Source organism: Sphingobacterium humi (genome assembly GCF_009768885.1).
Lineage (GTDB): Bacteria > Bacteroidota > Bacteroidia > Sphingobacteriales > Sphingobacteriaceae > Sphingobacterium > Sphingobacterium humi.
The window spans coordinates 173,014-230,684 of sequence record NZ_WSQA01000001.1 but is presented as its reverse complement, the minus strand read 5'-3'; the positions used below and the strand labels follow the sequence as shown (position 1 = coordinate 230,684).

Below are 57,671 nucleotides of genomic sequence, written 5' to 3'. Positions count from 1 at the left end.
GTGAACCAGGAAAAAAGCCTTCAATTTTATGCCGATAAGCTGGCTGTTTCGGTGAATTACCTCAATCGATGTGTGTCTACCGTGTACAAGAAGTCCTCAAAGCAACTTTTGATGGAGGTGGCGATTATCCATAGCCAACTGCTGCTATTAGAAACCAACAAGACCGTTTCAAGTATCGCTTATGAGCTTGATTTTGAGGATCCTTCTTATTTTTCGCGTATCTTTAAAAAAATAGTAGGCTTAAGCCCTTTGGCCTATCGAAAAGCAGGAAAATAAAAGCTGTATTTTAAATATGCACGATTTGTCCTATTTATTGTCAGATTTTACATAGCATGTGTTTCCATAAGTTCCTAATTTTACTTTCGTATCCAGCATGATGTTTTTTGTTGCCATGCTAAGCCCTTATATTTCGGAGAAAGCCTGATTGCAGCAAAAAGATTGTACCTGATGTTTAACAGAAAAATAATAAAAACATGCATAACGTTTTAGACCAAGTAGACTACAATACGTATATCACTTCCTTCAGACAACACCTGAAACACCTGTTTCGGGAGGAATATGACTTTAATGCCCTAAGCTTGCAAAGAGACCTGCCTGCAGATTTCTTGGCCAAGATTATGGATAAAAAACCTTTAGCTGTTGCTATTCCAAAATTGCACGGCGGCCGTGGGGTTCAGGTGAAAGAATGCCTAGGTGTTCTTTCTGCGGCTTCCTACGAATCATTGGCTTTATCGCTGATGTTCGGCATCAACATCGCTCTATTCTTAGAGCCATTGGCTAAGTATGGCAACTTCCCAGTGCAGGAGCGTATTTTCAAGCAATTTTTAGAGCAAAATGCCATGGGAGGCTTGATGATTACGGAAAAGGCCTACGGATCGGATGCCCTGAATATGAAAACCAATTACCAACAAACGGAGCATGGTTATGCGATTCAAGGTGAAAAACACTGGCAGGGCTTAAGTGGTGCTGCCGACTTCTGGTTGGTTACAGCCCGTAAACAGACTCCTACTGGTGAACTTTCTCGTGATATCGATTTCTTTGTAACCGAGAATAGCCATCCGGATCAGCATATTCCGATGGTAGAACGTTATAATAACTTTGGCTTATTTGCCATTCCATATGGTATCAATAAGATTGACGTGCAGGTTCCGGAAGAGCAGAAATTGCAACCGGAGAGTACCGGCATTAAATTGATGCTGGATATGTTGCACCGTAGCCGTTTGCAATTCCCAGGCATGGGCTTAGGTTTTATTAAGCGCCTGATGGACGAGTCTTTGCAACACTGCCAGCAACGCATGGTTGGTGGCGCGCCTTTATTGAATGTTGACTCGGTAAAATACCAATTAGCACGTATTCAAGCGGCCTTTACCTTATGTTCCGGCATGTGTGCTTTTAGTGTGCAGACCAGTGGTATTGAGCATGACTTAGCAACGATGAGCATTGAGGCCAATTCATTAAAAGCATTAGTAACCGATTTAATGCAGGAATCTGCACAGATTAGCTTGCAATTAGCGGGTGCTAATGGCTATCGCTTAGATCATTTAGCAGGTCGTGCAGTTATTGATAGCCGTCCGTTCCAGATTTTTGAAGGGTCGAACGAAATGCTGTATGCGCAAATTGCGGAGGGCGTGTTGAAGTTGATGCGTAAAGCAAAAGAAACGAATTTATTGGCTTTCTTAAAGCAATACAACCGCACCAACCTAAGCGTTCCTTATTTTGCGGCTCAGGTTGACTTTAATGTCGAAACGGGCGTAGCGCAGCGCGATTTAGTGACCTTGGGAAGAATGTTTGCACGGATGATCTGTTTCCAATTTGTATTGGAAATGGAAGGATTTAACGCCGACTTGGTGGAACTAACCCGTCAGCATATGCAGATGGATCTGATTATGTTTGCAGGGCAGTATGCCTCGAAAAATCATGCAAATCCGATCGTTCAATACGAAGATCAATCGGATTGGATGAATTTTATCTAAGAACTCCTTATTCGGCTGATTGCCGATAGTACCTATAAAAAAGGGCCATTTTGTTTTGCGAAATGGCCCTTTTTACTATTTAGCGTTTTTTAATGCGGTCGGCTGTCACCCATTCATCATACAAGGATCCCCAACCGGTGTAAGTTACCTTGTATTTAGGGGCATTGATTTCTATAATTTGCGCTTTATACCATGCACCTGACCAAAGCACTTCCACATTTTCTTTCAGCTTGAAGGCGGCTTGTTTGCTTTTTCCGTTTTTTGTAGGCTGCTTCTCGCTTGTCGGCTTGTCGGCTTGCGGCTGCGTCTTCACTGCAGTAGGATAGCCGGGTTTTGCGGGCGCTACAGCAATGGTTTCCTGCGTCGGCAGCTTTTCTGCGGCTGTCGTCTTTCCGTTTCCTATTCGGGTTCCTGTGGCAGCATGACCTCCCACTTCCCCAAAGAGGATGATCAGCGCGTCCGCACTTTCCTTATACCAAAAATCGTAACTGTTTTTGCGGAGGTCCAGAATGCGGAAGTAGCGTTTTCCCTCCTCCTCATACCAGGGGCGAACCTCTTCAATTTTATGGCTGTATTTCCCCCAGCGGTAGGTGCCATCTTTGTCGATTTGTAACTGGCTCATAGCCGATCCGGGTTGATACCGTTGATATACTTCGGCCCCTTTGGCTTCGTAGGTAATAGCACCCGGAATCCAGACATCCCAGGTTCCGAGGATAGCATTTGGTAGGTTTATTGCTCCAGTTTGCCCATACAACGAAACTGCAGCCCATAGCCACAGCCAGGTTAATAGTTTTGCTTTCATAGGTTTGATTTATAATGGTTTATAATAAAATAAGTGAATGTAGTTAAGATTTTAGATATATTGAAATTCAATATAAAAAATACCCCAATGGAGGGATAAATTATGTCGCGACGTTTGAATTAAAATAGAGGAATGCTTACCTTAATGCGAATTGTTCACCGAAACCTTGCTTTGCTATGAAACCCATCGTCTTGTTTATCACCTGCCTGCTATCCTGTTTACTACTGCGGGCGCAGCATACCGGACATCCGGCTGTTCTGCAGACCCCTGAAAAAAGAAACGTTTTATTTTTGGGGAATAGCATTACCTATGCGGGGATGTATGTAGCGATGTTGGAAAGCCTGCATGTGTATCAAGGTGCAGAATCGCGTGCTGAATACCTGAACCTCGGGCTTCCTAGTGAAACTGTTTCAGGCTTGACGGAGCCGGGGCATGCGGACGGGAAATTTCCGCGGCCTGATTTATTCGAGCGTTTAGATCGGGTTTTGCAACAGGTGAAACCTAGCTTGGTCTTTGTATGCTATGGTATGAACGATGGCATTTACAAGCCCTTTGAGGAGCAGCGCTTTGCTGCTTACCAAGAAGGGATAAAGAAGCTGGCGGCGAAGCTGAAGGAGGCCGGCGTGGAACGCGTGGTTTGGTTGACTCCGCCAGTGCACGATGATCTGAAAACTCGCTTGAAGGGTTATAATCTTGTCTTAGATCGGTATGCGACTTGGTTAAAAGCCTATGCTGCGCAAGAAGAGTGGACATTGGTTGATTTACATTTTCCGATGAAAGCCTATTTGGAACGGCAAATTCAACAAGATTCCGACTTCCGTTTGGCGACCGATGGCATACATCCGGGGCTAGAAGGGCACTGGCTTATGGCTAAGGAAATATACTTGCAGATTCATCCTGATTTTGTGGCCTATGACACCTGGCGTGAAATGCTGGAAAAGTATCCGAAACTGGATGCACTGTATGCCTTGGTTTATAAAAAGCAAAGCTTCTTAAAGGATGCTTGGCTAAGCAAAACCGGACATAAGCGACCGGGCATGGCGAAAGGCTTGCCCTTGGCAGAAGCACAAGCAGCTGCCCAGCAAGTGCAGGAGGAAATACTGGCTTTGCAGCAAGCACTTCGTAAAAAATAAAATATTGGGGCTGGCTTATTTGATGGCCAGTACCAAAGAGCCAAGAATAATCAGGGAGGCGCCGATGGCGGTTTTCCAGCTTAAAGATTCTTTAAGAAAGATGACCGAAAGGATGATTACCAAGGCTACGCTGAGCTTGTCGATGGCTGCCACTTGCGAAACTTTCCCTAATTGCAGGGCTTTAAAATAAAATAGCCAGGATAAGCCTGTTGCGATGCCCGAGAAGATTAAAAAGAGCCATTGTTGCTTTGGGATTTGTCCAAGCTCTTTAGCTTCACCTTTGGCAAGCACAATGGTCCAGATTAATAAGAGGATGACGATGGTGCGAATGGCAGTTGCCAGGTTACTGTTAATTTGTGCAACACCAAGCTTAGCGAAAATGGCTGTTAATGCAGCAAACAGGGCGGATAATAAGGCGTAAAAGATCCACATAATATTTCTAAAACTGACTAACGAGGCTCAATCCTACAGCTTTATCGTGATAATAAGGCAACAACAAGTTGGAGGAGTGGGGGTGTTTTGTAAACAAAAGTCTGTTTAATTTTGGATAAGTCCAATAAGCTAACTCCGTGGAAAGTATCCCAAAGCCTGCGCCCGCTACGACATCATTGACCCAATGCCGATCATTCAGGGTGCGGTATACGCCAGTGAATAGAGCAAATGAATAGCCGGATATGCTAAGCCAGAAGTTATGGTCTTTATATTCCCGAAACATAAACTGCGCAGAGGAAAAGGCCGTTGCAGTATGTCCTGAAGGAAAGGATAGGCTATTAGAACCGTCGGGTCGCTCTTCCCGAATCAGGTGTTTTAGCGGTGTTACCAAAGCAGCACTAATCAGTTGAGAGCTAGCATAGATTATACTACGATCTCGTAGATTATGTTCCCCCTTCACGCCGAAGGCATTTAAGCCGTATACCATCAGGGCCGGTGCATATTGGGTGTAATTGTCCCATTGTACATGGTCTGGCTGGTGCTCGTAGATTTCGTATTGGGTGGAAGTGTTTAGCTCCTTTAGGGCAGGATTATTTAAACTAACAATGCCATAGGTGATAAAAACGACGGGAGCAATCAAGTGGAGATAGGGAATGGGCTGCGGAGCAAGGTGCTGTTGCGCAAGGCTATCGCTGCTATTTATGCGCTTTTTCGTGCTGTCGCCGGCTAAGGGAGATGCTGCATGCACATGGAAACTGAACATCAAGATAAAGAGCAGCAAGATGGATATAGCTTTCATAGACAGCCGTTAATCTAAGGTGATTATATTTTATTAAATATAAGAGAATTAACGGCGTGTTTTCTTACTTATTATGTTTTAGCCATTTTCCAACCTCCTGTTTGTTGTTGAATATGCCACATATTGCTGTAGATTCCTTGCTGCTGAAGCAATTCCGTATGCTTTCCTTTTTCGGCAATCATACCCTTGTCGAGGACGATGATTTGATCGGCTTGTTGGATGGTCGATAGCTTATGGGCAATGACGAGTACTGTTTTCGACTTAACCAATTCTTGAATGGCCTGTTGGATGTAGATTTCATTCTCGGGATCTAAACTGGCGGTTGCTTCATCTAGAATGACAATAGGTGCATCTTTTAACAGGGCGCGCGCAATGCTGATGCGTTGTTTCTGTCCGCCGGAGAGTTTGCTTCCGCCTTCCCCGACCAAGCTGTCTATCCCTTCAGGCAAATCCCATAGAAAATCCAATACTTGGGCCTTTTCCGCTGCCGCAATAATTTCTTCCTTGCTGGCTCCGGGTCTTCCGATTTTAATGTTATTGTAGATGCTATCATCAAAGAGGTAAACCTCTTGAAATACCTCGCTGATGAAGCTGTAGAATTTATCTTGATTGATCTGTCGGATATCAACATTTCCAATCTTTATACTTCCGGTTTGCACATCCCAAAAGCGGGCGAGCAGGGAGGCTAGGGTTGTTTTTCCGGATCCTGAATGCCCCACCAAGGCGCACATGCTGCGCTCGGGGATGCTGAAGTTGATGTCTTTGAGATTGAGGGTATCTAAATAACCAAAACTAACTTGGTCGAATTGAATGCTGTAATTTCGGGGTATTTCGTTCTCTGTTGTTTCCATGGTTGGCTCCTTCAAGATGGCCAGTACCCGGTCGAGACTTTCGTTCATAAAGCGCAAGACTAAATAATCGACCATCACGATTTTTAGCGGGCCATACAGGTTGTATCCTAAAATAAGAAAGGTGATGAGGACAGGAATACTGATGGTTTGCCCCTGTAAATAATATAATCCTAAGGCGAGCATGGCCAGGAATCCGATTTCAAAGAGGATGGCACTCATTAAGATCATGGGGCCGGGGAGGGCTTCCAGTTGGATGCTTTTCTTTCGTAAATCCTGGAAGGCGCGTTCTAGTCTTTCGTGTTTAGCACCTGTAAGTCCATAGGACTTGAGGTGACGGATGCCCTGTAGATATTCTAAAAATAAAGCACCGACCTGGTTTCTGGCTTCAATCTTTTTCTTGCCAAATTTTCGGACGACATAATTGGCGGCCTGCAGGAAGGGGTAGATTAAAGGGAGCACAGCGAGCAGACATAGGGTCAGGCGCCAATCGTAAATAAAAAGGAAGCCCGAGAGGGCGACCGTTCCAAAGATGGCGGTGGTTAAATTGCCAAAGCTATGACCAAATATTCCTTCGAAGTTGGACACATCTTGCAGTACAATGGAGGCTATTTCTCCGGGATCTTTCTTTTTAAAAAAGCCCAGGGAAAAACGTTGGATTCTATTGCCCAGCTTAATGCGAAGCTTGCTGGAGAGGTCGTATACGAGTTCATTATTGAGGATTAGGCTACGCAAAGCAATGAAGAGCTGCAAAAGCAGCATAAGCAACATGAAGCCTACCACCATTCCTATTTTCTGTATATTGGGTTGGGGTGCAAAGAGTTCCCAAATGATGATTAAGAGGATGCCCGAAGGACAGGCGATCAGGACGCTATGGGCTATTTCCCACAAGATAACTTTCTTTGTGGCTTTGGGATTGAGGGAGGTTACTTCTTTTAAATTCTGAATCATGTGATACGGCTATTGGATGGTTTTAGAGGATAAATTCTTTGGCTCTGGTATGCGCATTCCACATACGCTGGTAGAGTTTACTTTGGAGCAGGAGCGCTGTATGGGTGCCTTGTGCGGAGAGAGCTCCTCGGTCAAATACCAGGATTTGATCAACATCGGTAATGGTGCTAAGCCGATGCGCAATGATGAGTACGGTTTTATTCTGAATCAATCGGCTGAAGGCTTCCTGTATCTTGGCTTCATTTTCAGGGTCGGCAAAGGCTGTTGCTTCATCCAGAATCAAGATAGGCGCATCTTTTAGAATGGCGCGCGCCAATTGGAACCGCTGCTGCTCGCCGCCACTGAGGTGGATGCCTGATTGTCCGAATAGCGTTTGGTAGCCATCAGGTAGACTTACAATAAAATCGTGAATCTGAGCCGCTTTGGCTGCATCTTCTACCTCTTCCTGGGTTTTATCCATACCCATGGCAATGTTATCATATAGGGATTGCTGGAACATAAAGCTATCTTGAAAGACATAGGATACCATTTGCATCAACTGTTCGGTGGGATAGCTTCGGATGTCGATGCCGCCGATGTAGATATTGCCCATACTGCAGTCCCAAAAGCGGGAGAGGAGTTGCGCAATGGTGCTTTTTCCTGCCCCGGAAGGACCTACAATAGCGGTGATACTGTTGGGTTTCACATCGAAGTTTACCTGGCGCAAGACGGGGTTGTTTTCTGTGTAGGCGAAGGAAACATCGATAAAGGAGATGCCGTGGTTGCTGGGTTCTTGCCAGGTTTTACTTTCTTTCAAAGGCGCTATGGCGAGAAGATCGTCAATCTGACTTACTCCTCGATTGATAAGGGATATCTGCATGCTCATGTTAGATAAAACAAGCATGGGTTTGATATAGCCGGTGCCCAAAAGAAGGAAAATAAAGAGGGTGGGCAGACTTAAGCCGCCTTGGAAATACAAGAGCAGGCCTAAGGCCAGGACGGGCAAGGTGGCATTGTTGATAAAGCTCATAAAAACCGCATATATGGGGGAGGAAGTTTTGACCCATTGATTCACAAAGGTTTGGAATCGATAGACCGCTACGCCAAATTTTTCGAAGGTCTCCGCAGATTGTCCGAATACCTTCATCACCGGAATAGCCCGGATGTATTCCACAATGCCGGCATTCATGTTCTCTAAGGATTGGTGATAGTTCTTGATCTGTTCATTTCGCTTGCCACTGTACATCTGTGGGATGAGCAGGAGCAGCAAGGCAAAGGGGACAAAACTGATGGCAGCTAGTCGCCAGTCGGCAGCGAAGAGCAAGCTGATGGTAATCAACGGCAGGGCGATGCCTTTGATAAAGTCTGGGATTTGATGCGCGATAAAGTGTTCGATACGCTCCACATCCTCCGCAAGTAGTTTTTGAAGGGCTCCTGAATTCTTATTGCTTAGGTAGCCCATGGGGAGCAAGCCTACCTTTTTTGCGATAAATTTCCGTAGCTCAGCGAGGATGTCGAAGGCTGCGATGTGCGATAGTATGCCGGATAGAAAATAAAAGATCATGCTGATAATAGCTGCATAAACTGCGTATAGCAGGTAAGTTTCTGCCTGTTGGTAATTGATGCTTGGTTTACTGAGTTCCTGGATAATATAATAGACCATGAGGTAGGGCACTAAGCTGAGTACGGCATGTATCGTAACGGAGATACCGGAGATAATTACCATGACTTTCTTTCTGTTCGCTATCTCCAGCAGTCTGGAAATGCCTGTTTTTCGTTTTTTTGCTTGCTGCATATGCATAATGACGGCTTCTTGTTAAGAATTGTTCTAAATAATTAACATATTTGCGTAAAGCTATTATTAATTCCAAGGGGATGTAGTTGTTTGAGGGAATAAAACATCCGCATTAAGGATTAAATAAATAAGGGGCATGAATTTTCAACTCTATGACTTGCAGGATAACTCGATCGTGATCCAGAAGGAATATCCAGGTTCCTTTCGGGTTAATCAGCCTTTATTGGAGGAGCGTAGCTTTGAAATGAAAAGCCATGGAAGTGAATGGCGCTATCAGGAGCTTTATTTCCATGGTGTGCATATCGGTTTCGGTGATATCCGATTGCGGGAATCCCTTACCCTGGGTTTCAAAAGTGATTTTGAAACGATAGAAATGCACTTCGGATTGAAAGGTTGCAGCAAAGGCTTGATCGATACGATGGACTCGCGGGTTGTTTTTGAGTCTAATAGTCATAATATTATCTATGCCAATCAGGTGGCTGGAGAGATGCATTGGGAGAAGGACTTGGTGCAGTTATGCGAAATCAATATGACAGCAGCCTTTTTTAAGCGGTTTCTTCCCGAAGGATTTGCCGATACAGATCGGTTTAGGAATGCTATGGAAGGTGGGAAATCTAGCCTTTGGAACAAAAGAAACTATCCGATTAATAGACAGATGTATCAACTACTCCATGATATCATGCATTGTGATCGGCAGGGTATGTTTAAGCGTATGTTTTTGGAGGCCAAGGTAATCGAGTTGCTGCTGTTGCAATTGGAGCAGTTTGCAGCAGAGCCTTGGCTGCCGCAGGGCATTAATAAACGCGATGTAGATAAGATCTATGCCGTACGAGAATACATCTGTCATAATTTGTATAAACATAGTTCCCTAATTGATTTGGCTCATATGGCTGGAACAAATGAGTTTGTTTTGAAGAAGGGGTTTAAGGAGCTTTTTGGAACGACGGTGTTTTCCTTCTGGAACGACCTTAAGATGGAGGAAGCAAAGCAGCTCTTGTTAGACCAGGAGCTAAGCATCGCCGAGGTGGCTGATCGGATGGGTTATAAGCATCCCCGGCACTTTTCTACAGCCTTTAAACGTAAGTTCGGGATATTACCTTTGGCCTGGCGACGCTAGAACCTTGGCTGTTTTCTTTTTCGCAAACTATTCCTATCGCGAGATTGTTAACAGGGAAAAGGCATGGCAAACCTAACAACATACAATAAAAAGCGGGACTTCTCCCAGACTTCCGAACCGAAAGCAGAGAAAGCTACAGGCGATAAACAAGGATATCGATTTGTGGTGCAAAGGCATCATGCCAGTCGCTTACATTATGATTTCCGTTTGGAAATAGATGGCGCTCTGAAAAGCTGGGCCGTGCCGAAGGGGCCATCCCTGAATCCGAAAGATAGGCGCTTAGCTGTGCAGGTGGAAGACCATCCACTAAGTTATGGTACCTTCGAAGGGACAATTCCTAAAGGTAGTTATGGAGCAGGAACTGTCAGTATTTTCGATGCAGGTACCTTTACTCCCTTGGAAGTTGCAAACGATAAGGAATTCTTAAGCAGTTGGAAAAAGGGCTCGATTAAATTTAGCTTAAAAGGAAAGGTGCTCAAGGGAGAATTTGCTTTGGTACGCATGCAGGGTGATACGGACGAGAATTGGCTACTCATCAAACATAAGGATAAATATGCTACGGATAAGGCCTTTGATGCTGAGGATTTAGTGAGTAAGCAGATTAAAGAAGCAGGAAAGAGCTATAAGGAGGCCGCAAAGGAGAAAAAAAGTACGAAGAAAAGCAAACAGCCAACTGCTATGCTTGTTCCAAAACCCATGCTGGCCAAGCTTAGTACTGCGGTACCTGACGCGGAGGATTGGCTGTATGAACGGAAAATCGATGGTTTTCGCGCTATCGCAAGGATAGCGAACAAAGAAGCGAATCTTTTGTCAAGGAATGGGCTTAAACTAGATAAGAAATTTCCTAGTCTGATCGAGGAACTGCGTAAGATGGAGCAGCCTTGTATGTTGGATGGTGAAATTGTGATTGAAGACAAGGAAGGGAAATCGTATTTTCAGCTATTGCAGTCAGGAGAGCCTATCCCAAAGAATCTGATCCTTCGGTATTATGTGTTTGATATCTTGAGTTTGGATGGGCATGATTTGCAAGCCTTTCCCTTAACCGAGCGTAAGGAGCTACTTCATATGTTGCTAAAGCGCTATAAACTAGCGAATATTTTGGAATTGGAGCCGCTATCAAAAGACAAAGATAGCATCCTCAATTATGCGAAAGAACAGCATTGGGAAGGTATAGTCGCTAAGCGGAAGGATAGTAGCTATCAAGCGGATAAGCGAACTGGTAGCTGGTTGAAAATAAAACTCAACAATGCACAGGAAGCCATCATCTGCGGGTTTACTAAACCACAGAACTCGCGTTCTTATTTTGGAGCCCTGGTGCTTGGGCTATGGAAAGATGGTAAACTGAGCTATATCGGTAATTGTGGAACAGGTTTTACAGAGCAAAGTCTAGCTGAGTTATACCAGCAATTTAAACCGCTCATACAAGCTAAAAAGCCTTTTCCCGCTGCCGAAAAGCTGCCTAAAGAAGCTGATGTAACCTGGTTGAAGCCTGAATTGGTTTGTGAAGTTTATTATTACGAATGGACGGCAGATAAAAAGCTTAGGCATCCTGTTTATAAAGGACTCCGATCCGATAAAGCTGCTGATGAGATAGAACCTGAATATTTACCACCTGTTGAAATGGAGAAGGAAAGAGAGGTAAAGTTTGGAAAGAAAACCGTTCAATTAACGAACCTGACAAAAATATATTGGCCGCAAGAAGAGATCCGCAAAGGTGAATTGCTAGCATACTATGAGGAAATTGGACCATATATATTGCCCTACCTCAAGGATAAGCCTATTTCTATGCATCGCTTTCCCAACGGTATTGAAGGGCAGAGTTTTTTTCAAAAAGATGTGGAACCGGAGAAATTGCCAAGCTGGTTAAAAACAACGGAAGTCTATTCGGAAAGTACAGATAAGATGATCGATTATTTATTGTGCAATGATCTTGCATCCTTGCTCTATATTGTGAATTTAGGATCCATAGAGATTAACCCTTGGCTATCTACCTATAAATCGCCTGAAAAGCCTGACTTTGCTGTCCTCGATTTAGATCCTAATGGCGCCAATTGGAAGGATGTTATTGCGGTTGCTCAAACCGCCAAACAACTATTGGATAAAGCAAAAGCTCCCGCTTATCTAAAAACTTCAGGATCTACAGGGCTGCATATACAAATGTATGTGGGTGCGAAGTATGACTATGATATTGTTCGGGATTTTGTTCAATTCCTAGCTGAGCTTATTCATCAACAACATCCGGAAACAACGAGTTTGGTTCGCGATCCGAAGAAAAGGAAGGGCTTGATTTACTTGGATTACCTACAAAATAAGCGTGGTCAAACCATTGTTGCCCCTTATTCGGTACGTCCGAAACCCATGGCAACCGTTAGTGCCCCATTGGCATGGGAAGAGCTAAACGATGAATTGTCTATTCAAGATTTCACCATATTCAACATGCTAGATCGGACAGCCCAGCAGGAAGATCCCTGGTCAGCAATTTGGAAAAGTAAGGTCGATATCAAGAAGGCATTGGCACAGTTTTAAGCCAAGCTTGCTTTCAGTTTTTCCAATAAGTCTGATGCTTTGGTGTTTTCAACATTGATCTTGCGGATCGTAGCCCGTTTTCCTTTGCTTTTCTGCGTTATTATTTTCATTAACTCTTTGGAGTATTCATTTTTAAAGGCACTGATGTCAAAGGGTTTGCTGTTGGATTTTATGAGTTGGAGGGCCATGTCCATTTCTTGTTTGGAAATCTTGCTGGCGGGGATACCCAGGTCAGAAGCGTCTCTAATCTCTTCTTCAAAGCGTAATTTATTGAGAAGTAGCAGCTTATTATAGGGTCTGATAATGACTAAGTTTTCTACACTGCGCATAACGAAGGTACCTAATCCGGCCATCTTACTTTTCTCTAGTGCCTGAAGCAGCAATGCGTAAGCTTTCGTACCTGCTTTTTGCGGCTCTAAGTAATAAGGCGTATCGAAATAGATGCTGTCTATTTCTTGTTCTTTTACAAAGGTCTGCAGGTTTATCATCTTATTCTTTTCGGGCATGGCCTCTTCGAAATCAGCATCCTCAAGAACTACATATTTATCTTTTAGCATAAAGCCTTTTACGATATTATCCCAAGCTACCTCTTTGCCTGTTTGCTCATTTACACGTTTGTATTTGATGTTCGCTTGATCTTTTCGGTCGAGCATATCAAAGTCTAGGCTGCTCGTTTGTGTTGCAGCATATATCTTAATCGGGATGTTTACCAGGCCAAATCCGATGGCGCCTGTCCATATTGCTCTCATGTTTTATCCTTTTTCTTAAAAACAATCGAGTCCTCAATATGTTCATTTAAGGAAATGGGCAATTACAAATTGTCTAGCGATGCCATGTGCAGTAATAGAATTTTTAAAGTAAAACAAGGAATGACAATGAAGCAACCCAAAGGAAATAAAGAGGCGGAATTACAAGAAAAAAAGAAAGAGCTTATCAATAAGGGAGAGGAAAATCTATCCACGCCACCTTCAGCAGAATATTTAGAGAAATTGCAACAGGATGCTATACAGGCTATGAAAAACCTGGATGCCACCGAAGGGGAGAAGGTTATCCGGCAAGGGCTTCAAGCTTGGCCGGAGTTAATCGATCAGGAACTACAGAAATTTAAAGCCGGAATCGCATAATTCCCTTGGATTTTACTCAACGAAATCGGGGAGTTGATTGTTCAATGTCAAATAGAAAACCATGAATGGAAAGGATATGGCAGAAATTGATTTCGACAAATTAAATGAAATAGCTGAACAGATTCAAAAGCAGGGATGGAAACTCGCCTTGGCGGAAAGCATGACAGCGGGATTTTTATCCTCAGTTTGGAGTCTGCAGACTGAGGCTGGAACCTATTTAAAAGGCGCTGTTACAGCTTTTGATGAGGAGGTGAAGCAGCATGTTTTAGGTGTGTCGCCCGACCTTATCAACCTATACACCGCAGAGTCCATAGAAGTTACCCTGGCTATGCTGACGGGCTTGCGCCAACTTTTTCCTAGCGACATCCAAATTGCTATTACAGGCCTAGCCTACGAAGGCAAGGAAAAGCACCCTACTGCCCAGGTAGGGGATGTTTTTTTAGCGGTAGCTCTGCATGAGGAGTGTACCAGTAGGCAATATCATTTTGAAGGGCACAATGCCGCTGCTATCTATATTCAGGCATTTAACGCTAGCCTTTACCTGCTCGACGAGCAGTTAGGAACCATTTAATTCTAGCTTTTGTTATTTTTCCTAGCGATGCTTTATTGAATGTCGCTAAACGTAATTGTTTTTGTACTCCAACAAAAAAGCATATTTCACACAATTATTCAAAGTGGAAAGAAAAACAAGCCTTTATTTTCTTCCTCATTACCCTAAAACATAACTAATGATAATTCTCAGCTTAACGAATGATCTTAATCATTAAACTAATATGAAATAAATATCATATTTGAGTAATTGCATAAATAATAATAAAACCCAATAGAACTGCTTTCTCCTGGCCAAGGGAAGGTAGTCTTTGCTTTTACGAATGTTCTGCATGATTAATATTATGAAATAATGCAAAATTGTAAAAAAAAGCCTATTAGTAACCAAGGGGGGAAGAAATCTCCCGCAGTAGTAAAGAAAGTGTATACCGCACCGCAGATCGAGGTGTCGACTGTAGAGTTGGAAGATGGTATTGCCGCGGGATCCGCATTAGCACGTCCGGGATTTCCAGATGGATCGGGGATCCAGAAAGAATGGTTAGATGCTGATGATGAGGTAGTTCATGGTCAAAATGGAGGGGATAAGGTGATATGGTAATGCTAGAGATGTTAAGTATAGGCAAGGTTAGGGCCTTGTTTATTGGATTGATTTCCCTCATTTACGGGATGCTAGTCTCGTGTAATTCCGAGAAGAATTTCCAGCTTGAAACAGGAAGAGATACACAAGTTAAAGTTGTATTCAATGGGGTCGCTTTTGAGGAGTTGCCAGCAACAACCAGAGGCAATTACAACAGGACCTGGGTTACTGCCTTCGCTACGACCTCGCTAGGCCGGCAGGGAAGTGGTAGTGCTTTTGCCGAAGGCGGGCTGATGTATAGCAGCTTATCCATTGAAGATCCTAAATTGCTGAAGCAGGACAATCCATTTACCCGGAAAACTAGCGATTTAGGAACTAATATCAATTACCGCATGCTGGTATATCTAGCGGATGGCTCCTTATTGGCTCAGGAGCAGTTTAATAGCGAAGATAAAAATGCCAGCTTAGCCTTAATCAGCGGGGAAGAGCTCACCTTTGTGGTGTATTCTTTTGGGAACTCTTCCAACATTCCGGAGGTGTCGCCGGATAGTAAATTGGGGAGCGAGGTGTTGAAAGATATCTCGGGGGATGCTGATTTTCTCTACTCAAAATTCACGAAAAAGTTTGCGCTGCATTCGGATAACTTCCTGAGTATTGTGCTGCGCTATCAGATGGCTAAGATTACCGTTGCGTTTGAAACTCCACCAGATATGGGCGTCATGACGGCTGTGGATGCCTCCTTAGGAATGCATTATCCTCAAGCCGATTTTCACTTTGCAAACAATAGCTTAGTACCAAAAGGGACAGGAAAGATGTTGCCTTTAAGCATAAAAGAAACGGGTTCTTTAGTAAAAAGTGAGGCTATTGTTCTCTGTGGCGTATCTACTTCAGGTAAAATATTGAGGATTAATTCCATTACTTTAAATGGCATGACCCAACCCATCATTGGTACTCCACTGGGGCAGATGCCCAACCAGTCTTTACCGGAGTTAACCGACTTTGAAATCAGGGCAGGCTATAGCTATACCTTAAAAGTAAGCTTTCAGGCTTCGGGGATACAGGTAGGCAACTTGGTATGGGCTAAAGGAAACCTAGCCAAAGTAAATGGCATTTATTTTAATCGTCATCTTCCGGAAGAGTGTGGGTGGATACAAGGGATCAATTACCATTCGCCGGATTTCATCCAAAATGCCAGGTACCATACTGATTACTGGACTTTTGACTCTTTTGAGCCTATAAAATCACTAACGGAATATTACCCAACCAATACCCATCCGGATGCGATTAAAGCTGTGGTTGATGATCCTTGTACCAAGGTGACCGGTGGAAGATGGCGTATGCCTACTATCCAAGAGTTTACCAACTTAGGGGCGTTGGAAACCACGCTTAGTCCTGGGGTTAAAGCGCAGCAACCCAATGGGAATCCGAAGGTTGACTATATTTGGTGGAATGGCCATAATGAATTGACGAAAGCGCCCGAGCGATTACGCTTTTATGCGGCAGGCCGCGGTTGGGGACTAGGAGATCATCCAACAGGATTATGGAATATTTACCATATGCAGTATCATGCTATCGATGCTCATATGAATCTGCCGAGTTGTGTTGCCGGCTATGATGCTTATGTGGCTGGCGAGGAGAAATTCAGAAATCCAGAAACGGGAGGATGTACCTACCGTTCTGATACGCCACTCTACCGCGGAACATTGAGTGGTGATACCTTCGTTTCCGACCGTAAATTCGAGAATAATTTGCATTATTCTAGGGATGAAAGGTTGCCGATTCGCTGTGTAAGAGATGTGCTCTAATCGATGATTAGACCAAGAAGTTTTGTTTCCGTTGTTTAGTGAGTTAGGGCCACAGGTTTGTGGTCCTAACTTTATTTTGGGCGAAGACCTTGCTAAGCTTTACGATTTCTTTGTGTAAGTCGCGTGGAGCACAGGAATAAGGAGAGCAATAGGGACAAGATAATGGTGCTATGGGCCTCCAGGGCAATTGCTGCGAGTAGTAAAACAACGCAAATAATGAGAAGGAGGATGTTGAATACTCGGTTCATGATGTGCTACGTTTTTAAGATGATAAGAGGTTTAAAATTAATGAATTAAATAAATCGAAGCAAGTTTGAATTTGAATTAATTTATTTAACCCTGTCAGTTCCTTTCGTTTTCATCACCACATTTTAATTCTTTTGTCCTGCGGTTTATACATGTTGTCAGCTTGTTTTACCTGAAAGGCTTCATACCAAGCGTCGATATTGACTACAGGCCCATTGATTCTTGCGGTTCCGGGAGGGTGGGGATCGGGCTTATAGCTTGCTGCCGATTCTGGGATATAGCTATCTTTCCACACTTTTGCCCAGGCCAAGAAAACCCGTTGGTCTGCGGTAAAACCATCAATTTTACGATTCCCTTGTCCTTGTTTTGTGAGCTTAAAGGCTTTGTAAGCCATGGATAGTCCACCAAGATCGGCGATATTTTCAGAAAGCGTGATGGCGCCGTCCAGACGGATGCTATCGATCACGTAATAGTTGCTGTATTGATCGATAAGCTCTTTCGCCTTGTGGGCAAAAGCATCCTGATCGGTTTGGTTATAGAAGGTAGGTTCCGATTTACGCATCGGATCCAGCATATGGGTCATTTCATGGGCAATTATGGCGCCCAGGGTTCCGTAATTGATGGCATCATCGGCATGTGGATAGAAATAGGGCGCTTGAAGTAAGCCGCCGAAAATCTTGATTTCCTGGCCGTCGAAATAGCCATTCGCAATGTCGTTAGGTGCCGGATATTCGCTAGGCTTATGGAAGCTATTCAGTTTCTCCTGAAAGTTGTAGGCGCGAAGTGCTGTAATGTTTTCATAAATATCCTTACTGTGCAGGTTTAAGTCCTGGTACTTTTTAATGGAAAAAGGGTAGAGGATGGAAAAAGGGACTGTTTTAATCTTGTGTATAGCGATCTTTTTCGAAGGAGCAGACATCCATTCCAGCGTGGTTATTTGCTGTTCGAAGGCAATTTTCAAATTACGCAGCATTACATCCACTTTGTCGATATAAAAGTCGTTCAGGTAAGTTTGTTTAATTAAGTCTTTGCCGTAAAAGGCTGTAATGTGGAGGGCATCTGATTTTTTAAGCTTCTTAGTTTGTAGGGAAGCCACGTCCTCTTGATGCAGTTGATTCAAGAAAGAGTTTCTGAGGATGGCATATTCCAGGTACACCTTCCAGTCGGCTAGGGGAAACTGATTTAATAGCGATTCCAGCTTAAAGAAATAGGCGGTATTGATTAGCCAGATATCATCCACAGGTTTTCCCAATAAATCACTTACAAGTTCGGGCCATGGGAGCTGAGGGCTATGCGCCTGCCAATCCTTTAAGGATAGTTTTTCTGCTGTAGCCGAAGGGTTTTCCAAGCGAGCTAGCTGTTGCATAATCTTTAAGACAGTCTGGCTGTAAGCAAGGGATTCGGAGGAAGCATGACCTGCCAGTTTAAATAGGGCGGTTATGTCCTGTGCCACATGAAACATGGCGGATTTCTCATTGGCTTGAAGAAATTGAACCGGACTGTAGGCCAGGTTATTTTCTTCGGTACTTAAGGTCGGGACGTATAAGCCGCGGCTTAAATTATGCTTGGTAATGGCTAGGGAAAAAAGGGGTTTGGCAATATTGTTTTTATGTAGGTATACACAGGCCGACATCAGGTCTGCATAGTTGTTTATGCCTTTCAGATGTTGCATATCCTGCTGAAAGATTTTACGCGCCAGTTCATAGCTGCTTATCCCCGATTTGGCTGAAAGGTAAAATTCCTGCAGTTTTTGTTTTGCGATATTGTTGTTTAGGGCTTTGTTCTGGGAACTTTTCTTAACGATTGTTTCGATGTATGCATAATCGCTTTGCAAACCTTGCTGTAAATAGGTATTCGGATTTTGGCCGTTTGGCAAACCTAAGGATAGTTTTTTGTCGATAGCATATTGATAAAAATCATCTCCTGCAGTCTGTTTTTGCTGTTGGGTATCTAGTGGTTGTCGGTTTTGCGCAAAGGCAGGAGGAAGGTGCAATAAACAGCCAAGGAAGATGCTTGTAAGGCTGAAAAGGTTCTGTTTCATGGGAATAATTTAAAAGAAGGCTGCCAGAATAGGATATTCATGGCAGCCTGAACTAGGATAGTGCATTATACCCTAATCTTCACACATTATTTTTTTAAATACTTTTGCAAGGCTTGTTCAAGTCTAGCACCGCGTAGGTTTTTATCGATGATAATACCTTCGGGACTAATCAAATAGTTTTCTGGGATACTAGTTACGCCATAACTCATGGCCGCTTCGTTTTTAATGCCATTTAAATCGGAAACTTGGGGCCAGGTCAAACCATCGGCAGCCACAGCATCCAACCATTTCTGGCGATTATCATCCAGGGAGATGCCAATAATCTCAAATCCTTTGCCTTTGTAAGCCTGATAGGCTTTTACCAGGTTTGGATTTTCTGCCCGACATGGCCCACACCAGGATGCCCAGAAATCAATCAAGACATACTTGCCTTTAAAGTCGGATACCTTGATGATTTTTCCATCCTTATCGGGTTGTCCGAAATCAATGTATTTTGCTCCCGGTGCTAATGATTCGTTTACCATACTGCCGGCAATAACCTTTCCTCTAAAGGTGTTCTTCAAGGAGTCGGATAGCATGTTAAAAAGGGGTGTTATAACTTTCCAACGAGGTGCCTGCCGTTGAAAAATCATCGCTTCAATAAAGTGTAAGCTCAATGCGGTATTCGGATTTTTGCGAATGTATTCCGCATGTGCATCATCGATGATTTCGTATTTGGTGCCATATTGCTGGTCTAAATCAGCGCGCAAGCTATCTGCAATGGCTCTCAAGCTATCGGCCTGCTGTTGTTGGGCGCGGTAGGCTGGCGAATTGAAGATCGCTAAGCGCTTATCCAAGAGAGCAGATGACGCTATTTGGTACTTGGCCATTTCATCACCACCGGTTACCTGAATAATTTTAGGGTTTCGCCAGTCTAGTTTGGTTTCGCCATAGCCGAAATTAAAGAAGCCGTAGTGCTTCGCTTGAAAAGGCTTGGCCTCGTTCAGACTTTTAGCAATATATAAACCGCCGTAGCAATACCCACTGGTTTTTCCCTCAAAAACAAAGCTGTTGTTTTTAATCAGGGTGGAGTCGACCATGAGTTCGTTTCCTTCAAAGCTGCGGTAAATCAGGAATACCTTGCTGTTGTTTTCTGGCGCTTGCACCTTGATGCTGAACTTCTTCATGGCCATTTCTTGCCCAAAGGCAAAATGAAGCGAGAATAAAAATCCCAAGCTCAATAGAAATAATAGTTTTCTCATGTTGTTTTTATAATCCTGCGAATACATCTTTAATTTCATCTAGTACCAATTCTTCTTTATAGGTTTGTTGTACTGTGCCGGTATCATAGACATAGATGGATGAGTTTTTACCGCTTGTGATCGATTTATCCGTTGTTCCAATCAATAGGGTATTATTTCCTGCTGCATAATGGAAACGGGCAATATCCCCTTTGGCAGTAGCCGGTAAAGTGATAAAAGCTTGAAGGTCTAAACCCAATGCACTGCATCTGTATATGGTTTTTTTAGATGCTAAGTACCATAGATTTGATTGCACATCGTAAAATACCTGGCTGATGGGTGTATCGGCCGTATAAGGAAGTTCCTTAATCAGCTCATGGCCTGAAGGTGTTAAGCCATTGAATTTAATCCGATAACTAAATAGGGAGTTTCCTTTTCGGGTTAGAAAATAAAAGCCAATGGCATTATTGACTACCGCCAATTGACCCCGTAAATATTCATGACCCGTTAAATCCAAAGAGTTAAGTACCTGATCGTAGTTTAGTTGGAAATCGTATGGTCCACCCGATTTTACAGCCCAAGCGCGCATGCGCTGGTTTTTACTATCGAAGAATATATTAAGGTTGCTGCTCACGGTTAGTGAGGAGCTTAATCCATTCTTGCCGATGGCATAATTCATCGCGTCATTGGCCATTAAGGGCAGGCTTATTCCTCCGGAGTTTAAGACATGCATTTTACCCTTATTTATGGCATATATAATGGGCTGATATTCATCATAGCGCACATACTCGGGTTCAAAAGTAAAGGTCCCAGCATCGCCTACGTAATTTTCATTGTTGTACAGAAGGATTGGATTGAAGGATCTGGAATCAAACATCACAATCGGATATTTTGCCTTTTTAGACGTAAGCATCATTTTGTAATAGCGCTTTTCAAAGTTATCCTGTTGAATACCGGCAAAAGCGATAGGCTCTGTACCTAAGTCAGGAATACTACTGATTTTGATCTCCTGCAGCGGCATGTTGGCCTTTATGGCCGATTTACAGTAAATATGTGCGCTCTTATCCGCTGCTTGCGTCAGTACAAAGTAGCCGTATTTAAAAGGTTGCGAAATATTCAGGAAGAAATTATGGATTCTTTCTAATCCGGATGCTTTGCTTTTTACTTTGTAGGTCGCTTTTAACAAGCCAAATTCTTTATTGGCTAGGTAGTTTAAATCTTTGGTTTTGGCGACTTCCTTGTCGTTGATAATCCAGGAAAACTCATATTCTGCCGGGTTGAAGTTGCCTATGCTACTGGAAAGATCCGGGTGTAATACCAGGGTATCATTTAAGGATAGGAAGTAGGTGCGGTCTGCTTCATCCGAGCCGCTTTTCAAACCGGCGATTTTAAAGGAGTTTATTTCCTGATAATCATAATTGCCCAGGTCTTTTGAACAGCCTGCAATCAATATCATAAGGGCTAATGCTGTTAGCCATAAAATCTTATTACTTTTCATGTTATGGTAGTTTAATAGGCCTTAAGGATGTGTCTCCATCCGGGTATATCTCGTTTTCTTCAAAATATTGCTTTAACTTCTGGATGTACTGAAAGGTGACCGGGCACCAATTGTAAACAGCACCTGGAGGCATGTTTTCCCATGAATAATACGGACCAGGATAAACCCCATAAATATCTGGTGTAGGATCTACGCCGAGGGTATACATACTGATCCATTTTTGATAGACCTCTTTATAATATTTTCCCATGTAGTTGCTCCATTTGTTCCACCAATTTGGCATGCGCAAGCGGTCGGCAATAATAATTTTGATCTTGCTGTTCTGGATTTCGCCAATACTGAAATGCTCGTTTGCCAGGATGTTTAAATTGAAGACCTGGTCTTTTTCTGCTAATTTAGGGTCGCGTTTAACACGGATGAAAACGGTGTCGATGTATTGGTTAGCGCCAATAGTCGTTCGGGTAAATTCCAGGTTTTTATTGTCGAATACACCGTCCAGCGATTCGATGCTGTATTTTATTTCGCGATCTGTAGCGGTTGCTAAACCAGAAATACGAACCGGAATTTTCAGCACATTTTCAGTAATGGTCAAATCTTCATCCAAGGAGAAGTTATAGGTTAAACTGTCGAGGTTTTTGCCTGTAATGGAATTATCACCGGCCCTATAAGCAAAGTATACAGATGTTTCTGCTGTATCATAGTGCAGAAGTTCATCTTCTGAACCACAGGATACCAAGAGTAAAGTGGTTATCAATAAGGTGAATAGCGTTCTCATCTTTATCTTAAAAAGGGTTATAAATTAGTTCATCGTTCGGGATAGGCAGGCAGAATATTTCCTTGCTCGCCGGAACATTTTTATTGTAGCGATCGATATCTTTAAACTTGCGTTTGTATTCCGCGAAGAGGGTGCCTTCGGCAATATTCTCTTTTCTAAACTCATCGAATATCAAATCATAGAGTGTTTTACTGCTCATATTGCTATCATACACGATGGCCCTGTCGATGCCTCTAGCTCTTCGGATGGCATTGACGTAACTAAGCGCCGCCTGCGGATTCTTTTCTACTTGGGATTCAGCCGCCAGTAAGTATAAATTATACAGACTGATCAGCTTCACCTCTTTAATGCCGGCGTACTGATTTGATTGGTCTACCTCCAGGTTGTAGTGAAACTTCACCAGCTTCCAACGCGTATTATCGGTGCTAAACCAATTGGCCAATCGGAAATCATTGGTGGTTCCATGAAAAGGGTTATTGTATAAGCTGCTGTATAACCAAGTATAATTCGGGAAGAGTAGCGGGTCGGTATTTCCACGGTTGTCGCTTACTTCCGGAAAATTAAATAAAACAGCACTACGTAGGCTAGAGACGTGGAGGCCAAAGATGTTTTCTACAGCAAAACGTAAGTCCGGATTACGGGCACTGTTATTTAAGTCGGTATTTCCTGCTAAGCGGATTGATTTTGTTTGTGCAAGTTCATCGATCACTTCCTTGGCATATTTTCCTGCCAGCTCCTGGTCGCCCATCCATTGGGCTACCATGCTTTGCAAGGCGACAATACCATAATAATTCATGCGAATACCTCGGCGGTCTAATAAGCTGTTATAGCGCTCCAATATAGTACCTAGGCCATTATTGTCGGCTCGATCTCCTTTGCGAATCGGGTCGTTCTCCAATAAGGCTCTGGCTTCTTTGAGGTCGCTGTTAATATGGGCTATTACATCTTTTACCTTTAAAGGCTTTACGGCGTTATAAGATAGCGTGTCCCGGTAGGGGATGGCTAATGCATCAACACCGTCTTGGGAGATGACAGGACCAAAGTATTTCAGGAGTTCAAAATGCGCGAAGGCACGTAAGCCCAGGGATTCTCCTTTAATTAACGGCTGGTAAGGGTCTGTTGAAATCCGAGCGATATTCTTCAAAATAATGTTCAGCTGATTAATGGAGATGTAATATTGTCCCCACACATTAGAAAGAATGGTTTTTACCTGTGTGTCTTCATAATGGTAGTTGTAGCTTCCGTAATAACGGTGGCCTAATTCTGGCGCGATGTAACTGCCGGTTAATGTTTCCAAAAACCCGAATTTCATTTCTTTACCGTAAAGGCTGCTGGCCGAGAAGTCGGAATATACACTCGCTAAGGAAGAGATAAAGCCCGAGCGTTCTTTAAATACACTTTCTTCATAAGCTTCATTAATAGGAGTGACATTTAGAAATTTCTTACAACCTAGGGTCAATAAGACCAGCGGGAGTAGGATATAGATTGCTTTCAGTTTCATGTTATAGTTGGATTAGAAGGCCAAAATTGTAGGTTAAGGCATACGGATAGTTAATACCTCTTTCCATTTTTACGGTATTGATTCGGAGCACATCGTTTGCCGAGAAGTTTACTTTTACACGTTGGAATTTGTATTTTCTGATCCAATCGATCGGTAGCTCATAGTTCAAGTTCAAGGAGCTTAAACGGATGTAGTTTTCCCGCTGAATAAACCGGCTGGATAATTGGGTAATCTCTTTATCGGCAATGGATTTAAAACTTTTCACCTCGCCCGGTTCTTGCCAACGATCGTATAATACGCGGCGATCGGCATTGAGGGAAGGGTTGTTGTTTTCAATTTTTTCACGCAGGGTAATGTTGTATAAATCGCCGCCGATAGAATAGTTGAACAAGGCTTGTGCGGAGAATCCTTTGTACATCAAGCTACTGCCGAAAACTCCGAAGAAGTCGGGTTCCTGATTTCCCATAATGCGCATATTGCTGGCATCCCAAGCGAAGGTTTTGTTGCCGTTTCTATCTAGGAAGAGTTCCTTGCCCGTCGCTGGATCAATACCCAAGGAAGGCATGGCGCGAATGCTGGTTAATGACGCACCTTCTTCATAATAAACCGAAGGCGATACGATGTTGTCAAATTGATCTTTCTTTAGGGTCGATTCGTTTAATTTGCGGAGTTCTTCGGAAATTTCCTTCAAAATACCGCGGTTCTTTACCAAGCCTAAGTTCACATTCCACACCATTCTGTTCTCCGGGTTTTCCAATACTTTCACTACGGTTTTCAACTCGAAGCCTCGGTTGTTCACCATGCCTAGGTTTTGATAGAAGGAATTGTTCTTAAAACCAAAAGAAGGAGCCACCGTAATCATAGAAATCATGTTGTGGGTGTTCTTGTCGTAGTAAGATCCTGATAAGGAGATCATGTCGTTAAACAAGCTTAAATCTACCCCCAAGCTTAATTGTTTAATTTGTGGCCAGGTGAGGGTTGCATTTCCCTGCGACAAATAGGTATAACCAAATTGGTTGTAGTAAAATCCGCCGGATTCAATGCGGTAAGCAGTGGAAACCATGTTGGCCATAAAACCTTCATTTCCGTTAATCCCGATGTTTCCAAACATGCGTAATTTATTGACGATGCTGTTTTGGAACCAAGGTTCTTTATGCATGTTGTAGGAAGCTCCGGTACTCCAGAATCCACCAAAACGGTTTTCAGAACCAAAGAGGGAAGAGCCGTCCAAGCGGTAGGTAAAGCTGTAGTTTATTTTGTTATCATAGGTGTAGAATAGGGCACCCATGAAGCCCAGGCTATTTGCTGGTGATGACACCACCGTAGGGCGTGAACCCGCCGTAAAACCGACAGAAGCCGAAGGTGAAATCAATTTATCATCGGAAAAACCGGTCATGTTATAAGAAACATTCAGAAAGTCGATAGACTTAATTTCTGCCAAGAGATTTCCGATAAATTGATGCTTCTTGATGTCTTTGGAATACTGCACATTCACATTGCCATCGTATTGGAATTCTTTTCCATTTTGCACGCCATATTCTCCACGTTGGGCAATGTTGTTTACTAATCTGTATTTGGTATGGAAAGGCGAAAGGAATTTCTCATTTTCCAAAATCTTCCGTCCGATATATCCTTTTCCGGTAATCTTCAGGCTGTTGATCGGGTTCCATTCCAACATCACGTTATTGGAGATTAGCATTTCGCTTTTCTGATTACGTGTTGGCAGGCTCGCGTCGTATAAGGGGTTGATAATGGATGCGCCGAAGCTAAAGTCTTGAAACTCGTTGAATACCACATTCAACTCGCCTTTTTCATTGCGAATACGTTCGTAGGGATTCAAGAGGGCATAGGTCGAAAATTCACCATAAGGGCTGTTGTATCCTAAGCTGTACAAGAAGTTGGCTTTGTTCGAGAAGAGTAGTTTGCCCGGGATGCGGTAAATTAAGCCGAAGCCCGTACCTAATCTTTTACGACCCGATTCTTTCATGGCACCTTTCATATCGAAGTAATTGGCATCAATACTATAGCGTACATCATTATAGCCACCTTCCATGCGTAAACTATGATTTACCGATAGGGTAGATTGCACGGGGATTTTTAGCCAATAGGTATTTACGCCGGCATTTACGTTTTCTAAGCGATCGGCGTAAAGGTTGTTTAAGCCTTCTTGTAGGATATGTGTTTGCGAATTGTTGCTCAATCCATCGGCAAAGGCATCATATTGTCCGGATTTAAACTCGTATTCTAATTTCTCCTTCGCGTTCATCAGGTTGTAGTCCGATAAATCAACCAAGGTAATGGAAGGGCGGGCATCGTAGGTAATGGTAAATTTACCCTCCTTAGGTAGGCGGGTTTCAATCACGATTACACCATTCCCTCCTCTGGAGCCATACATACTGGTCGAGCTGGCATCTTTCAAGATGGAAATGGATTCGATGCGGTTAACATCCATGTCGTATAAGGTTTCCAACGTTGTTTCAAAGCCATCCATAATAACTAAGGGTGCATTCACCGCGTATTGACCCACACTGGCAACCCCGCGAATGTTGATCTCTGGAATTACGTTCGGATTCGAACCATCTTGAATACCTTCGTCTACTTTAAAGGAAGGGTCTAAACTCTGGATGATGGAAAATATATTGTTGTTATTGAATTTCTCTAATTCTTTCCGGGTAATGGTGGTGGCTGCGCCCGTAAAGTTTTCCTTTCTTAGGGTGCTGTAACCTGTTACCACGGTTTCCTCAATCACATTTTCCTTGGCTTTTAAGGTGACCCGAATTTGGGTTCTTTTATTGATTTCTTCAATTTTTGGTTCATAACCAATTAAGGAGAATACTAGGTTTGAATTGGCGGCACAAATGACATCGAAGGAGCCATCTTTATTGGAAACTCCGATCATTTTTTTGCTGCTGAGGTCTTGAATGGAAACACCAGCCAGAATTTCCCCTTTTTCATTGGTTACTTTTCCCGATAGATGATGTTGTTGCAGCTTTTCTGGGGCTTTGAAATTGGAGATATGGGCATTTGAATCGCCAGCCTTTTTTGCTTTAATCACGATCGTTTTATTACTGTAAAGCAACTGAACGTTCTGTCCGCTTTCCAGCATGGCCAATACCATATGGATATCTTTGTTTGACACCTCAATCTGTACGGGTTTGCTTTTTCTCAATAAGGATATATCGCCAATTAAATCGGCTTCAGCTTGCTCGCTTATTTTATGAAGAACGGCCTCTAGGCTGCTGTTCTTTTCATGCAGGGTAATGCTTTGCGCCAGCGCTTTGCCTACGCTTAATTGGCTGATTAGCAGCATCAGCAGGCTCAGCGTCCATAGCCGGTTAAAGGCAAGGGTTCCCCTAACCCTGGATCCACCAGGATTTTTTAAGTAACTAAATTTCATAAGTTATAATTGGATTTAAATGGTGTTCAGTCTTTTCTCTATTTTTTCACTAGTCATGTTTTTACGGTACTTTTCTGCTTTTTTGGGCCCTAAAGCAATTTTTTATTTTTGTTTTTCAAACTTGAGGTAGATAATTCCATTTTTATAGTCGTAGCTTGCTGGTAAGGCAATGCTTATTAAGTCAAGAATTTCTTTTATTTTTTTCGATCGGCTGATACGGCCAATCAATACTTCATTTCCCAGGGCTTCATCCATCACAATCGGGATGTTATACCATTCTTCCATGCGCTTGACCAGGGTTGCTAATTTTACGTCGTTTAAATTGAAATAGCCATTCTTCCAGTATACATAGCGTTTAATATCGGTGCTACTTTGGATTTTTCCACGGCTATACACGTCATTGGGCAGCAGGGTTTCCTGGTAGGTTAGGCCTTGTGCTTCTGTTTGTGCAGCTGTTTTGCTTAAGGCGATTTTTCCCTCCAATAGGGCAATTTCAGGTTCATCATAAAAATTGGCGTTGAACTTGGTGCCTAATACGGAGATTGTTTTTTTGGCATTCCGCACATAAAACGGAATCCGTTCGCCAGCAATCTCTTGTTTAGCCACTTCAAAATAAGCTTCACCAATGAGTTCTACCTCGCGGGAAGATTTATCGAATTTGATGGGATAGCGTAATTCGCTACCTGCATTTAGCCATACTTTGCTGCCATCGGCCAGTACGATTGAACTGATTCCGCCGGTCATGGTTGTTAACCGGTTAAAAATAGGGGCATCGTCCTGGGGTAAGTTTACATACTGTATCTCGCCATTGCTATGCTTCACCAGGCTGTATTTTCCAACATGCAGCGTGTCGCCAATGCGGATGCTATCGATGTTTATCTCCTGGTTGTTTTCCATCACAATAACGGATTTCGTCCAATTGGGCGATTCGATCGCCGCTAATTCAGTAAGGCGCTTTGCTGCCAGGTATTGATTGGCGTAATAGCCGCCAAACAATAGGATTGGGATGAGAATACTGGCAGCAACCGCCCATTTTTTTTGTTTTTTTATCGGCCTTACCCCTAAGGAAGCTTCTACGCGTTCATCCAAGGATGCCAATCGGGCAAGGAGCAGGTCATCATTTATTTCAGGGCTGCCATCGGCAAGGCTATCGATCCATGAATCGATTAATGCACGCTCTTCTTGGCTGCATTGTTTTTGTTGGTAACGATGTAATAGATTTCTATCTATTTTCATAATACATGCTAGGTTTTATACTGGCCCTTCATATATATAAACGAAACTGAAATCCGCTTGTCCCTAAAAAAATAAAAAGATGATAAATTTTGATCGTAAGTATTTCAGCAATGACCAGGATTGGTTACGGATTGTTTTTTCAGAATAGCCCAGTTTATCGGCAATTTCTTGGTTAGAATAGCCTTCTAACTTCATTTTTAAGATGAGTTGATAGTGTGGTCCGTATTTAAGGAGCAGGTTGTTAATACGATCCATAAAAAGTTTTTCGCGCAGCAGGTCGTCGGCATTGGAGTAAGAGAAGGTCGCGGCAAAGTCTTCCAAGGAGTTGAGGTATTGGGCACCTTTTTCTTCTTTGGCGATGAAATCGCTGATGCGGTTCCGCAGGGATTTAAAGATATAGCCAACAAATCGTTCTTTTATTTCTAAATCTGACCTATTGTTCCAAAGGCGCATAAATACATCGTGCACCAGGTCTTCCGCCACATCGAAGGGAACCCGCTTCATGGCATAAACCAATAAAGCCGATTTATAGCGATCATAAATCTGCCGAAAGGCTTCCTGCTGGTTCTGCAACATAAAGGCTACTAATTCTTCATCAGTATGCGGAGGGTTCATAATAGTAAATGTTCTAATATTCAAATATAGGGATATAAATTATTAGGACAAACATTTTAGTGGTGGTGATAATTGATAAGTTAATAGGGTATATATTAAATAGTATGAATTTAGTTGTGGTGTTCTGCGCGTTTTTGTTTGCACTGACGTACCAGTCGTTCGACTCCGCTCACGATGACAAAACGATGACAACCGTATATAATCTCTTTCATATCCCTTTCATATCCCTTTCACTCCCCTTTCAAAGCCCTTTCACAGCCCTTTGCAAAGAGCTGTGAAAGGGGAGCGCTTAGGGTTTATTAAGATGTTGCTTGAAGAGCGTGGGGTAGGATTTTCTGTGAAATTAGGGAATGTTGAAATTCGCAAATTGTCCGGCTTTATCCATTGCCAATTTTATGGGTTTTGCTTCTTGGGTTTTATGTTGGGCTAGCAGGGCTTTATGCAAGCCTTGGAGGGCCCAAATGTTGTTTTTCCAGATCTGCAGATCTTGCTGAAAGACCTGTTCTGCCTCCTTGAATTTTTTTTCATTCAGTAAGGCATCGCCTAAGTAATGGCGTACTGAGAAAAACCAATCGGGGGGCTCGTTGTAGTTTAACTGATCTTCGATGGCTATGGCTTCTTTAAATAGGCTGATAGCTCTTTGCTGCCTTTGTTGTTTCATATCGAGGCTGGCCTGTAGCACTCGTTTTGCAATCTGTACGAGGTCAGCGGTGGTATTAATATCCCAAATTGTAAGGTTCTGCAAACTGGTGTCGGCCGCCAAAGTCATTAATTTATCCAATTCCTGTTGGGAGTTTTGGAGTTTGTTTTTCCCTAGAAAGGCCATGCCGCGGGCATAGTGCCAAAGCGCTCTTGGGTAAATTAATTCTTGAGCCGGTGCAGGCATGTTGATCAAGCTGTCGTACATATTGAATTTGACGCCCACGTAATAGGGGATGCTGTAGTAATGCTGCAAGGTTCCCCATCCGGGTTGGTTCATCAGGTCTTTGGCGGTATGCTGCTGCACAGCATTGGCCGCCTGCCAGGCAAGTGCTGCATGGCCTTCCAAGGTTGCTGTAGCCGCCAGGAAGTGCTGGTTATGGGGGTAATAGGCCAAGGGGTACATACCTTGGGCATGGCAGGCCGTAGTGTAAATGCTATCGGCTGCGATGGCATTTAAATTAGATATTGTGCCTAAATGATAGTCGCCGGTATTGATGTAGATATGCGAAGGCATATGCAGAAGGTGTCCGGCACCTTTCACCAGGCTATCTAATACCCTGGCGCTGCCCAATGCTTTTTCCGGTTCCTTGGATGCTTCGATGGCATGGATGTAAAAATGATGGGCACCTGCATGCTGTGGATGCTGTTGGATGAGTTTTTCCAATAGCATAACAATTTCCGCTGTCCAGGCTTGTGGAGCTTTGGTTTCCTTTATGTACAAATCCCAGGGATGAAGGATCATGAGGGCTTCGGCATATAGGGCACCGATATCGGCATCGTTGGGGAATTGTTGGTAGGCCTTTTTCATGGCCGTAGCATAAGCCAGGTCGAGGGCTGACCGATCTTCCGGTGGCTCAGCGGTATAGCGTTTTGCCAAGGCCGCGATGAGGATCTGTTCTCTTTTGCTGGCCCGGTGTGCGTGTTGCTGGGCGGCTAAAATGGCCTGGTAGGCTCTTTGGTAATTGTCGTCTTCCATGCCACCGTTGTAATTGGGACCTAAGGCGTAGGCAAATCCCCAATAGGCCATGGCGCAAGTGGAGTCTAGGCGGGCAGCTTGAAAGAAGGAGCGTGCCGCCTCGGCATGGTTAAAGCCATAGGCCAGCATCAGGCCCTGGTTAATGTAGTCCTGAACCTCCGGTTGGCGGCTTGTGATGGGGAAATCAATGCCTTCTAGCCCCGGGAGCTTGGGCGCCTTTTGATTTAGGCGATACCATTCCTTGTCGTCGGTTTTTGTTGCTGCGCAAGAGGGCGCAATTCCTGCGGTTGACTGCTTTGTGCGTGGCGTTGGATGGCACCCGCAAAGGATCGTCAATATCCAAAAGAGAACTATAGGTTTCATCATCATTTAGGATTAAATAAGCCGAAATACTATAAAATCAGGAAAGTGAGGTTGGGGCAAACTAATAAACAGGAATCTGCTTGAAATTGAGGTAATGCCTTATAGGGCATGCTGAATTAGCAAAAGTAAAGAAAAGAAAAGATATATTTTATTGATAATGAGAAAATTAATTAGGTCGAGCGATGTTTGATGGTTGAAACTGTCGCCTACATTATGCTGTAGGCTTGGTTGCTTCGTAAAATAACATCAGGCGGATATAGGCGGGGCAGTTTTCCGGCTCTTTGGCTCGTTCACAATCCGCAAATTGAATGCGCAAGAAACTTTTAGCGTTTAAGACGACCATCCATTCGGAAATCCGGATGTTATCTTCATATTCTCTATTTAATAGCGCTGCTTTTAATTCTGGAATTGTCATGCGGGCAAATGTAGGAGATTCGTGATGGATGTGCAAACTAGATTTTTGGATTATCGTTGTAACGTTTTCTGAATCTATGCTACTTATTAGGTATATTTATATACTTATGAAAAAGACATTGGAATTTATATTGGAAAGAAAAGTGTTAATGGGGGTGTTGATATTGTTATCTGCATTTGCGATTTATCAATTCGGGATGAGGGTTGGTGAGTTTTTTTATTTAGTTACGCATTAGGGGGGAAGGCAAGTGAATGTGCTTGTCTTTTTGTTTTTAATATTTCGATGTTGCGAAATGTTTTCTAATTAACCTCAGTTTGGCTGGAATTGAATGGTTATTCGTTGATACATTTGCCATTTTCGAGTTCATCGCAAACTTTCTCCAAGCGCTTTTTAATCTGTTTGAATTGTCTAATTTTATGATTAATATCTTGAATTTTTAATTTAAATAGTTCCAATGTTTCTGCTTTTGGGTTGCTATTTTCAAACCAATTATGAAGCAAAGTTCGTATTTCAGCAAGGGTAAATCCTACCTCTTTAGCTTCGAGAATAATTTCTAACCGTTCAACCGTGTTATCGTCATAACTTTTGTAGTTATTGGTTTTAATCTCTTCATTTACAGTGCCCTTTATTAAGCCAAGGTTTTCATAATAGCGGATAGTGTGGATTGTTACGCCGGCTCTTTTTGATAGTTCGTTTATCAGCATTTGTTAGATTTTAACATTATTTAACTATAGTGTAGAGTATACTCTATACTTGATAGAAACAAATGTAGCTTATACTTTTGTATCATCAAAATTTAGATACAATAATTGCGTGGTAAAGAATCTTAAGACAATGGGCATTATATTAATAATCATACTAATACTGTTGGGGGGAGGTGTATTTATGTATTTACAACAACCACAGTTTGGACAAGTTGCAACGGGAGATCGCTTGATGCGGATGCAGCAATCGCCTAACTATAAGGATGGGAAATTTGTAAATCGGTATCCTACGCGCATGCTTCCGGAAGGCTATAGCATGGCAGGGGAAGTATACCGTACATTTATTAAACATACCCCTCGAAAATATCCAGTTGATTCAATTCCATCAGTTAAAACTGATTTGACATCGATTCCCCTTCATCAAAATATATTGATTTGGTTTGGCCACTCATCCTATTACATGCAATTGGATGGAAAGCGCATCTTGGTAGATCCGGTTTTAAGCGGTGCTGCAAGTCCGCTGCCAATTGGTGTAAAAGCATTCCCTGGTACAGATATTTATGACGTTGCTGATTTTCCAACTTTGGATTACTTATTAATTACACATGATCATTTCGATCATTTGGATTATAAAACAGTGATTGCCCTGCAGCCTAAGGTAAAACAAGTGGTTTGCGGTTTAGGCGTTGGGGCAAGCTTGGCCTACTGGGGATATCAGCATGACCAACTAGTGGAAATGGATTGGGATGAGGAATTGGAAATAGCCACAAACTATAAACTATATACTGTTACGGCAAAACATGGTTCGGGGAGATCGATTCATCCAGACAATACGCTTTGGTTATCGTTTGTGATTTCTTCGCCAAGCATGCAAATTTTTGTGGGAGGAGACAGTGGTTATGACGTACATTTTAAAGAGATTGGAAAGTCTTTTGGACCATTCGATTTGGCAATATTAGATAATGGCCAATATGGGGAAGATGGTTTTGCAACTATCCATATGTCACCGAAATATACACTCAGGGCGGCCCAAGATTTGCAAGCAAAACGGCTTTTTCCAGTCCATTCTTCAAAGTTTGTACTTTCTAGGCATGCTTGGGATGAACCTTTGCTGAAGATTAGTGCTTTACTAGCCGAGGATAAAAGCTATTTGGTACTGCCTAAAATTGGCGAGGCTGTAGATCTGAACGATAGGCAACGCATATTTGATGCTTGGTGGGAAGGTGTTAATTAAATAGGAGTTAAATAATAGTACACATGGATAAGAAAATTATATTGATTACAGGGAGTTCTGATGGTATTGGAAAGATTACCGCGACAGCTTTGGCCAAACAAGGCCATTGCGTAATTATTCACGGGCGCAATGAAGCCAAAGTAAGAGGCGTTGTTGAGGCTATAAAGCTTGCCTCAGGAAACGATGCCATAGATTATGTAGTTGCGGACCTTCTTTCTTTACAACAGGTAAAGGCTATGGCCATGGAGCTGACTAGCAGGTATGGGTATTTAGATGTGTTGATTAATAATGCGGGGGCTATTTTTGGGAAGGAGCGAAAGCTTAGCGTGGATGGGTTTGAGCAAACCATCGCCCTAAATCTGCTGGCTCCGTTTTTGTTAATTAAGCTTCTGCTGCCTAGTCTTCAAAAGAGTAGATCAGGACGTATCATAAATCTTTATTCGGCCATGCATCGTCGTGCTGGTCGACCTGATTTATCAGATTTTAATTTAGAGAGAAACTTTCGGACGGATCGTGCTTATGGCTTATCGAAATTGTATTTGGTATGGCTTACGCGTTCTTTTCATCAGCTGTTTCAAAAAGAAGGACTTTCGAATTTGACCATCAATGCCTGTCATCCAGGAGCCGTTGCATCAAACTTCGGTCAAGATGCAGATAAGGGGTTTTTGATGAACAGTATATTTAAAATGGCTTTGTATTTTATGGCCAAACCCGAGCAGGGCGCAGGGACAAGTATTTATTTAGCAAGTTCTCCCGAAGTTGAAGGGCTAAGCGGTAATTTCTATGATGCGAAAGCAAAGCTTGAAAAACCTGATGACCGGTATTATTCCGAAGAAAATGCTAAAATAGTTTGGGATTTTTGCGATAGGAGTACGAAAGCGTTTCTTTAAGAGGATAGCTTTTGTTATCCCAAGCCGTTCAATCAATGCTATGAAAGAATAAACCTTAGCCTTTGTTAGTGAAAAATATATACCACAAAGAAATAATATAAACTAAATGTAAAATGTTTATATTGTATTGAATTCGTTTTTATGTTTTAAAAACGCTAATCAATGTGATATGAACAACTTAAGGTATTTTCTCGGATTGCTATTGGGAATGCTCTGGTTTTGGTTTTTCTATGGTTGGTTCTATCCAGATCAACCGATCAGTATCAGGATTAGTATTATGGTTTATGTAATGCTGTATATTGATGAAGGCCTAAGGCGTAGAAACAATAGAGCGCAACTTAAAAAGGAAAATCAGTATGCAAAAGACACGGCAATTAGCCCTGCCATCTTCCTATTCAAACAGCGTATTAATATCCGATGGATTTATCATGTTTTTGCGTCGTTGGCATTTTTAATGGTCCTGGCTTATGAGTATAAGCTCAGCTTTGTTGATTCACGATTTTTAATCGCCCTGTTTATGCTTGCTGGTGCTAACATCGTTTATGAATGCTATTTGCTGCTGTCGGATAGAATTAGATGGAGAAAGGATGTTAGCGTGAAGTAGGAGATGAGGAACGTTGTTTTTTAATAGGCTATTTTTACTCTTTTTCTACCTGGCTGTTTCTGTATTTTTTAATCATATACCAAGTCGCGGGTTTCAAAATCCTTTCTCTCTCTACAGGATGATTGCCTGATTGGGTGAAAAACTCTACTTGTTCATCAATTTTCGAATACCAAACCTTATTCACTTGTTTTTCCGTTAAGGTATCGGTTCTGGTAATTTTTCTAAAATTCTTTAGGTCGTCTTCATTTACTAGCAATAGTTCAATATTCTCCATTTTAGATTGGCAGTCTATAGCGACATAATTTTCCCCATTCCAATACATACAACCATCTGATTTTAGCTGATTAACACCAACAAAGGTCATCGTACCTAGCGCTAAGAGTATGGAAGTGCCGATGGCTATATTACGCGGAGAACTGTTTATTTTGATCGCCGTATTGGTGCTTTGATTTAGTGCTGCATGATCTGCTACCTTCAGGGGTTCATGCAGGGGTAAAGCACTATTCTCATCAACAGCGGGTGTTGCATTTTCTTTTTTCCAATTTTCCCTCCACTCCTGAAAAGGCCTAGGCTTAAAGTTTATGAGAACAGCAACTAGCTTTACAATTTCTTCATCTGGTAATTTGGTAGCTCCTGTTAGGAAATTCTGGATGGATTTAAGTTTCCCTAAATCAAATTTTTTAATCGCCTTTTCTAAATCTTCATATTTATTCGTTGCATTGAAATAGGCTTGGAATATAGCGGTATCATCGCTGGATAATCCAAGATGATATAATTGCAAGGCATAATTTCGAAGGTTAGCTGGAGAAGGGGCTTCAAGTTTACTAGCTAATAAATTATGGTCCTTTTTACTATTATAATCCTTTAAAACTTCTTCTCTAAAGATGTCAAATTCAAACATAGCTTATAATTATGTTATGCATTCGAAATAAAGCATAAAAAATAAGAAGTCCAACCCTTCTTTAAGATAAGTATTCCCGGAAATGCATCGGAAATATCGGAAATGCTGGAAATGTTTGATTATGAGCGTGTAATCGACGCTACTTTTGTACTATGAAACGCAAGTAACATGCATTCATACCGTGTGCTTATAGTTTAATCTATGAAAAAAAGGAAGATAATATGGTTTTCCTATAAGTTCACTTCTTCCTAAAAAAATCAGAAGGCCTTCTGAAAATTAACGCATGATGTCATTCGGGATAAATGACATGCAGGTAATTTTTTGACTCTAATTTTTATAGAAAGAATGAAGATTTTATTCTTAGTACTCTTGTTGAATTTAGGCTGTTTAGCAAATTCATCAAGGCCAGCAATCGATGTAATCGTTGATAATAATGACCAAAATACGGGGGATAAAGGAACCGTAAGACCTCGAATTCCAACGATACTACCAATAGGTCCAAATAAATACGCGTAAATATTGAATATAGGTAAAATCACTTTTACCTATATTTTTTATTTATTAATATTGCTTAATAAAAGTAACTTACATGCCTTGCCAACTATTAAGCCTTATTTTATGCGTAATTATTCTATCTTCATGTTTAAACAGGCATTCAGCTGATATAGTTAAGCCTAATTCATCAGCAGACACGGCCGAAAATGCTAATTTTTCAAAGGCCTATGACTACTTGGATGAAGGGAAAATGGATAGTTCATTCATCTACTTTGAATTAGCAAGTAATGAATTTTTGGAGCGTGGCGATAGTCTTAATGTGGCGATTTGCTTTATTCAAATGGCTGTCACCTTAAATGATGAAGGGGACTTCTTGGGCTCTCAAGAAACATCCTTAGATGCAGACCGCCTTCTGGATACTTCAAATAAAGAACATTATAGTTTATTATCGATAAATTATAATAATCTAGGCAATGCGATTTCAGGTTATGGTGATCAGGAAGAAGCGATAGCCTATTATGATTTGGCTATTAAATATGCGACAGATTCGCTAAATGCCAATATCTATGAGAATAATAAGGCAGTTACCTTATTTTACGTAAAGAAGTACAAAGAGGCGTTTGCTATTCATAAAAACAATCTTGAATCGATTCAAAAATCGGATGCTGATTATGCTCGGGTGCTATCTAATTATGCGAATACCCGTTGGCGTATTGATAACCGATATAATCCCTTAGTAGATTTCCATAAAGCGCTAGCCATCAGGTTGCATGCTAAAGACAATTTTGGCTTAAATTCAAGCTACTCCCATTTGTTTGAATACCATTACGACAAGAATCATATAGATTCTGCGAAATACTATGCCTTAAAATGCTATGCTATTGCGAATAAAATTCAAATCAGCAAAGATCAGATTAATGCAGTCGCTAAATTAATTAAAGTCTCCAGTTCAGATTCGTCAAAGTATTATTTTCAACGCTATAAGGAGTTATCGGATAGTTTAAATACAGCGCGTTTGAAAGCCAGAAATCAATATGCTTTAATCCGATATAAAGCAGAAAAAAATGTAAGTCAAAACCTTAAACTTCAAAAAGAGGTGCTGGATAAAGATCTTCGCATGACCAGAGAACGTGTTCTTTGGGTAGGTTTGATTGGCTTGGCGTTATCGGCACTGATCTTTTATGTCTTTTGGACGCAGCGACGTAAGCAACGGATGAAATTGGAGGCTGAAAATAAAGTGAAGGAAATTCAATTGAGTACTTCTAAGAAAGTGCATGATGTGGTGGCCAATGGAATATACCGTGTTATGGCAGAGTTGGAGTATAAAGAGGATTATGATAAGGAAGCTTTGTTAGATAAGTTAGAAGCGATGTATGAAAAGTCAAGAGATATTTCTTATGAAAGATCGAATGATATCGCGGATAGCAGCTTCACTGTTGATGTATTTACCTTATTAAATTCCTTTTCTAGTAAGCGTGTTAAATTAGTGATCGTAGGAAATGATGCTCAACTATGGGATCATATTTCTAAAGTGATTAAAAATGAATTGTTAATTGTTTTTCAAGAGTTATTAGTCAATATGAAGAAGCATAGTAAAGCTTCTGAAGTGATTTTTAGGTTTGAAAAGATAAATAATGTCTTAACTATTTTCTATATGGATAATGGTATAGGCATCGCAAATACAGATCTTGCAGGGAATGGTTTTCAGAATACGGGAAACCGTATTGAAAGGTTAGGCGGTAGAATTAAATTTGTTTCAGAAAAAGGAAACGGATTGAAAATTGATATTTATATACCTCTTCCATAAGATTAACCAACATGTTTAGAAAAGTATTAATAGCAGAAGACCATGAGATCACCAATATTTCTGTTCAGCGAACGATCAGTGATTTAGGGGTTGAATTAGCTAAATATGTGTATTACTGTGATGATGCGTTGGCTTGGGTAAGTCGCGCCTTACTTGACGGTGAGCCCTATGATTTGCTAATAACGGATCTTTCGTTTGAAGAGGATTATAATAGGCAACGTATTACCAGCGGCATCGAACTCATTAAAGCCGTTAAGGTGATTCAGCCTAGCCTAAAAATCATTGTTTTTTCTGGAGAAGATAGACCTGCTATTGTACAACGTTTATTCAACGATCATGGCATCGATGGCTATGTGCGTAAAGCCCGTCGGGATGCGCAACATTTGAAAGAAGCATTCAATGCCATATACAAAGGGAATACCTATGTTTCCTTTGATATAAAGCAATCCTTAAAAGAGAATAATACCTGTGAGTTTTCCGCAGTAGATATACATATCATCAAATTGCTGTCGGAAGGGGTATTGCAGAAAGAGATTCCAAAGCATTTAAAACAAAATAATATTAAACCATCGGGATTAAGTAGTGTTGAAAAACGCTTGAATACGATGCGGGAAGTGTTGTCTTTTAATAAAAATGAACAGTTAGTAGCCTATTGTAAGGACAAAGGCTTCATTTAAACTGCAAATCTTTACAACGATTTTAAATCCAATATTTTATTAACCAAATGTGAAGTATACCTAGTAGTAGATGGTTATTGAGTTTTTCTTAATGTAATTAATCATGGGGAAATAAGGTGAGATTTTATAACCTCTACTGCTGGGTATTTATTCGTTTAATTATGAAAAATACATCTTATATATCAGGGAATACGATAGGTCTTTGTTGTGTTTTGGCATGTGTTGCTTTGTTCGTAACGAGCTGTAAATCTCCAATGCAAACTAAACTTCAAGAACTTGCAAAGGATGGTTTTGATTGCACTGATTATAAAGCTCTGCAAGACTATATATTAACCAATAAGCAGGAAAGGGCATTTAAACAGTTTTTGGAGCAAGGTGAACAAGTAAATCTTAAAAAACTTAACGCTTTCATTGCCTCTTCTTCAACTGTTGCTGATTTTAACCCTGACGATTGTACGGTTACTGTTGCTAAAAAAATAGATGTGAATGTTTTTTTGGAAAATTCTGGAAGTATGGATGGTTATGTGAGAGGAATTACAGAATATGAGGCCGCACTTGCTGACATCGTGGTAGAAGCGCGACACCATTATGGAGAAGATAATTTGTCGATAAACTTTGTGAATACGGATGTTTTTCCTGTAAAATTAGATTCTAATATTAGTCATTTCTTTTCTTCCTTGGAACCTAAAAAGGGACCTTATGTGGTTGGTAATCAATCTGTATCTGAGCTTAATGAGCTTTTTAGTAAAATTTTAGAAAGAACAAGTAAAAATGAGATTAGCATTTTTATCTCTGATTGTATTTATTCTTTGGATAAAAGTAGGTCTACTTTGCAAGGGTTGGTATTTCAGCAAAGTTTAACAAAGGCAGTTTTCTTAGAAAAATCGAAGGAATTTCCCTTGTCTGCCTTTGTGTTGCAAATGGAGTCTAGTTTCAATGGTAAATACTATGATAAAGACAATAAAGTCGTTATGCTTTCAAATGAAAAGCGGCCTTATTATATCTGGATACTTGGAGAGGATACTGCTGTAAGGGATTTCCTTGATAAGAAGGATCTAACAAAATATAAAGGATTTAAGAATAGTTATTTTTTCACCGGCCAGCCAAACAATAATCTACAGCATGAAGTATTGGCAAGAACAGCTACCAAGGGGAGGTTTGCTGTCAATCGTAAAGATAAGTCGATTATAGATCATATTAAATTAAAGGAACCTGAATTTCAATTTACCTTGGCTGTTGATTTCTCTAATTATCCTGATCATAAAACGCTGTTAAATAAAGCCTCTTATAAAATTACCCCTGGATTTGAAATTGTTAATGTTCAAAAAATACCAGAGAATAACCAACCCTTATTAGTGGATGCTAATGATTGGAATACCATTTCAAATAAAGGATACTCGCATATAGTCACTGTACGAACAGTTGAACCTAACTTTCCATCCGATTTTTCATTAGCCTTTATAAACAGTCTTCCTACTTGGATAGAAGCATCCAATATAGATGATGATTCAAACATTGTGGAAGCCTTGGATAAAACGTTTGGACTTAAATACTTATTCGCTGGTGTGCAAGGTGCTTATGAGACGATCGGAATTACAGCAGCAACCATAAAACTAACCTTAAATAAAAAATAAAAATATGAATGATCTATTTGCCGCAGTTTACGAAAATGATTTCATAGGCTTTTTTTCGTCAGGATTTTCTGAAGAAATATATAACCAGTTTTTGTATCAAAAGTATGGTTTAACCTTGATTATCTCTGTTCTTCTAGGAGTATTGGTTTATTATAAGCTTATGGATAAACCTAGGTTTGCGAGGCTATTGTACTGGTTGATCGTTTTATTGGTTACCGTTGTCTTCAATTTTGTGTTTTTATTCACGGATGCTCGATCAACTTTAAAGGTTGCCGGCTTCACTTTTGACCAAGAATACCTGAGCTTAGCCATAGTTAATGCATTGTATGCGGCTGTTTTATTTTGCCTGTTGTCGGTCATCGTTAAGTTTTTCAGTATTAATACGTCAAAAATCCCATTTTAATCATTATGCCAAAATTATATGTCTTTGCAATTGGGGGCACAGGGTCTCGCGTTGTAAAATCACTAAGCATGTTATTAGCTTCTGGCGTAAAATCGAATTATGAAATTGTGCCAATTATTTTAGATCCCGATGCCTCAGCAGCAGATGTAGCTAGAACAACGCGTTTGTTAAATAATTATAGAGTTATTAATAAGGCGGTGAATCCGAATGAAGGGAATTCGTTTTTTAAGAATAAAATTGAATCCTTGGGAGATGTTGTTGGTGCTGCAACCGGTGAATCTATTTCCAATGAGTTTCGATTGAATATTGCGGATTTACATGGTGGCTCGTTCTCGAAGTTCATAGATTATAATAGCCTAGATAAGGCTAATGAAGCCTTAGTATCCTTATTGTTTTCTAAAAGTAACTTGGATTTAAGTCTTGAGGTTGGTTTTCAGGGGAATCCGAATATTGGTTCTGTGGTGCTTAATAAGTTTACAGAATCTGTTGAATACTTGCAGTTTGTACAAAATTTTCAAGCGGAAGATAAGATATTTATTCTATCCTCCATATTCGGTGGTACCGGTGCGGCTGGTTTCCCATTAATCTTAAAGAATATAAGAGAGGGATTTGCAAGTGGTCATTATAATGAACATTTAAAAAATGCAATTGTAGGGGCGGTAACAGTATTGCCCTATTTTAAATTGGATGGTGATAGTTCTGAAGCGATTCAGAGTTCCACCTTTATTTCTAAGACGAAAGCAGCATTAAGTTATTACCATAAAAACATAAGTGGAAACCGGTCCATTAACGCCCTTTACTATATTGGAGATACGGCAAGCAATAATTATAAAAACGTGATCGGTGGGGTTGGGCAAAAGAATGATGCGCATTTTGTGGAATTGGCTTCTGCCTTAGCGATTTTGGATTTTGCCGATGAACCTACATTATCTACCATTGAGGGGCGCGCTATCGATCCTAAATATTTAGAGTTCGGCATTGATAGTATTGACGAAAATAACCCGATTATTTCCTTTGGTAATTTATCAATTGAAACCCAGAAACGTGTAAAGCTAAATCTAACGCAATTATTCTATACGAGTTTGTATTTAGACCATGAATTGTCGAAGGTACAAAAACACCCTTTTGCTGCAGATGAACCCCGTCTTGATGACAACTTTTTAAATTCTCATTTTTACTCCTCACTCACGGCATTTCTGAAGGAATTTAAAATATGGCTAGCTGAATTGAAACGCAATAAAATTAGTTTTAGTCCGTATAGCATCTCCGAAACCACAGATCCCGAAGGTAATATAACAGGCTTTTCTACCAGTAATCAAGACATTTTCACTTTCGTTTCCGGTGTTCCTAAAAAGCAAAAAAGCTTATGGAAAAAAATTAAGGCAGCAGGATCTAGTTATGAAATAATGACGGGTAATTTGAACGCTTTTGCAAAAGGGAAGCAATTCGCTAATGCTGAAACTAAGTTTTTGGATTTGTTTACCCAGGCCTCGGAAACAAGTATTAATGAAGAATTATTTTAAAAATTATTATGGCTAAGACATTTAGATTATATACTGGTGCCGATATTACACATTGGCAAGACAGGGGCGGGGATTACAATAACGAGACTATAAAATTTATTCAAGGTGGAGACGAAGACAAGGCGAAGAATTTCCCGACGTCCATTCCTTCGCCCTTTGCCCGCATGGATTTGTTTAGAGCTGCGTTAGCATCTTTCGAATCGGCAAGCATGAAACTTGATGGTGATTCGAATAACCATCGTATTATTAGTGAATGCTTAGATCTGTTAGAACTCTTATACAATTATGATAATATAAGCAGTCGATTAGAAATAATTGTATGGGATCGAAATATCCACCTACCAGCCTTGCAAAAGTCTACTTCTGCCGGACATAAGCTACTCGCGAAAACATTGAATCTTTATTTTAATCAGGATAAAGAGTCCTTCCAATTCGACGAGTTCAAGCGGTTTTATATTTTCTTGTTGGACGGATATGTTTTAGGAGGAACCTCGCCTAAGTCCATTGTTTTTACGACAGCGAATTCGAAAGAATTTGCTAAGCATACGTTTGATAATGACACGCTTTTTTCGGGTGTTATTAAACCCTTGTATGCCCGCAACAGAGAATTTATTAAATATATATTTACCCTATTTGAGGCTTATCCTCAGCTAAAGCATCTGATGCCCGAATTTTATGGGTATTTGAAAAAAAACAAGGAATACTTGCAGGCAACAGATTTAAGCTTTTTTCACGAATTAAGTGATCTAAATGAATCAAATCTGAATGATTTTGAGGAGATATCATTCGACAATTTACGAATCGAAGTATTTGGATTTCCATTGCGGAAGATTAGAAAATCAACGCTTATAGACGATATACAGAAAGATTCTGAGTTTTTGATTCATACGGATAAGCCATTTACTGGCCCCACCCCAATGGTATTAGCAAATAATGGTAATCTTTCCCATTTAAATTATTTAAATAGTAATACCAAATGGGATGTGAATCAAAAAGTTGAAAATATAGAAATACCTCTTGAGCGACGTGTTTTACCTGGAAAAAGCATTGTCTATCCTTATTACCATTATGCAGATTTTTTGGCGGAGGAAATTTATGAAACTCCTTATAAATTGAATTCAAAATTCTTTTTTGATGGTAATTTTTCAAATCAAACGGATGATAATGATGTTGGTTATCTCCTGCCGTTGAAGTCTTTATTTTTTGAATTGTTTACTATAAATGATTTGATAAATAAGCGATTTGCAGGGAAACCCATGATGGAAATTGTGAAAAGAAAAAGTAGGGTGGATGTTTATCTGCGTATCCCCATAAACAAAGGGCGAGACTTTATTGAATTAACACGTCGGTATGAAGATGTTGGGGTGTCATCCCAATCTGGAAAGATTGTACTGTATAATCAGTATCTAAGAATGTTCCCTTTTAAAAAATCATCCATTAAACCCAATTATTATATCAATATAATTGATGAAAGTCATTCCGATATAAATGGTAATTTGACTGTAGAATTTGATAATAAAAAGGCTAGCAAAGCATCAAGGAAGTCAAAAACAGGGCAAAACGGCTCCTTTTATAATACCTTCTTTTACCGGTTGCAGCATAATTTTGACACGATTTCCATTTGTCAAGTTGACTCAAAAGAGGCGAATGTATTAATACCTATCTGGGCTTCAGAACATGCTGCTGGAGGGAATTTTACCTTTGCCATAGATTTTGGAACTTCGAATACGCATGTAGAGTATACTGTAAATAATGGTTTCTCGAAAGCCTTGAACTATAAGAATGAGAGTGCCATTTTTGGACAAACATTTATTGCATTAGATCCTGAAAAGCAGGAACTATTTGATCAAGAATTTTTGCCCGATGAAATAAGTGCCCAGTCGGCAGTGAATTTCCCAATTCGAAGTGTCCTTTTTGATTTTAAGAATTATCAACCAAATAATTTCCAATCGATTTTAGATTATAATATTGGCTTTTATTATGAGAAGAAATTATTGCTTAAATCAAATAGCTCTAGGGCAATTTCAAATCTTAAGTGGATAAACGCAACAAGGAATAGAGACGAACAAGATGCGCAAGTACGTAGTTTTTTAGAACAAATTATTGTCATGTGCAAGAATAAGGTTTTAGAGGAAGACGGGGATATTCGTAAAAGTAAATTCATCTGGAGTTACCCTATGAGTTATGGAACACATCAGATAAAAAAAGTAGAAACTGATATTTCAGAACTTATTGAGATCCATTTTGGAACACATATTCAAATTGACAAAGTATGTGAATCCGTCGCTCCATTTTATGCCATATCTAAAGAAGGTAAAATATTGGGATCGTCCAATACGATTCTTTCCATTGATATCGGAGGTGGAACAGTGGATAGTGTGACCTATCAAAATCAACAGGTGAAAAATGTTACCTCCATGATATTTGGCGCAAATTATATTTATGCTAACGGTTATGAAACTGCCTTAAATACAAATACATTCTATCAGATTGGTGAGCAGTTTATTGCTAGTTTGTCGCAAGAGAATCAGCATAAAGTGAAATCGATAAAATCAGGAATTGAACATGTTGATCAGGATGAGGAAGCCTATAAAATGTCCAATTTAATTTCTTATTATTTTTCAATAGAAAACCATAAGGAATTTGCAGGGATGTCTAACATTAGTTTCTCGAAATTTTTAGCCAATGATGAGAATTTAAGAGCTATTTATTTATTCTATTATGCATCTTTGATCTATTTCAATATTAAATCGTTGCGACTACAGGGGATAAGTAAGCCTGATAAAATTATATTTTCTGGGAATGGTTCTAAATTATTACATATTCTTGATAGCTCTAAATCCAATCACAAAGAAATTCTAGAAGAATATACAGATTTCATTATTCGTTGGATTTATGAAGAAATGTCTTCTGTAACCGTATTAACTTCATCACATCCGAAAGAACTTACAGCACAAGGAGCGGTGTTGCTGCCACATGAGGATGAAACCGTCTTAGCTAGCTTGTCTTCAAAAAACATCAATAAAATTTTTACTACTTATTTAGGTGATGCTGATAACAGCATTATTGATTATGCTAAGGAAATGAAGTATGATGATATTTCATTAGAAAATTTAGAGTCAGTATATCATGTTTATGAGGATTTTGTTAAGATGTTTTTCGCCACACCATTGATAAAAGATCTTTTTGGTATAGAAAGGGATTTGAAAAAAATCTTACAAGATGTGCTTCTACATAAAAAACGTGCATTAGAATTCTTGGAAGCAGGAATATCACGACGGAGAAAGCAAGTTGCAGAAACAGATAATATAGCAGATCCGCTGTTTTTCTATATCATAAGAGGAATGCTAAATGATTCACTAAGAGTTTTAATTCCTAATGAAAATTAAATTTATTCTATTGATTGTATTGTTTTCATTAAGCATACAGTCAAGGGCTAACATTAAAATAGATTTGGCTTATCATCAGCTTGCTTTAGATGAAGCTGCTGAATCAACTAATGCTATCCATGCAACAAAAACTTCTTTAATACTCAGCAAAGTTGCTACAGCTAATTTGGTTAGCATAGCGCAGCCAAGTATTTCGTCAGGGAATTGGTATTCTAATGGTTGGATTTTGACAGTTTCAATTCTTATAAACTTAGGTTTAGTAATAATTCTATTGATTTTTAAATCAAAAGTTAGTGCGCAAGGAAAGTCTAAGAGTGAGTTTGAAAAACTAGAGAGAAAACTTAAAAAAACTGAAAATGAGAGAAATAATTTTCATCAAGAAAATATTGGCCATGGGCAGGTAATTGATGGTTTAAAACATGAAATTTCTGAATTAAAAAAAGCATCTATTCCACCCATTGAAGTAAGTGAACTTAGTACAGAACAGCAAACTGTGGAGCAGGAAGTCGTTCAATCGCCTCGCTATATTTCTGCAAAATGTCTTAATGAAGGAGGGCAATACTATTTAAAAGAGTCCAAAGTAACCAATCAAACAACTCCTTATGTCATTTTTGAGAAGAATAGTGAACACTATTTCAAATTTGATGACAGGAATAAGGATGGGAGGAATAATGCCTTTAATTTTCACAATATATATTTCGAAGGTTATTGCGACGGCATCAATATCCGTACAGACATGCATACTTCATTTGAAGTGGTAGATAATTCTGTTGGGAAATTACAAAAAGTGGGAGATACCTATTTGGTGGTAGAACGTATAAAAGTTAATTATTTAAGTGGAAGATAATGGAGAATAATTTTTTATTAATTGCGGAGATTATAATTATAGCATTAATCGTGTTATATCAAATAAAAGTTGGCTTAAATTTAAAAGTAAACATTTCTTCCTATCGATCCTTCATTCCGCAAAAGTCCTTTTTCAAAGTTAACCAAGTCCATATTGATCGAGAAATATTGAAGGATGGTGGGTATGATAGTATAATGGCATATATTAATGAACATAACATCTTTGATGAGCATGGTAATTTGCTTTCCGACTTGTCAAGTAATGAAATTAGTTTCAATTTAATTAACAGCAACGTCCTTTCCGGTACCTATTTCGATGAAATTATTAGGTCATTGAATATCTACCTAATCAGGAATAATGGCGGTATTGCGGACTTTAATATTGTTAAGGATTTAGTAGAGCGGAATGTATCTGTTGCGGAAGAAGATATTAAAGAGACTATTAATAAGCCATTGTACTTAGGGTTAATGGCCACATTATTGGGTATTATCTTTGGTTTAATTGGTTTGTACTTACAAATTCAGGGGCAAACGGATAACTCCCCCATTAAACTAGATGGTTTTTTAATTGCTGTTTGTATAGCTATGATTTCCAGTTGTTTGGGTTTATTCATAACCACTATTATTGGGCTGAATGTTTTTAAATCTGCAAAAAGTAAGGTTGAAAAACGCAAGAATGAATTTTATAATTTCATTCAAACAGAATTGCTACCCCAAGTAAGTAATGACTTTGGATCGTCCATTACAAAACTAACACGTTCCATGCAGGGTTTCAATGCAGATTTTACGAGTAATGTAAGCGCTTTGTCTGGTTTGTTTCAGCGGAATTACGATACGTTAAAAGCTCAAGATGTTATTCTGGATAGACTCGAAAAAATAAATGCTAAAGACTTCCTTGCGATGAATGCAACCGTATTACAAAGGCTGGAAAAGGCTACCAACAATTTTGATAGGTTTAATAATTTTGTTGAATCCCTAAACCATGGAATGACGGAGACCCGTCATTTAAGTTCTTCCTTACATAAATTGATGAATCGCGTCAATAATTTTGAAGATTTAGCTGCAAAATTAGATTCTCGAGTTGTAGAATCGAATAAAATTATAGAATCGGTAGATAAGCATTTCAACGCATTGGATAGTTTTGAAAAAATCAATAGCCAAATGTTCCAGCGATTGAATGACAATATGGAGGATACGCTGAACGAGGTTACTCAAAATATTAAATTGAAATATAGCAAAGTTTTAAGTCAAATAGATGATCAAAATGTAGCCTTATTTCAAGCATATCAAGAAAAGAAAACTAAGTTCGATAAACTTGATCTATTGGAAAATTTAGAAAAGCTGGATTTATTAAAACAGCTCTCTAAATTGGATGTGCTGTTTGAAATGAAGGAATATATTGATGTGCATAATAAACAAGAAAAAGTCAGTGCTGAAAAAGTAAAAGAATTACAGAACCTCATCCAGAATTTGAAACTGAATTCTGAACAAAAAGATAAAGTAAAGGAAGGTCAAGATAATTTAGCGCTATTGACTGCCATACAGGAGATAAAATCTAGTATAGAAGCGTCAAATAATAGGAGTGTGATTAAGAAAATTTTTGGAGGAAAATAGCAATGAGCAAGAAGTCTGGCAGTTCTGTTTTCTGGATAAGCTTTTCTGATTTAATGACGAGTTTGTTCTTTATTGTTCTCGTTTTGTTCGTTGTTACTTATGTTGACAATGTGAATAAATTAAGAGCCAAGGAAGAGCAGTTACGTGTTTATCGAGAAGTCGAGGAATCATTAAAACCCCTAAAAAATGACAATGATTTTTTTAGGTATGAAGAGGATTATAAGCGATTTCTATTGGCCTTTGATGTGAAGTTTTCCGTTGCAAAAGCCGGGATAAATGGAAATGATTTAGAAAATTTCGATGTTACCAAGTTGAAGATTTTAAGTGCGGGTAAGAAGTTAAAATCGGTATTGGATCAAATCGTTGTAGAAGCAAACGAGCAAAATGAAAACCAGGATAATAAAGTTACTTATTTAGTGGTCATATCTGGGTATGCCTCAAAATTAAATAACGCTGATTTAAGTCCAGCGGGTATGTCTGCTGAATACCAATTGAGTTACGCAAGGGCATATTCTCTGTGGAAATTTTGGTTAAACCAAGGGATCAATTTGGAAGATCCAAAATATAAGGGATTAATAGATTTACAGATTGCTGGAAATGGATGGGGTGGCGTAGGAAGGGTGATGAAAAACGAGGAAGCAAATCAACGATTTATTGTGCAGGTTGTACCCAAGATATCGAATCAAGAATTATAAAAGGATACTTACTAATTACGCCCTCTCCATTTTGAGAGGGCTTAATCGTATTATTTCTTTTTATTTATATCGAGAAGGAGCCAGATTGCAACTGCTACATCGATAATATTCCATATGAATCTGCCTATTGGAATCCTTATAAGAGGTTGAAATAAAATAATCATGACGATATATCCCACAAATTGCAAGTTCTTTGTATTCTGTTTGCTTTTTGGCGTTTGAATGGCCATTATTGAGAAAATAACAACAGCATATAATCGTAGAATATTGAAGTAACCGTAGGGAATGCCTGGAATTAGGGCTATCAATAGACCAACAATAAGGATAATTTTAAGTTTATTTATATTCATATTATTCTGAAAGTTCTAACCCCCATAAACCTAATGCTTGTTCTCGGGCAAATCGTTGGGCCATAATGAATTTCTCTTCAAATTTAATATTGGGTGTTATCGTTAGGATCTGCGCATTTCCGGTTTTGAGTAATAATTCATTTACCATTTCATTGTTTTCTAAATAGGCATATGCCAAGGTTCTACCATACTGATCCAAGGAGTCTACATCGAATTCTAAACGAAGGTATTGTTTATCAATTAAATTCGTTAGATACTCCTTTGATTCTTTCCCATAGGGCTGTTTTTTCTTATAAAAAACATTTCTGCTTTCAGGTGCATCTATTCCAATTAACCTTATTTTAAATTTATCAGCTCTGCTATTTTGTACCCAAAAGGTATCACCATCAATAACTTTGCTCACATAGTAGTTTTCTTGTTGTATGAAAGGACGTTTCTTCACTTCATGCTGAACAACTTTTTCGCGAGTCCTGAGTAATCTTTCTGATTTAGAAGTGCAAGAGGATGAGGTAATTAAAAATAGAAATATAATATAATAATGTAGTTTAGCCATTGATAATTATTCAAGGCCTAAAATTAAAGGAAACTTTCAATGATCTTTTATGGTTAACCGTAATTGCTAGTTTTTACTGGTTAGGTACTTTTGAGGACGAGGTCGGGACAGTCGTCAGAATCAGCTTTGTTATCACATTCGTAATAGGGTGGAGACTTGAACACTACTCAATAGGTATTCACTATTTGGAATGCGGTTTAAGAAGGTGTTTTATAACAATTTCTTTGGTTATTAGTTTTTTACTTCCTATAGAACAATAGACAGTAACTCAAGATAATTTATAGCAGGTTAATCGACAACCTTCGATATCAAAGTTTCCTCCGATAAATAAGAGATATTGAAGCTTACATAGATAGTTCGCAAATCCTTCGCTAACTAAAACGGCTTGGTCACTCATCCAAGCTCTTAGTTCACTGATTATATGGAATGCAGGTTGATTTTTATACCTAAATTTAATATAAATCAGCATCTAACGAATTAAGAAAAAAACAAAAAACATTTTATTATTACTTGTCTGCATCGATAAGAGCTTATGTTAGTCAGGCCTCTGATTCATAAGGTGTTGTATTCATTATTAATTTGTTTATAAAAGATTAATATTCTACACATCAAAAACATTCACACTATGTTACGTTCTAAACAACAATCGGTATTACAGCAGTTTACGCAAAAGAAGTTTTGCGCTGTATTTATAGATAGGAATACCTTACAGCCGATCAAAAATCTTCCGGTATATGGTGAACTTGTATTGACTACAATTTCAGGCATAAATGAGTTGAATCTGGAATCTAAATATTTAAGGGGTAAGTTATCGGATCTAAAAGTTGATCTCAATCAACAACAAATAAATAAGCTTATGACTGCTATGAATCAGTATCTGACAATGAATTATGGTGAGGTGTCAGAAACGGATTTTATTTCAATAATGGATGCCTACGCAGTTGAAATTGCTTCACACCTTAAATCTGGTGGAAAATTCACTAAGCAAGGACTCGATGATTTGATAAAAAAAATCATGGATGAGCTGATATCCAATGAAAAAATTGAACCTCCCCATGTAGTGGACAATAAGAAAGAAAATAGAATCGTTTGTCCCTTTGGTTACTTGGCCACGGATCATGTCGGTTACTTATCCTATGATATAGAGGAAATAATTAAACAGTATAGGAACCTAGAGTCGATAGCAGATAATAACGAATTTTCTAAATATCAACAAAGCAGTGTTTCGGAAATTAACGTTCAATATTGGCTTTACCCAAATGGAAATATGTCCGAAGCCATTAATGTTTCAGAAATGGGAAGAATTTCAGCAGAATATGTTTTTGGAAACAGCATATTAACACAGGATGCTGAACAAAAGGTATCCCAAGTACCCTATCAATCATTGCAAAAGCCAGACCTTATCGATTGGTACCTTTCTCCTAGCTCGTTCTCCGTAAACCCCCGTTATATGATTGGCGAAGATGGTTGCGAGCGTATTTTCCCTGCAAACTTTGCTACTAGTGAGTTTCGTTTCTTCCAGATCATCCGAGGTGAAGAGGTTTCAACAAGTTATGAAAATGGCAATGGCGAGCAAAGACCACTGATTAGGCATGGTTTCGCTTATGAATACCAATCTTCATGGCAGCCTTTAGGACATACGTTAGGCCAAATTATTTATAGCTTACCCTTGGCTCCAGGTGAGGTGATAAAGCTAGGAATCATTGAGTGGAAAAGAAATTCTGAGGACACGCGCACGGAAGACACGGCCGAAAGCGAGGACCTTACACATAATACCTTTCGAGACCGTAATATTCTGGAGACTGTAAAAGGCGCCATTAGTGAATGGCAGCGAGGTGGCAACGTTATGGGGGGCAACTCTGGCGGTGCTGGTGTCTCTTTTGGTATCCCTATGTTTGGTGCTGCAGCAGGGAATGCCCATAGTTTTGGCGGTGGATATTCCACTTCAACTGGAGATAGGGATTTGACCGTTAGTACCGTGCAACAGGTAAGTGATGCATTTGCGCAGCACAGTACAGCTATACGTGAATTACGAAGTACGGTGATTATACAATCCGATCAACAGGAATATGCCCGGGCAGAAACGCGTGTAGTGGCGAACAATAACCATTCTCATGCACTCACCATGCTATACTATGAGGTTCTTCGGCATTATAAGATAACTACGCAATTCACTCGACGAAGGAATGTTTTGCTTATAGATTATCCTAGTTTGAGTTTCAATTATTATTATGATATTTGGAAGTATAAACAAATTCTGCTACAATTTATTAGGGATGAATCTTTAAAAGCATCTTTTGATGTTATCGAAAGGTTTATGGGATTATATCTGCTAGAACTTCAGAAACCAGCAGCTGTAGCACCACCTGATCCAGTTAATTATCTTTTCGGCACATTGGATATCGTGATTACTACTGGTCAGGATGGTGATTTTGGTGATGTACGGATAGATTGTCTTCTGAAAGATGGAACATTTATGAATATCTGCTATCCATTTTCTGCTGATAACAATGATAAAACGAAGTTGGATATCTCTAATCATGATGATCATGAGCCTGGCGCACCAGATAAGTATCTGGGCTGTGTTTTCACAGGCCAAAGCGTCACAGTAAAGTATGGAGATATTGAAGAGTTTATTATTAGTTATCGAGGTATTAGAAATGGTGTTGGCGGATGGGATCTTGCCCATCTCAAGATTTCAGGATTTATAAGTGGAAATGGTGAAATTGGAAAAGAGATTATCTTATTAGATTTACCATTAGCAAGGAGAATGAGTCCGTCAGAACCCAACGAACCGGCCAAAAACATTCATGATTATGGTGACAGAAGCCCTGTTAGACTAAAAATCATTCAACCTGTATCTCCACCGCCACTGCCACAAAGGGATGATAATATGGCAGCCTATAACCAATTAGGACTGGAGGAGAAAATACTTGGGGAAAAACTCAAAGCACATTTGCTACAGTATGTAGACTACTATAGCCGATTAATTTGGCTGAATGAAGACATGAATGATCGCGCTAGGCGCTTTGAACAAATTAATATCGGTAATGATAAACTGATTGATTTAATCGAAAACCGTCCAATAGACATTTTAGGCAATTATGTTGTCTTCCCATCAAGTTATGCTCCTGCAGATAATAGTTTGGATAATAATGAAATGGATTTGTATTTTAACAAAAAGGCCAAATCTGAAAAGCTGATGACTTTACCTTCCCGGGGTGTTTTTGCGGAAGCTAAATTAGGCAATTGCAATGCTAGTGAAGTGATTGATAATACCCGTTTCTGGGACTGGCAGCAATCTCCTATAATGGAGAAAGCCCCAGATATTGAATCTATTAGTACTGCCAGTCGTAATGTTACACAAAACCTTACACCGACTCCCTTCCCACAATCAATTGTAAATATTGTAAATCCGGCTGCTCTTCCTGACCCTACTGCTATGAGTGGTGCACTTAACTTGTTAGGAAAATCAGAAATTTTCAGGGATATGTCTATGAGTGCTGAAGTCAATGATCTACTCAAAAAACTGTCGGATAATTCTGTAAGCTTTGCAGAAGCTGCCAATCAGGCAAGAGGCATATTGAAAAAACAGGAGGAAGGAAATGGTAGTAGTAACGGAACAAGCAATACGCAAGGAAATTCAGGAAATGGGAACAATAGTGGCAACTCAAGTGCCAATGCGGAACCAGCAAGGCCGACTGCGGAACAGAAGGAAAGTCAGGAGATCAACAATGCAGAAAAGAAATTAGACTTAGCGAAAGGCCATCTTACACCTAAGCAACAACAAGAAGTACGAGAAAAAGTGAAAGATGATCTAGTTAAAGATCCTAAGTCAATTTATATTACGTTACATACGAACGATGGCGGAAGCGTGGTGCATGTAGCTGTCCCAGCGGATTACGATATTAATCAGGAATATCAAGGTAAATTACCTTTTGTAGGAGGAACTGCAACAGCAAAAACCAAAATTAAAACGGGAACTTTTCATATAAAAGCTGAAGGGAAAATTCCTAGTTTCGAAGGGCAAGAATACATTAGAAAACTTCCGGGATATTCTAGTCCAAATGGTGTCTATTACCTTGAAACAAGCTGTAATTTTGACTTTAAAGGCGAGAATGCTATTGCCTTAAATGGTACAATCACGCTTAGTGAACCAGTGGAAGTTGTTTTATACGCTGATATAAATGGAAAAATATCTTCTGAGTTTAATGGCGGTATTGAGTTTCCGGTAGAGATCGCAAAAGTGTCTTTAGGTAGTAAAATCGCTGCCACGGTTGGAGGGCAGGCGGGATTTAAACTTACCTATAAGGTGTATTCGATAACCGGAATATTATTAAAACAACAATAGTATGCAATACTTAGATAATCTTCTACATCATGACAACAAAATTTAAACCGGGGGATATCGTGATTATTAAATCCGGGAGCCCTAAAATGACAGTCTATAATTCAACACCTGAAGGCTGGACATTTTGCTATTATTATTCTGAGGAAGAAAAGAGAATAATGGAAGCTATTAAGTTACCGAGCGATATCCTGCAGTTGGCTAATTAAGGCAGGAGTTTGTTTGGACATACCTTATAATGTTTGTAGAGAATATGACGGATTTGTTCTCATCATCGAGTCTGTTTACCTCTTTGTGACGCTTTTTATTACCTTTACTTTATGAAGAACAAACTGAAGAGTAGAAAGGAAAATGAGGGGAAGACATGGAAAGGAAATGATCGAGACCCTAATAAAGCCACCCTTAACCATATTCAGCAGCAGGCTCAAAAGATGGCTGAACTCCTTGGCGAAAAGCAGGGTGAAAATTATATTAAAGATACCCTTAAGGAATGGCCACATCTGATTAAGGGGGAGTTGGAAAAGTTCGGAAAAAGAAAAGCCTAACGTCTGCCATTGTAAAAAGGAATTTAGTTCATGGTAAATATAATAAGGTAATGGTTAAGATTAAGTGAAATTGATTATATTCGGTTTGCATTATCCTAATTGTATCTCACTATGGAAAACGATCAAATTAAGCTGCCTTATTTTAAAATTGATGGTCAATCGTATGTTATTCAAGAAAAGAAAACGAAATGGGTAATTGGAGAGTTAAGCAAAACCTTATATACTGAGATTAGTATTCACAGCCAGGATGTTGAGTCAGATAAGAAGAAGGGCTTGCTGGATGATTATTCGGGCAATGGAGAAATATCATTTAATTTTGAGGCTTCTAAAATATATAAGGATGGAATTCCTACTGGAATATGTTCTTATTCGGAGGATAAAAATCCTGAGGATTACACCTATTTTCGTAAAGATGGACTAGATTATTTGCTGTATTTTTTTGGAACTATTGAATATAAAGGGGGTTGGGTTCTAATTGAGGGCGAATTAAAAAACAGATATGGCGAAGATTCTCCAAAATTCCCAATAAAAGCAGCATTGCAATTTAATCCAGCAAGCTTGGATTGGAATAACTATAAATTTAGGAGCTTAGAAGAAACCAACGGCTCAGATCCTCATATCATACGACTTTTGGAAATCACAAATCCAACATTCAGTAGCTTGCCAGAAACAATTTATTCATTTGAAAATTTGGAATATCTGATTATTCAAAGAATAGGGAACTATGGGGATAAAGATAAATTGCCATTTGCTGATTTTGGAGAACGAATTGCTGAATTAAAAAATTTAAAACAGATAACCGTTAATCAAGCAACAATTAGCTCTCTTCCTAAATCCTTTGCCAATTTAATTCAACTAGATCGTCTGAGTATTATCGATTGTGAGCTAGGCAATCTTCCTGATGGAATCTGGAAAATGCCTAAACTGGAATATGTTTTATTAGGGAAGAATAAGATCGAACGTATTCCAGACCAGATTCAGATGCCTAGCTTAGTCTATTTAGATATCGAAAATAATCTTCTCAAAACTCTTCCAGAATCGCTACTTCAACAGCCTAATCTGACGACCATTAAGGCAAGTTTAAATCCCTTGGAAGAACTTCCTTTTGCGTATAATTCCTTCAATGGTTTAGGATTGAACATGCAGGAGAAAAAAAGACTGCTAGATACAGCATATCCTGGGGCCGATGGAAAAGGAGCCGTCAAATGGGATGAATCGATGTATTTAGCGGAAAATGATCAACTTTTGATTTCACCAGTAGAAAAAATCATTGACACGAATGAGTTATCCGAATACAAGGAGGAATTAATTTCCTTGATTAAGCGAAGTGTAGGATTTAATTTGACCACAGAAGAAGATTATGCTGCATTGGGCAATCATCGATTTGGTGGAAAACCAGATTTGCCAGAAAGCATTCCTTATCCCACTTTTTTTTCTGATTATAGAAACCAAGAGTTTAACTATGAATTTATTGCGCAAATTAATTGTGAAGAGATTGCGGAAATCCAGGATTATTTACCACGTACAGGGAGTTTGTTTTTCTTTTTTAAGAGTTTTCAGTTTTTTGGATCTGAGGATCAGAATATCGGAAAGATAATCTATGTTGAAGACAATAAGAGTCTGGCTTCTGGGGATAGGTTTAATTTTAAGGAGGAAGATTTCTATGAATTGATGGACGGAGAATACCAAGCCAATAAAGCAGATGCATTGCTGACGGTTTCTGCTCCTTCTTTTTACGCCAGTTATGTCAATAATTATCTTTTTGAAGGGAAAGCAGAATCTTTAAAGGATCAAGATGATTTTACCTATGACCTGTATGAACCATTTGAAAAGCCAGTGCAGGAGCTGCATGGGGTTGACCATGCCATGAATGCCTATGCATTTACGCAACATGAATCTCCTGAATTACAAGCTGCTTTGGCTTGGAAAGGCGATCCTCAGGATTGGGTTATTTTGTTATTAGTGAGTTCCAAAGGAAATTTTCAATGGGGAGATGCCGGTGAACTGTTTTTTGTAATTCATAAAAGTGATTTGGCGAAAAGGGACTTTAGTAAGGTTTTTGTGACAATGGAAAGTAGTTAGGAATTGTGACCAAAATCGTGACTATATAAAATAAAAAAGAGGTAAACAAATGTTATTTACCTCTTTTTTTAATCGTTATGTGGAGCCGGAGGGATTCGAACCCTCGTCCAAACATAGTATGATTTACGCTTTCTACATGCTTAGCTTCTCTTTCATTGTCGGGCGAGGGAAGGTGAGTCGCTTACCTATACCGTTCGCCGTAGTTGCTGTTTCTCGTCTTTGCTTAGCAACATCACAAAGACCAGTTCTATCGTTCGATGCCCCGAATGTTAAACCAAAGAACAGGATCTAACGGGACAAATAGCTATGTTAAGTCTAACTTAAGCAGCTAAGGCGTAGTTTTCTTCGCCAGTTATAAAGTTGAAAGTTCAGATTAAAGTGCTAGACTAACAATGCACTGCATGCTTACATAACCATCGCTACCCTGTCAATTCCGGTCGACCCCATTATGTAGAATCACAAAAGTAATCATATTCTTTGACTCCTAAAACAATAAAAAGCTTAATTGTGCAGGATATTGCAAACAAAATTGGTATATTCAAGTTTTTAATAAGGTATAATTCAGGGAAATAGAACAAAAGAAAAACCTTTTTTATACGCCTATTAAATTGATTGAAACAACATATTTCATACCTAACACAACAAGTAATAACGCATTAAGCATATCACTAAGCAAATTATTTAAGAAAATGGCAGATACCACAAATCCTAACAATTCGTCGACTCCTGCTGTTGACGAGAATAAAAAACCAGAAGCCGCAGCCAAACCTGCGCGCAAAACCGCTGCAAAACCAGCAACAACTGCTGCTGCAAAGCCAGCATCCTCAGCCGCTGCGAAACCAGCCGCTAGAAAAGCAGTCACTGCAGCCAGTAAGCCTGCAGCAAAACCTGCAAGTCCGGTAAAGAAAACGACAGCAGCAAATACCAGCAAAACAAGTTCAACGAAAGCGACTGCAGCCGATACGCCGAAGGAGCAAAATCC

The 57,671-nt window shown here is 39.9% G+C and carries 46 protein-coding genes and 1 other RNA gene (2 of these 47 only partly in view); 26 read left to right on the top strand and 21 right to left on the bottom strand.

The genetic code is table 11. The annotated features are described in order from the left end of the window. Both GQF63_RS00920 and GQF63_RS00915 read left to right on the top strand, forming a co-directional pair. Nucleotides 1-276 carry the end of a helix-turn-helix domain-containing protein gene (locus tag GQF63_RS00920; RefSeq protein ID WP_160367215.1) on the top strand. The gene continues 594 nt to the left of window position 1, outside the view, so 276 of the gene's 870 nt are visible here — the last part of the coding sequence; the start codon falls outside the window, past its left edge; it ends in the stop codon at nucleotides 274-276. A 197-nt stretch (nucleotides 277-473) separates the two neighbouring features. Next, on the top strand, nucleotides 474-1,973 hold the full coding sequence (locus tag GQF63_RS00915) for an acyl-CoA dehydrogenase family protein (protein ID WP_160367214.1): 1,500 nt from the start codon (nucleotides 474-476) through the stop codon (nucleotides 1,971-1,973). 79 nt (nucleotides 1,974-2,052) lie between these two features. Here GQF63_RS00915 and GQF63_RS00910 read toward each other — a convergent pair whose 3' ends face one another. Continuing rightward, entirely contained in the window at nucleotides 2,053-2,775 is a 723-nt protein-coding gene (locus GQF63_RS00910; RefSeq protein WP_160367213.1) for a Tudor-knot domain-containing protein, read from the bottom strand. A 176-nt stretch (nucleotides 2,776-2,951) separates the two neighbouring features. On the opposite strand from GQF63_RS00910, the gene GQF63_RS00905 reads away from it, so the two are divergent. Then, complete coding sequence (locus tag GQF63_RS00905) at nucleotides 2,952-3,908, top strand: SGNH/GDSL hydrolase family protein (RefSeq protein WP_160367212.1); 957 nt, start codon at nucleotides 2,952-2,954, stop codon at nucleotides 3,906-3,908. Nucleotides 3,909-3,923: 15 nt separating this feature from the next. Here GQF63_RS00905 and GQF63_RS00900 read toward each other — a convergent pair whose 3' ends face one another. The 4 genes from GQF63_RS00900 to GQF63_RS00885 all read right to left on the bottom strand — a co-directional run bounded on the left by GQF63_RS00900 (nucleotide 3,924) and on the right by GQF63_RS00885 (nucleotide 8,712). Beyond that, nucleotides 3,924-4,340 carry an EamA family transporter gene (locus GQF63_RS00900; protein ID WP_160367211.1) on the bottom strand — a complete coding sequence of 139 codons (417 nt, stop codon included), beginning with the start codon at nucleotides 4,338-4,340 and terminating at the stop codon, nucleotides 3,924-3,926. A 7-nt stretch (nucleotides 4,341-4,347) separates the two neighbouring features. Then, nucleotides 4,348-5,139 carry a phosphatase PAP2 family protein gene (locus GQF63_RS00895; protein ID WP_246163185.1) on the bottom strand — a complete coding sequence of 264 codons (792 nt, stop codon included), beginning with the start codon at nucleotides 5,137-5,139 and terminating at the stop codon, nucleotides 4,348-4,350. 71 nt (nucleotides 5,140-5,210) lie between these two features. After that, nucleotides 5,211-6,938 (bottom strand): ABC transporter ATP-binding protein, encoded by a 1,728-nt coding sequence (locus GQF63_RS00890; protein WP_160367210.1) that lies wholly within the window; start codon nucleotides 6,936-6,938, stop codon nucleotides 5,211-5,213. A gap of 22 nt (nucleotides 6,939-6,960) precedes the next feature. Further along, complete coding sequence (locus GQF63_RS00885) at nucleotides 6,961-8,712, bottom strand: ABC transporter ATP-binding protein (protein ID WP_212592421.1); 1,752 nt, start codon at nucleotides 8,710-8,712, stop codon at nucleotides 6,961-6,963. A gap of 136 nt (nucleotides 8,713-8,848) precedes the next feature. Here GQF63_RS00885 and GQF63_RS00880 point away from each other — a divergent pair, with 136 nt between their 5' ends. Continuing rightward, nucleotides 8,849-9,829, top strand: a complete 981-nt coding sequence (locus GQF63_RS00880; protein ID WP_160367209.1) for a helix-turn-helix transcriptional regulator — start codon at nucleotides 8,849-8,851, stop codon at nucleotides 9,827-9,829. Between the two features lie 63 nt (nucleotides 9,830-9,892). Then, entirely contained in the window at nucleotides 9,893-12,355 is a 2,463-nt protein-coding gene (gene ligD, locus GQF63_RS00875; RefSeq protein ID WP_160367208.1) for a DNA ligase D, read from the top strand. On the opposite strand, the gene ku is transcribed toward ligD, so the two are convergent. Next, nucleotides 12,352-13,104, bottom strand: a complete 753-nt coding sequence (ku, locus tag GQF63_RS00870) for a non-homologous end joining protein Ku (protein ID WP_160367207.1) — start codon at nucleotides 13,102-13,104, stop codon at nucleotides 12,352-12,354. The genes ligD and ku overlap by 4 nt on opposite strands. 126 nt (nucleotides 13,105-13,230) lie before the next feature. Here ku and GQF63_RS00865 point away from each other — a divergent pair, with 126 nt between their 5' ends. The 4 genes from GQF63_RS00865 to GQF63_RS00850 all read left to right on the top strand — a co-directional run bounded on the left by GQF63_RS00865 (nucleotide 13,231) and on the right by GQF63_RS00850 (nucleotide 16,410). After that, nucleotides 13,231-13,479: a hypothetical protein gene (locus tag GQF63_RS00865; protein ID WP_160367206.1), complete on the top strand. Its 249-nt coding sequence runs from the start codon at nucleotides 13,231-13,233 to the stop codon at nucleotides 13,477-13,479. Nucleotides 13,480-13,540: 61 nt separating this feature from the next. Further along, nucleotides 13,541-14,050, top strand: coding sequence for a CinA family protein (locus tag GQF63_RS00860; protein WP_160367205.1), 510 nt, complete (start codon nucleotides 13,541-13,543; stop codon nucleotides 14,048-14,050). A gap of 330 nt (nucleotides 14,051-14,380) precedes the next feature. Further along, on the top strand, nucleotides 14,381-14,626 hold the full coding sequence (locus GQF63_RS00855) for a hypothetical protein (protein ID WP_212592420.1): 246 nt from the start codon (nucleotides 14,381-14,383) through the stop codon (nucleotides 14,624-14,626). Nucleotides 14,627-14,694: 68 nt separating this feature from the next. Then, on the top strand, nucleotides 14,695-16,410 hold the full coding sequence (locus tag GQF63_RS00850; protein WP_160367204.1) for a hypothetical protein: 1,716 nt from the start codon (nucleotides 14,695-14,697) through the stop codon (nucleotides 16,408-16,410). 361 nt (nucleotides 16,411-16,771) lie between these two features. Here the strand turns inward: GQF63_RS00850 and GQF63_RS00845 are convergent, their stop codons facing one another. From GQF63_RS00845 to GQF63_RS00795, 11 genes are all read right to left on the bottom strand, one after another. Further along, nucleotides 16,772-18,697, bottom strand: a complete 1,926-nt coding sequence (locus tag GQF63_RS00845; protein WP_160367203.1) for a M13-type metalloendopeptidase — start codon at nucleotides 18,695-18,697, stop codon at nucleotides 16,772-16,774. A gap of 86 nt (nucleotides 18,698-18,783) precedes the next feature. Further along, entirely contained in the window at nucleotides 18,784-19,938 is a 1,155-nt protein-coding gene (locus tag GQF63_RS00840; protein WP_160367202.1) for a TlpA disulfide reductase family protein, read from the bottom strand. 7 nt (nucleotides 19,939-19,945) lie between these two features. Further along, nucleotides 19,946-21,415 (bottom strand): PKD-like family lipoprotein, encoded by a 1,470-nt coding sequence (locus GQF63_RS00835; RefSeq protein WP_160367201.1) that lies wholly within the window; start codon nucleotides 21,413-21,415, stop codon nucleotides 19,946-19,948. Between the two features lies 1 nt (nucleotide 21,416). Continuing rightward, nucleotides 21,417-22,190, bottom strand: a complete 774-nt coding sequence (locus GQF63_RS00830) for a DUF4843 domain-containing protein (RefSeq protein WP_160367200.1) — start codon at nucleotides 22,188-22,190, stop codon at nucleotides 21,417-21,419. Nucleotides 22,191-22,197: 7 nt separating this feature from the next. Continuing rightward, complete coding sequence (locus tag GQF63_RS00825; RefSeq protein ID WP_160367199.1) at nucleotides 22,198-23,691, bottom strand: RagB/SusD family nutrient uptake outer membrane protein; 1,494 nt, start codon at nucleotides 23,689-23,691, stop codon at nucleotides 22,198-22,200. A 1-nt stretch (nucleotide 23,692) separates the two neighbouring features. Beyond that, a complete protein-coding gene (locus GQF63_RS00820) occupies nucleotides 23,693-27,088 on the bottom strand; it encodes a SusC/RagA family TonB-linked outer membrane protein (protein ID WP_160367198.1) in 3,396 nt (1,131 codons plus the stop codon). 102 nt (nucleotides 27,089-27,190) lie between these two features. Then, nucleotides 27,191-28,324 carry a FecR family protein gene (locus tag GQF63_RS00815; protein ID WP_160367197.1) on the bottom strand — a complete coding sequence of 378 codons (1,134 nt, stop codon included), beginning with the start codon at nucleotides 28,322-28,324 and terminating at the stop codon, nucleotides 27,191-27,193. Nucleotides 28,325-28,387: 63 nt separating this feature from the next. Continuing rightward, complete coding sequence (locus GQF63_RS00810) at nucleotides 28,388-28,939, bottom strand: RNA polymerase sigma factor (RefSeq protein ID WP_160367196.1); 552 nt, start codon at nucleotides 28,937-28,939, stop codon at nucleotides 28,388-28,390. A 343-nt stretch (nucleotides 28,940-29,282) separates the two neighbouring features. Beyond that, a complete protein-coding gene (locus tag GQF63_RS00805) occupies nucleotides 29,283-30,980 on the bottom strand; it encodes a tetratricopeptide repeat protein (RefSeq protein ID WP_160367493.1) in 1,698 nt (565 codons plus the stop codon). A 211-nt stretch (nucleotides 30,981-31,191) separates the two neighbouring features. Next, nucleotides 31,192-31,395, bottom strand: a complete 204-nt coding sequence (locus GQF63_RS00800; RefSeq protein ID WP_160367195.1) for a DUF6965 family protein — start codon at nucleotides 31,393-31,395, stop codon at nucleotides 31,192-31,194. Nucleotides 31,396-31,727: 332 nt separating this feature from the next. Next, entirely contained in the window at nucleotides 31,728-32,099 is a 372-nt protein-coding gene (locus GQF63_RS00795) for a MerR family transcriptional regulator (RefSeq protein WP_160367194.1), read from the bottom strand. Between the two features lie 181 nt (nucleotides 32,100-32,280). Between GQF63_RS00795 and GQF63_RS00790 the strand changes: the two genes are divergently transcribed. From GQF63_RS00790 to GQF63_RS00780, 3 genes are all read left to right on the top strand, one after another. Then, nucleotides 32,281-33,333: an MBL fold metallo-hydrolase gene (locus GQF63_RS00790; protein ID WP_246163182.1), complete on the top strand. Its 1,053-nt coding sequence runs from the start codon at nucleotides 32,281-32,283 to the stop codon at nucleotides 33,331-33,333. A gap of 23 nt (nucleotides 33,334-33,356) precedes the next feature. Next, nucleotides 33,357-34,223 carry an SDR family NAD(P)-dependent oxidoreductase gene (locus GQF63_RS00785; protein ID WP_160367192.1) on the top strand — a complete coding sequence of 289 codons (867 nt, stop codon included), beginning with the start codon at nucleotides 33,357-33,359 and terminating at the stop codon, nucleotides 34,221-34,223. Nucleotides 34,224-34,392: 169 nt separating this feature from the next. Beyond that, nucleotides 34,393-34,827 carry a hypothetical protein gene (locus GQF63_RS00780; protein WP_160367191.1) on the top strand — a complete coding sequence of 145 codons (435 nt, stop codon included), beginning with the start codon at nucleotides 34,393-34,395 and terminating at the stop codon, nucleotides 34,825-34,827. A gap of 34 nt (nucleotides 34,828-34,861) precedes the next feature. Here the strand turns inward: GQF63_RS00780 and GQF63_RS00775 are convergent, their stop codons facing one another. Further along, the gene (locus GQF63_RS00775) at nucleotides 34,862-35,728 is read right to left on the bottom strand and encodes a hypothetical protein (RefSeq protein WP_160367190.1); all 867 of its coding nucleotides are present in this window, start codon (nucleotides 35,726-35,728) and stop codon (nucleotides 34,862-34,864) included. Between the two features lie 589 nt (nucleotides 35,729-36,317). Between GQF63_RS00775 and GQF63_RS00770 the strand changes: the two genes are divergently transcribed. From GQF63_RS00770 to GQF63_RS00730, 9 genes are all read left to right on the top strand, one after another. Further along, a complete protein-coding gene (locus GQF63_RS00770) occupies nucleotides 36,318-38,030 on the top strand; it encodes a sensor histidine kinase (protein ID WP_160367189.1) in 1,713 nt (570 codons plus the stop codon). Nucleotides 38,031-38,041: 11 nt separating this feature from the next. Next, nucleotides 38,042-38,707 (top strand): response regulator, encoded by a 666-nt coding sequence (locus tag GQF63_RS00765; RefSeq protein ID WP_160367188.1) that lies wholly within the window; start codon nucleotides 38,042-38,044, stop codon nucleotides 38,705-38,707. A gap of 161 nt (nucleotides 38,708-38,868) precedes the next feature. Beyond that, on the top strand, nucleotides 38,869-40,341 hold the full coding sequence (locus tag GQF63_RS00760; protein WP_160367187.1) for a hypothetical protein: 1,473 nt from the start codon (nucleotides 38,869-38,871) through the stop codon (nucleotides 40,339-40,341). Nucleotides 40,342-40,345: 4 nt separating this feature from the next. Next, nucleotides 40,346-40,744: a hypothetical protein gene (locus GQF63_RS00755; RefSeq protein ID WP_160367186.1), complete on the top strand. Its 399-nt coding sequence runs from the start codon at nucleotides 40,346-40,348 to the stop codon at nucleotides 40,742-40,744. 5 nt (nucleotides 40,745-40,749) lie between these two features. Then, on the top strand, nucleotides 40,750-42,267 hold the full coding sequence (locus GQF63_RS00750) for an FtsZ/tubulin family protein (protein ID WP_160367185.1): 1,518 nt from the start codon (nucleotides 40,750-40,752) through the stop codon (nucleotides 42,265-42,267). An 8-nt stretch (nucleotides 42,268-42,275) separates the two neighbouring features. Then, nucleotides 42,276-45,656 carry a hypothetical protein gene (locus GQF63_RS00745; RefSeq protein ID WP_160367184.1) on the top strand — a complete coding sequence of 1,127 codons (3,381 nt, stop codon included), beginning with the start codon at nucleotides 42,276-42,278 and terminating at the stop codon, nucleotides 45,654-45,656. Next, complete coding sequence (locus GQF63_RS00740) at nucleotides 45,646-46,503, top strand: hypothetical protein (RefSeq protein WP_160367183.1); 858 nt, start codon at nucleotides 45,646-45,648, stop codon at nucleotides 46,501-46,503. Before GQF63_RS00745 ends, GQF63_RS00740 begins: the two co-directional genes overlap by 11 nt. Next, on the top strand, nucleotides 46,503-48,116 hold the full coding sequence (locus tag GQF63_RS00735; RefSeq protein WP_160367182.1) for a hypothetical protein: 1,614 nt from the start codon (nucleotides 46,503-46,505) through the stop codon (nucleotides 48,114-48,116). The genes GQF63_RS00740 and GQF63_RS00735 overlap by 1 nt, the downstream gene beginning before the upstream one ends. A gap of 2 nt (nucleotides 48,117-48,118) precedes the next feature. Then, nucleotides 48,119-48,811 carry a hypothetical protein gene (locus GQF63_RS00730; RefSeq protein ID WP_160367181.1) on the top strand — a complete coding sequence of 231 codons (693 nt, stop codon included), beginning with the start codon at nucleotides 48,119-48,121 and terminating at the stop codon, nucleotides 48,809-48,811. A 50-nt stretch (nucleotides 48,812-48,861) separates the two neighbouring features. On the opposite strand, the gene GQF63_RS19620 is transcribed toward GQF63_RS00730, so the two are convergent. Together GQF63_RS19620 and GQF63_RS00725 are read right to left on the bottom strand one after the other, a co-directional pair. Next, nucleotides 48,862-49,161 carry a DUF6804 family protein gene (locus GQF63_RS19620; protein WP_212592419.1) on the bottom strand — a complete coding sequence of 100 codons (300 nt, stop codon included), beginning with the start codon at nucleotides 49,159-49,161 and terminating at the stop codon, nucleotides 48,862-48,864. 1 nt (nucleotide 49,162) lies between these two features. Next, nucleotides 49,163-49,714, bottom strand: coding sequence for a thermonuclease family protein (locus GQF63_RS00725; RefSeq protein WP_160367180.1), 552 nt, complete (start codon nucleotides 49,712-49,714; stop codon nucleotides 49,163-49,165). A gap of 625 nt (nucleotides 49,715-50,339) precedes the next feature. Here GQF63_RS00725 and GQF63_RS00720 point away from each other — a divergent pair. The 4 genes from GQF63_RS00720 to GQF63_RS00705 all read left to right on the top strand — a co-directional run bounded on the left by GQF63_RS00720 (nucleotide 50,340) and on the right by GQF63_RS00705 (nucleotide 56,689). Beyond that, nucleotides 50,340-54,065 carry a hypothetical protein gene (locus tag GQF63_RS00720; RefSeq protein ID WP_160367179.1) on the top strand — a complete coding sequence of 1,242 codons (3,726 nt, stop codon included), beginning with the start codon at nucleotides 50,340-50,342 and terminating at the stop codon, nucleotides 54,063-54,065. A gap of 29 nt (nucleotides 54,066-54,094) precedes the next feature. Continuing rightward, nucleotides 54,095-54,271 (top strand): YodC family protein, encoded by a 177-nt coding sequence (locus tag GQF63_RS00715; RefSeq protein ID WP_160367178.1) that lies wholly within the window; start codon nucleotides 54,095-54,097, stop codon nucleotides 54,269-54,271. A 111-nt stretch (nucleotides 54,272-54,382) separates the two neighbouring features. Further along, nucleotides 54,383-54,607, top strand: coding sequence for a hypothetical protein (locus tag GQF63_RS00710; RefSeq protein ID WP_160367177.1), 225 nt, complete (start codon nucleotides 54,383-54,385; stop codon nucleotides 54,605-54,607). A 111-nt stretch (nucleotides 54,608-54,718) separates the two neighbouring features. Further along, on the top strand, nucleotides 54,719-56,689 hold the full coding sequence (locus GQF63_RS00705) for a DUF1963 domain-containing protein (RefSeq protein ID WP_160367176.1): 1,971 nt from the start codon (nucleotides 54,719-54,721) through the stop codon (nucleotides 56,687-56,689). A 77-nt stretch (nucleotides 56,690-56,766) separates the two neighbouring features. Here the strand turns inward: GQF63_RS00705 and ssrA are convergent. Beyond that, nucleotides 56,767-57,134, bottom strand: a transfer-messenger RNA (tmRNA) gene (ssrA, locus tag GQF63_RS00700). A 244-nt stretch (nucleotides 57,135-57,378) separates the two neighbouring features. Here ssrA and GQF63_RS19560 point away from each other — a divergent pair. Next, a protein-coding gene (locus GQF63_RS19560) for a transcriptional regulator (RefSeq protein ID WP_170292220.1) crosses the window boundary here: on the top strand, nucleotides 57,379-57,671 show its start. 1,033 nt of this gene lie beyond the right edge of the window; only the first 293 of its 1,326 coding nucleotides appear in the window; the start codon lies at nucleotides 57,379-57,381; its stop codon lies off the right edge, out of view.

What these genes read in the sequence shown, in the direction of transcription:
- GQF63_RS00850 (WP_160367204.1), top strand. Translation starts at nt 14,695, where the DNA reads ATGCTAGTCTCGTGTAATTCCGAGAAGAATTTCCAGCTTGAAACAGGA.
- GQF63_RS00715 (WP_160367178.1), top strand. Translation starts at nt 54,095, where the DNA reads ATGACAACAAAATTTAAACCGGGGGATATCGTGATTATTAAATCCGGG.
- GQF63_RS00835 (WP_160367201.1), bottom strand. Translation starts at nt 21,415, where the DNA reads ATGAAAAGTAATAAGATTTTATGGCTAACAGCATTAGCCCTTATGATA.
- ligD (WP_160367208.1), top strand. Translation starts at nt 9,893, where the DNA reads ATGGCAAACCTAACAACATACAATAAAAAGCGGGACTTCTCCCAGACT.
- GQF63_RS00770 (WP_160367189.1), top strand. Translation starts at nt 36,318, where the DNA reads ATGCCTTGCCAACTATTAAGCCTTATTTTATGCGTAATTATTCTATCT.
- GQF63_RS00865 (WP_160367206.1), top strand. Translation starts at nt 13,231, where the DNA reads ATGAAGCAACCCAAAGGAAATAAAGAGGCGGAATTACAAGAAAAAAAG.
- GQF63_RS00840 (WP_160367202.1), bottom strand. Translation starts at nt 19,938, where the DNA reads ATGAGAAAACTATTATTTCTATTGAGCTTGGGATTTTTATTCTCGCTT.
- GQF63_RS00900 (WP_160367211.1), bottom strand. Translation starts at nt 4,340, where the DNA reads ATGTGGATCTTTTACGCCTTATTATCCGCCCTGTTTGCTGCATTAACA.
- GQF63_RS00785 (WP_160367192.1), top strand. Translation starts at nt 33,357, where the DNA reads ATGGATAAGAAAATTATATTGATTACAGGGAGTTCTGATGGTATTGGA.
- GQF63_RS00765 (WP_160367188.1), top strand. Translation starts at nt 38,042, where the DNA reads ATGTTTAGAAAAGTATTAATAGCAGAAGACCATGAGATCACCAATATT.
- GQF63_RS00730 (WP_160367181.1), top strand. Translation starts at nt 48,119, where the DNA reads ATGAGCAAGAAGTCTGGCAGTTCTGTTTTCTGGATAAGCTTTTCTGAT.
- GQF63_RS00905 (WP_160367212.1), top strand. Translation starts at nt 2,952, where the DNA reads ATGAAACCCATCGTCTTGTTTATCACCTGCCTGCTATCCTGTTTACTA.
- GQF63_RS00890 (WP_160367210.1), bottom strand. Translation starts at nt 6,938, where the DNA reads ATGATTCAGAATTTAAAAGAAGTAACCTCCCTCAATCCCAAAGCCACA.
- GQF63_RS00790 (WP_246163182.1), top strand. Translation starts at nt 32,281, where the DNA reads ATGTATTTACAACAACCACAGTTTGGACAAGTTGCAACGGGAGATCGC.
- GQF63_RS00820 (WP_160367198.1), bottom strand. Translation starts at nt 27,088, where the DNA reads ATGAAATTTAGTTACTTAAAAAATCCTGGTGGATCCAGGGTTAGGGGA.
- GQF63_RS00775 (WP_160367190.1), bottom strand. Translation starts at nt 35,728, where the DNA reads ATGTTTGAATTTGACATCTTTAGAGAAGAAGTTTTAAAGGATTATAAT.
- GQF63_RS00815 (WP_160367197.1), bottom strand. Translation starts at nt 28,324, where the DNA reads ATGAAAATAGATAGAAATCTATTACATCGTTACCAACAAAAACAATGC.
- GQF63_RS00915 (WP_160367214.1), top strand. Translation starts at nt 474, where the DNA reads ATGCATAACGTTTTAGACCAAGTAGACTACAATACGTATATCACTTCC.
- GQF63_RS00720 (WP_160367179.1), top strand. Translation starts at nt 50,340, where the DNA reads ATGTTACGTTCTAAACAACAATCGGTATTACAGCAGTTTACGCAAAAG.
- GQF63_RS00780 (WP_160367191.1), top strand. Translation starts at nt 34,393, where the DNA reads ATGAACAACTTAAGGTATTTTCTCGGATTGCTATTGGGAATGCTCTGG.
- GQF63_RS00725 (WP_160367180.1), bottom strand. Translation starts at nt 49,714, where the DNA reads ATGGCTAAACTACATTATTATATTATATTTCTATTTTTAATTACCTCA.
- GQF63_RS00880 (WP_160367209.1), top strand. Translation starts at nt 8,849, where the DNA reads ATGAATTTTCAACTCTATGACTTGCAGGATAACTCGATCGTGATCCAG.
- GQF63_RS00910 (WP_160367213.1), bottom strand. Translation starts at nt 2,775, where the DNA reads ATGAAAGCAAAACTATTAACCTGGCTGTGGCTATGGGCTGCAGTTTCG.
- GQF63_RS00855 (WP_212592420.1), top strand. Translation starts at nt 14,381, where the DNA reads ATGCAAAATTGTAAAAAAAAGCCTATTAGTAACCAAGGGGGGAAGAAA.
- GQF63_RS00755 (WP_160367186.1), top strand. Translation starts at nt 40,346, where the DNA reads ATGAATGATCTATTTGCCGCAGTTTACGAAAATGATTTCATAGGCTTT.
- GQF63_RS00705 (WP_160367176.1), top strand. Translation starts at nt 54,719, where the DNA reads ATGGAAAACGATCAAATTAAGCTGCCTTATTTTAAAATTGATGGTCAA.
- GQF63_RS00710 (WP_160367177.1), top strand. Translation starts at nt 54,383, where the DNA reads ATGAAGAACAAACTGAAGAGTAGAAAGGAAAATGAGGGGAAGACATGG.
- GQF63_RS00830 (WP_160367200.1), bottom strand. Translation starts at nt 22,190, where the DNA reads ATGAGAACGCTATTCACCTTATTGATAACCACTTTACTCTTGGTATCC.
- GQF63_RS00760 (WP_160367187.1), top strand. Translation starts at nt 38,869, where the DNA reads ATGAAAAATACATCTTATATATCAGGGAATACGATAGGTCTTTGTTGT.
- GQF63_RS00885 (WP_212592421.1), bottom strand. Translation starts at nt 8,712, where the DNA reads ATGCAGCAAGCAAAAAAACGAAAAACAGGCATTTCCAGACTGCTGGAG.
- ku (WP_160367207.1), bottom strand. Translation starts at nt 13,104, where the DNA reads ATGAGAGCAATATGGACAGGCGCCATCGGATTTGGCCTGGTAAACATC.
- GQF63_RS00825 (WP_160367199.1), bottom strand. Translation starts at nt 23,691, where the DNA reads ATGAAACTGAAAGCAATCTATATCCTACTCCCGCTGGTCTTATTGACC.
- GQF63_RS19620 (WP_212592419.1), bottom strand. Translation starts at nt 49,161, where the DNA reads ATGAATATAAATAAACTTAAAATTATCCTTATTGTTGGTCTATTGATA.
- GQF63_RS00735 (WP_160367182.1), top strand. Translation starts at nt 46,503, where the DNA reads ATGGAGAATAATTTTTTATTAATTGCGGAGATTATAATTATAGCATTA.
- GQF63_RS00860 (WP_160367205.1), top strand. Translation starts at nt 13,541, where the DNA reads ATGAATGGAAAGGATATGGCAGAAATTGATTTCGACAAATTAAATGAA.
- GQF63_RS00895 (WP_246163185.1), bottom strand. Translation starts at nt 5,139, where the DNA reads ATGAAAGCTATATCCATCTTGCTGCTCTTTATCTTGATGTTCAGTTTC.
- GQF63_RS00745 (WP_160367184.1), top strand. Translation starts at nt 42,276, where the DNA reads ATGGCTAAGACATTTAGATTATATACTGGTGCCGATATTACACATTGG.
- GQF63_RS00845 (WP_160367203.1), bottom strand. Translation starts at nt 18,697, where the DNA reads ATGAAACAGAACCTTTTCAGCCTTACAAGCATCTTCCTTGGCTGTTTA.
- GQF63_RS00800 (WP_160367195.1), bottom strand. Translation starts at nt 31,395, where the DNA reads ATGACAATTCCAGAATTAAAAGCAGCGCTATTAAATAGAGAATATGAA.
- GQF63_RS00750 (WP_160367185.1), top strand. Translation starts at nt 40,750, where the DNA reads ATGCCAAAATTATATGTCTTTGCAATTGGGGGCACAGGGTCTCGCGTT.
- GQF63_RS00740 (WP_160367183.1), top strand. Translation starts at nt 45,646, where the DNA reads ATGAAAATTAAATTTATTCTATTGATTGTATTGTTTTCATTAAGCATA.
- GQF63_RS00810 (WP_160367196.1), bottom strand. Translation starts at nt 28,939, where the DNA reads ATGAACCCTCCGCATACTGATGAAGAATTAGTAGCCTTTATGTTGCAG.
- GQF63_RS00805 (WP_160367493.1), bottom strand. Translation starts at nt 30,980, where the DNA reads ATGAAACCTATAGTTCTCTTTTGGATATTGACGATCCTTTGCGGGTGC.
- GQF63_RS00795 (WP_160367194.1), bottom strand. Translation starts at nt 32,099, where the DNA reads ATGCTGATAAACGAACTATCAAAAAGAGCCGGCGTAACAATCCACACT.